Genomic DNA, 57,671 nt, shown 5'->3' with positions numbered 1-57,671 from the left:
GATCGACACCGTACAAAGCAACGCGCCGGTAGTCACCGATGATCCGCCCGCGTCCGTAGGCATCTGGCAAACCTGTGATGATACCAGAACGTCTCGCCAGACGCATCGAGCGCGTGTAAACATCGAATACACCATCGTTGTGAGTTTTGCGATATTTCGTAAATATTTCTTCAGTTTGCGGGTCTAGCTGATAGCCGTAAGCTTCTAAACCTGCTTTGACAACGCGAATCCCGCCAAAGGGCATAATCGCGCGTTTCAAAGGTCGATCTGTTTGCAAACCTACTATTTGTTCTAAGTCGCGATCGATGTATCCTGCTGCATGAGCGGTGATAGATGTGGGAACTTTTGTATCAACATCCAATACACCTTTTTCGCGCTCTTGCTTCATTAATTCCAGAACTTTTTGCCAAAGCTGCTGGGTTTTTTCGGTTGGTGCTGTGAGAAATTCTGCATTCCCTTCGTAGGGGGTGTAATTCTTTTGAATGAAGTCTCTGACGTTGACTTCCTTTGTCCAGTTGCCTTCAGTAAAGCCGTGCCATTGTACTAACATAGCTTCCTTTCACCTCAATCTTTTGTTAGCGATAGACTTTTTATTTTTCTACCGCTATATCTACTATATATTTAATCTCAATATTTTAAATAGCCTGTTCGCTCTTTGTTACAAAACTTGACTTCCTAATTCTGTGGGAAGAATTAAGATAGATAGTATGCAGAACATCCTCTGGGATGTTTGAGGAAGCTCTGACAAAATGGGATTCCGAACTAACACTTTGACAACGGAAATGTTGTTTAAGGGCGGGTCGGTCGGAAACCCGCAATGAGATTTTTGGTCGCGAACCGCGAAGACCAGAAGAAGAGGAATAAAAAGCAGAAGAATAGCAGAAAAATAGTTCTGATTTGATGCCAAAAGTTTTATCGAAAGCAGAGCAATATTAATTGCTGATTAATTGAAGTAGGGTATTATGCAGATAAATTCAAGAAATCAAAGCACTGCGAGCGATCCGGCTCACGATATTTGGAAAGAACAGCGCCATCCGCTCGATCGAATTTTTAAACCTCAGTCCGTGGCTGTAATCGGCGCAACAGAGAGAGAAGGAAGCGTCGGACGAACTCTCCTGTGGAACTTGATTCGGAATCCGTTTGGCGGAACAGTTTTTCCGGTGAATCCGCAGCGCCGCAGCGTCTTGGGACTCAAGTCTTATCCTGACATTGCTAGCGTCCCGGAAAGAGTGGATCTGGCGGTGATTGCTACGCCTGCTGCTGGGGTGCCGCAAGTGATCCGCGAATGTATCGCTGCTGGGGTGAAAGGGGCAATTATTGTTTCTGCTGGCTTTAAAGAGATTGGTGCGGCTGGGGAGGCTTTAGAACAGCAAGTTATGGCCGAGGCGCGTCGGGGCGGAATGCGGATTATCGGCCCAAATTGCCTCGGCGTGATGAATCCTGTGCTGGGGCTCAATGCTACTTTTGCAGGTACGATCGCCCGTCCGGGTAACGTCGCCTTCATCAGTCAAAGCGGCGCCCTCTGTACTTCGATTCTCGACTGGAGTTTGGGAGAAAATGTCGGTTTTAGCGCTTTCGTGTCGATCGGCTCTATGCTCGATGTCGGTTGGGGCGATCTGATCGAGTATTTCGGAGACGATCCCCATACCCACAGTATCGTTTTGTACATGGAATCTATGGGTGATGCTCGTTCGTTCCTGTCCGCCGCCCGCCCCGTGGCGATCGACAAACCAATTATCGTACTCAAGGTAGGACGTACCGCCGCCGCCGCCCAAGCCGCCGCTTCCCATACGGGAGCTTTGACCGGCAGCGATGACGTGCTTAACGCTGCTTTCCGCCGCTGTGGCGCGTTGCGGGTACATACGATTTCCGATTTGTTTGACATGGCAGAAATTCTGGCCAAGCAACCGCGACCGCAGGGCAACCGCCTATCGATCGTCACCAATGCCGGAGGCCCAGGGGCGATCGCCACTGATGCCTTAATTAGCGACGGCGGTGCCCTGGCAGATCTGGCACCGGAGACGCTGCAGCAGCTTGATGAGTTTTTGCCGCCTCAGTGGAGTCATCACAACCCGATCGATATTTTGGGCGATGCTAGTAGCGATCTTTACGCCAAAACTCTAGAAGTTGTCGCTCCCGATCCCAATAGTGACGGATTGCTGGTCATCCTAACGCCACAAGCGATGACAAATCCCACCCAAACCGCAGAAAAACTCAAGTCTTACAGCAAACTCGGAAAGCCCTTATTAGCAAGCTGGATGGGCGGTGTGGAAGTGTCAGCGGGAACGCAAATTCTCAATCAGGCAAATATTCCGACTTTCCCCTATCCCGATACCGCCGTCAGGTTATTCAACTATATGTGGCGGTACACATACAACCTGCGCGCGATCTACGAAACGCCCTCTCTCCCCGCTGATTGCGAAATCGAGACTTCCGGGTGTGCGACTGCTGCGAAGATTTTGACTGCCGCCCGCCAAAACAATCGCACTCTATTAACCGAGTACGAATCAAAACAGTTGCTGGCAGCCTATGGCATTCCAACCGTAGCGACAGAAATTGCAGCGAGTGCGGCCGAAGCTGTGGAAATTGCCGGTCGCCTCGGCTATCCAGTGGTGCTAAAACTCCATTCTGAGACGATTACTCACAAAACTGAGGTGGGGGGAGTACAACTAAATTTAGGCGATGCTAAGGCTGTAATTAGTGCCTTTGAGGGGATATCCGATCGGGTGCGGGCAATCGATCCCGCAGCGTTTCTCGGCGTAACCGTGCAGCCGATGGTGAATTTGGAAGGCTATGAACTAATTTTGGGTAGCAGTATCGACCCCCAATTCGGGCCGGTGATGCTGTTTGGTTCTGGCGGACAATTAGTGGAAGTCTTTCAAGATCGATCGCTGGCACTTCCGCCTTTAAATACCACCCTAGCGCGGCGGATGATGGAGCAAACGCGCATCTATAAAGCTTTGCAAGGAGTGCGCGGTCGATCGGCAATTGACCTGGTACAACTCGAACAGTTATTAGTTCGTTTCAGTCAACTGATTGTAGAGCAACCTCTAATTTCCGAGCTCGATATTAATCCGCTGTTGGTTTCTCCTGAAGGTGCGATCGCTCTTGATGCCCGCGTTGTTCTCAAGACAACAGAAAACCCCATTTTACCCGCGATTCGCCCCTATCCTACGCAATACGTTCAAACCTGGTCAGCTAACGGCGATCGTCCCATCACGATCCGTCCGATTCGCCCAGAAGATGAGCCGCTGATGGTGCTGTTCCACCAAGAACTTTCCGAAGAGAGCGTGTATTTGCGCTACGCTCACATGGTAAAATTAAAGCACCGCATCGCTCACGAACGTTTGACCCGGATTTGTTTTATTGACTACGATCGCGAAATGGTTTTAGTAGCCGATCGTCTTGACCCGGAAACCTCTGAACACCGGATTTTGGGAGTAGCGCGTCTGAGCAAACTCCACGGCACAAACGAAGCCGAATTTGCCCTGATCGTTAGCGATAGCTATCAGCAGCGCGGTTTGGGAACAGAATTATTGAGGCGGCTGCTGCAAATTGGTCGGGAAGAGAAATTAGATGCGATCGTCGGCTACATTCTCAATAGCAACTACAAGATGCAGAGCCTCTGTAAAAAACTGGGATTTGAACTCCAACCAGACCGAGGCGAAGGAATGTTGAAAGCTGTTTTTGTTTGCTAATACCATTTCCGGTTACAGTCATACATGATGTTGACTGTTGACGGTTGACAGTCAACAGTCAACTCGAATTTACTATTCCGGTGCTAACGGATTTGATATTAGTCCTCACTACAAACTTTATCGGTTTGTAGTGATATCATGTCCGATCGAGCGACCGCGATTTTTGTAGGGGCCCGTGAGCCAACAATACCTGCCAACAATGGACAATCTCAAAAACCCGCCCCGACCGGGATATTATGGTTAATCGATCGGACACGATATGAGGACGAAAGTCCTCAAACTAAGATGCTACTAAGCCGCAGCCAAATTGGCTGCTGCGAAATCCCAGTTAGCCAAATTATCCAAGAAATTAGTAATGTAGTCGGGACGGCGGTTTTGGAAATCCAAATAATAAGCGTGTTCCCACACATCCAAAGTCAGCAGCGGAGTTTGGCCGTGTGCAACCGGGGTGTCGGCGTTAGCAGTTTTGGTAACTTTCAAAGTGCCGTTGTCCACAACCAGCCAAGCCCAGCCGCTACCGAACTGAGTTGTCGCAGCATTCTTGAATTCTTCTTTGAATTTGTCGAAGCTGCCGAAGTCAGCGTTGATTTTGTCAGCTAAAGCTCCTGTCGGAGTGCCGCCGCCGCCCGGTTTGAGGGAATTCCAAAAGAAATTGTGGTTCCAAACTTGACCTGCATTGTTGAAAATGCCGGATTTGGATGGATCTTTCGCAGATTCCTTGACAATTTCTTCAAGGGATTTGCTCGCCATTTCCGTTCCTTCAATCAGTTTGTTGAGGTTGGTCACGTAAGCAGCGTGGTGCTTGTCGTGGTGGAACGAAAACGTTTCGGCAGACATATGATCTGACTCTAGGGCGTCAGCGGCGAACGGTAACGGTGCAAGTTCAAATGCCATTGTGTTCAATCCTCTCTGGATTACTTTTGGTTTTTCGGTTGACTTTCCGGCTTTTGTACGATTAAAGCCGAGAGTCACTAGCTTGAGTTTATCAAGCTGTGGTCAATAATTCTTTACAATTATCATATTTTATAGCAGTTGCAGCATTTTAGCATTCAGACTTCTATTTTTTAGATATCAAAGTTACTTATTGCCTGATGTGGATAGCATAAACTCTTACTAAATGTCAAGCCACCTAGGAGGCAAATAAAAGTTTGTGTGAAATTGTCAACCGGTCGAAATTTTATGAGACTGATAAAGAGATTAAACCTGTAAATTCTCAAAGATTAACCTAAGTTCAATTAAGCTGTAAGAAAGTCAAACAAGTTGCATGATAAGTCAATGGAAAAGCGTTTAAACAACTCGTCCAGCCACCCTCCTCAATGGTTGAATTTGCAATTAATCGTCACCGCTCTGGAAACAGTCCAAGACTTAATTGTAATTTCCCTATGTATTGGTTTGTTTTGTTTCATGGTACTAGAACTGCGAGAAATGTTCTTCTCGCTGCTACCTCCTTTGAATTTTCAGCAAGTGACTGCCGACATTCTATTTTTATTAGTTTTGGTGAAATTATTTCGGTTGCTAATTATTTACTTGCAAGAGCAGCGCGTTTCGATAGGGGTGGCTGTGGAAGTTTGTATAGTATCTGTTTTGCGAGAAGTTATCGTGCGGGGAGTGCTGGAAACTCCCTGGGTTCAAATATTATCAACAGGGGTATTTTTGCTGGTTTTGGGAGTGTTGTTGGTAGTCCGAGTTTGGTTGCCGCCAACCTTCGAGGGAATTGACCCGGAACGCCGCATGGCTAGCAGAAATAGAAAATTTTCAGAAAATGAATCTTCTTCCGAACCTGTTGCAGTCGATAGCAAGTTTAATTCTCATTGAATATGGCAGGACAGGCGATTTTAGATTTTAGATTTTAGATTTAGTCTTTTATCGCTTGTCACGTTACCAGCTATCATTTCCGGTAAAACTGAGATTTTGCACCTTTGTCAAGAACGGGCAAGATGCCCGTTCCACAAAGAGTATATTTTCTTGTGGGGAGTAGGGTTGGGCATCTGGCTCCCCCCAAAAATGATTATTGAAAATGGTGCAAGATGTGAGGTCAAATCAACCTGATAACGTTTGCAGTGAAAACTAAAATCCTCTGAAAATACAGAGTAATGTAGTCTTAACTACAAACACAAGCTTCCTCAGTCATTCCCCATGATTCCAATCTAAAATCTAAAATCTAAAATCTAAAATGGAATTACCCGTTAGCCTGCAATTCCCCCAAACGAGCCAACACTTCTTTCGAGTGAGTAGCCGGATTTATCTTCACAAAAGTTTCCCGCAAAATGCCTTCAGGGTCAATAATAAAACTGTGCCGCGCCGAGATAAAACTCATCCAAGAACCGTAAGCTTTACTCACTTGGCCGTCGGTATCAGCTAACAGCGGAAATTTCAAACCTTCCGAATCGCAAAATTCCGCGTGAGAGTTGACATCATCAGCGCTAATACCGATAATTTGAGTATTCTTTGCCAAGTATTTCGGCAAGTCTTCCTGAAATCTCCGGGCTTCGATCGTACAACCCGATGTAAAGTCTTTCGGATAGAAATAGACTACCAGCCACTTACCGCGATAATCGGACAGGGACACTTGTCCGTCGCCGCTGTTTGTCGGCAAACTAAAATCCGGTGCGGCTTCATTCACCGTGGGAAGCTTGCCACCGAGGGCAAATGCAGGTGTGGCAAAATTGAAACTTAGAAAAACTAGACAAATTGCCAATAAAGTGCTAAAAAACTTGCGACGGGACATCATAAATTTAGAAGTAGAACTGTACTTAAGACAAGTTTACAGTTTTCTGATTAAATGGGTAGGGGCAATTCGCGGATTGCTTCTAAAACCCAAAGATCACTCACTCAAATAGCAATTTACCCATGAGCGCTGCACTCCCGTTAACAGGCAAAGCTATAGTAGTCCAGGTAATTAACGGTCAACCCGTTGCGATCGAAGTAGACGGCACTAATGCCCCGATTACTGGAGGAAATTTTGTTGACTTAGTTGAACGCGGCATTTACGACGGGGTGATGTTTCACCGAGTTGTGCGCCAGCCAGATCCTTTTGTGGTGCAAGGAGGCGATCCGCGCAGCAAAGATACTACAATTCCAGCAAGTCAATTGGGAACGGGTAATTTTATTGACCCGGATACCAATCAGGCGCGTTTTATTCCTTTGGAAATTAAGCCGCAAGGGGCCGCGCAACCTGTTTACAACCAAGTTGTAACCCAGATCCCGCAGTTGCAGCACAATCGAGGGGCTGTGGCAATGGCTCGTTCTAATGCTTTGAATTCGGCTTCTTCGCAGTTTTATTTTGCTTTGGATGATCTGCCATTTTTGGATGGTAATTATGCTGTTTTTGGCAACGTTATTCAAGGTTTTGAAACGGTGAATGCGGTGCAGCAGGGCGATCGCATTTCGACTGCAAAAGTCGTTCAAGGAATCGTCCCCAGTCGGGTTTCTAGCATCATTAGCGATGTTAATGTCCTCAACGATTTCATTAACAGTACCAATTTTGTAAATTTGCCTTTGCGAGCTCTCCGATTGGCAAACACCCCGAACAACTATCAAGTCACTTCCCAAGACTCTCAGCAAAATTCTAACGGTGTAGTAGGAGGTAGCGCAAACGATCGCATCGTCGGTTCACCCACTGATGATGCAATTAATGGCAGCCAAGGTAACGATACCATCACTGGCGAAGCAGGCGACGACTTTCTTAGAGGCGGCAAAGGTAACGACTCGATTAGCGGCGGTGTTGGCAACGATATTATCAACGGAAATCTCGGCGACGATAGTCTCAATGGCGATGCTGGTAACGACTTTTTGCGAGGCGGCAGAGGCAACGATGTTTTAATCGGCGGCGATGGTAACGATATTTTAGTGGGCGATATTGGCAGCGATACTCTCACTGGTGGTGGCGGTACTGATACGTTTGTTCTGGTTACGGGTGAAAATCTGGAGTTGGATGCGGCGAGCGATATAATTGTTGATTTTAGGCCGGGAGATGGCGATCGCATTGGCTTAACCAGCAATTTATCCAACACCTCATTCACCCAATCCGGCAGCAACACACTCATTCAATTTGGAGGAGTTACTTTGGCTGTCGTTCAAAATGCCGCCCCGGCAGCAGTTCAAAACGCTGCTTTTGCAATTAACTTTTCTACTGCTTCCCGTCCCAATGACTTGCCAGTCGGCGACGCCGCCTTAAGAATTGGCTAACTTTAACAATACTGACCCCATAATTATAGCTGTAAGGTGCGCGGTGCGCACCTTACCAATTCCCAATTCCCAATTCAACTAATACCATAGCTTTGTAATTTTAGAAACTGCATCTTGATAATAATCCATTCTCCCCTGCTGCTTAAAAAGCCCTGCTGCTTTCTGAAAATCCTCAAATGCTCCCTGAACCTCTCTCAATTTATATCTAGTCACTCCCCGGTTGAAGTAAGCTTTAGCAAAATCGCGATCGAGGCGAATTGCTGACTCAAAGTCAGCTAGTGCTGCCAGGGAATTTTGCATTTGCAGGCGGATAGCACCTCGGTTAAAATAAGCTTGGGTGAAATTGGGGTTGAGCCGCAGTGCCGAGTTGTAATCTGCGATCGCCGCAGTATAATCTTTTAAACGAGTCAGCATAAACCCTCGATTGCTGTAATACTTGGCTCGGCAAGGATTGAGTTCGATGGCGGTAGTTACATCTTCTACTGCCAACTGTTTTTCCCCTAATTTGTAGCGGACCATACCTCGATCGTTGTAAGCTGGCGCGAAGTGCGGATTAATGTTAATTGTGGCCGTAAAATTTTTAATAGCACCGTGCAAGTCTTGTTGTTTGAGATTTTTTAAACCCTGATTGTAAAACTTTCTGGTGCTAACCTTTAAAATTGCCTCTTGTCGAGATTCAGCTTGCTCGGCCGAAAATACTTTGCCTGCAATATTAGGGAATCGCAAAGATTCGATCGAATGGAAAATAGTTGTGACAACTAATTGGCTCTGGAGAATGGGGATTGTAGGCATGAGAGGGGAAATGTTTAACTGTATGCTCTCATTTTGCTCGATATTTGACCTATTGGCAGTGATATCCATACTCTCAAGAACGTGATAAGTTTGATGATATTGGGTGATGCTGGGGCTTGAGTTGTGTGAGGATGGTTAGGCTTAGTTAGTGATGCAGATCGCAATTAAGAAAAATTACGCCTACAACCCTTTAAAGATAAGCTTTTTAGGCTACACGAACGGTTTCTTGATTCCCATATTCAGCAGTTCCTACCAGGATTGTTTGCAGGTATGCCCCTGCAGGTGCGATCGCAACTGCAGGGGCAAGTATCACTTTGTAGCGATATTCTGTCCGTAAATCCCGATCGAGCTTGCGGTCATCTTATACCGGGTTTTTAGGAAAAATATTAGTTTGGCAGCGAGGCATCTGTAAAGCAAGCGTGTTTCTCACTCAAAGCGCGTCTAAGGGTGCCTGAGTTAAGTTTGTGCCTGCGCCCACGCTGATTAACATTTCACTAATATTTTTGAGTAATCTTGCTGAGGAAAGTTGCAGGTTATTTGTTATGCTTTGATTAGACATCAATAATTTATGGCGCAAATTAGTGTCAATGAAAAGAGTTATGAGGTTGAAAATTTTGTTCGCGGCAGTGTTGGCGATCGTCCTGTTCACTCTCTACTTAACTCCTCCTGTTATGGCAGAAAATGCAGAGGATTTGAGTCAGCTATTAAAACATAATTGGTGCGTCAGTTTTTTGTGGAAGCAGTGCGATTTGAACGCTGTCGATTTGCGGGGAGCTAATCTCCAAGAAGCCAACTTGAGCGGCGCAAATTTGTCCGGCGCAAATTTGTCCAGTGCTAACTTAAAAAATGCTGACCTTTCAGGCGCCGACCTCAGCGGCGCTAATTTAGCAAATGCTGATATTTTAGGCACTGATCTGAGTCGAGCAAATTTGACAGAAGCTAATCTTAACTCCACAAAATTGTGGGATGCTAATCTGACCTTGGCAAATCTGAGTCGCGCTAATTTACAAAAGGCTAATTTGTTAGATTCTCGACTTTGGGGAAGCAATCTCACCCAAGCTAATTTAACGGAGGCGACGCTGCACGGTGCTGACTTGCAATATGCTAATTTGGCGGACAGTAATTTGACTGGTGCTGACTTGCACAGCTTTTTTTTCCGAGGTTCCAAACAAGTCACAAATTTGAGCAATGCTAATTTAGAAGGCGCTATTTTAACCGGAGCAAATCTCAGAGGTGCAGTGCTCGCCGGGGCAATAATGCCAGACGGCTCTATTAATGAAGAAAGTGGCTTTAATTTAAAGTAAAGTTAAATTAAAGTCTGTCTGAATAATTTGCCTAACAAGCTTTCGGGCCGATTTCGCAGTCAAGGAATTATCTGGTGCAATAGGCTGCGCCTGTTGCGAACAGGTTGTTGAGGATGCTGTCAAGAGATCAATTTAAACCAGGGTGCGATCGACCTTTCAACTCCCAAGCAGCGCCCGTTGCCCACAGCTTGTTGAGGATGCTGTCAAGAGATCAATTTAAACCAGGGTGCGATCGACCTTTTAGCTCCCAACCAGTAAATCTCGCTAAAATCTTAAATCTCAAACCAAACCTGCGCGCATCTGTTACAATTTTCAACAAACCCAGAACAGCCCCGAACCTGAAGTCACCTGCCTAGGGATACAAGTCCCCGACAGGAGTCGTGAAGACCAAAAATATTAGATATTTAGTTTAAGCTCCCAGATTCATCTGTGGAGTCTCTCTAAAATCGATTGTGGAGTATCTAAAATCTAAAATTTAAAATCGATCGGCTGTGAAGTTAATCTAAAATCTAAAATCTAAAATCTAAAATCGATGGGCTGTGGAGTCAATCTAAAATCTAAAATCTAAAATCTAAAATCTAAAATCTAAAATCTAAAATCTAAAATCGACTGATGGAAACCCTGCAAACCCAACTTTACGAACTCGCACAATTTGCTAATACTTTAGTAAACACTCAACTGACAAACCTGAGTTTAGTCAGCGTCGGAGTCATCTTTCTGGCAGGGTTGCTAACGAGCTTAACGCCCTGTATGCTTTCAATGTTGCCGATCACGATCGGTTACATCGGTGGGTACGAAGCAAAAAGCCGCCTGCAAGCCGCCGCCCAGTCGGCTTGGTTTTCCCTGGGATTGGCCACAACCCTCGCGGGTTTAGGTATTGTGGCATCATTTGCCGGACAAGTTTACGGCAAAATTGGCCTGGGTTTGCCGATTGTTGTCAGCATTATTGCTATTCTAATGGGGCTGAATTTACTCGAAGCTTTACCCTTGCAAATGCCGTCTTTCGATGCTGTGGGGTGGGTTCCGAAAGATTTGCCTGCGGGCGTGCGATCGTACTTATTGGGCTTAACTTTTGGTTTAGTAGCGTCTCCGTGCAGCACGCCAGTTTTAGCTACACTCTTAGCTTGGGTTTCCAAAACGGGAGATACAGTTTTAGGTGGTGTGTTGCTGCTGTTTTACGCTGCTGGCTATGTCGCTCCGCTGATTGTAGCAGGTACTTTTACTGCCAGCATTAAAAAGTTGTTAGAATTGCGTCGGTGGTCGAGTTGGATTACGCCTGTTAGCGGCGTTTTGCTAGTAGGATTTGGCGTTTTCTCTCTGCTTTCCCGCATCCTTCCCGCGTAAGTTTCGTTGTCAGGAATTCAGTCCTTATTTAGAGATATAGCAATCTCTACTGAATGCGTGAATTAAGTTTTTTTTTACGAACCGCGAAGACGCGTTAGGCGAAGCCGCGCGTAAGCGCTAGAACACGAAGGAAGAAAGAAAGAAAAGAGAAAGAATTCAAAATAGATTGAGACTGGCTCGATAAAAATAATAATATTTTGTTCATTTTTTGTTTTTCCCTCCTCTTTCTTCCTTCTCCCTTCTTCCATCCGTTACATCCGTTACACAATCCGTTGCCGAACTTCCATCCATCCGTTACATCCGTTACACAATCCGTTGCCGAACTTCCTTCATAATTACCAATGACATCCAAAGAAGTATTTCTATCCAAACTCTCAAGCTGGGCGACTGCCCCTCAAAGGTTTTTCAAGCGAGAAATCTTGCCGGTGCTAGCAGATTTGCGGCTGGCAATTATCTTGCTGCTGGCGATCGCATTTTTCAGCATTTCGGGCACCGTCATCGAACAAGGCCAATCAGTACCCTTTTACCAATCTAACTATCCAGAACACCCGGCTTTGTTCGGCTTTCTAACTTGGAAAGTTGTGCTAATTGCAGGACTCGACCACGTGTACCGCACTTGGTGGTTTTTGTCAATCCTAATTTTGTTCGGCAGCAGCTTAACAGCTTGTACGTTTACCCGACAATTTCCCGCATTAAAAGCCGCCCGCCGCTGGAAATTTTATGAAGAACCAAAGCAGTTTGAAAAATTAGCTCTCAGTGCGGAATTAGAAACAGTTGCTTTAAGTTCGTTAGAACAACTTTTGCAGCAAAAAAACTACCGCATATTTCGAGAAGGCGAAAAAGTTTATGCTCGCAAGGGAATAATTGGTAAAATCGGCCCGATTATTGTTCACGCCAGTATGCTAATTATTTTAGCTGGGTCGATGTGGGGCGCGATGACGGGATTTCTCGGTCAAGAAATGGTTCCCAGCGGCGAAACATTTCAGGTGCAGAATATCCTGGATGCGGGGCCTTGGGCCCGGCCGCAAATACCGAAGGATTGGTCGATGCGAGTTAATCGGTTTTGGATAGATTATACTCCCGAAGGCGGCATCGACCAATTTTACTCTGACCTGTCAGTTTTGGACAAAACAGGCCAAGAGGTCGATCGCAAAACCATTCACGTTAACGAGCCCCTCAGATACCGGGGAGTCACATTTTATCAAGCAGATTGGGCAATAGCCGCCGTGCGAGTTCGCCTCAACAAAAGCCCGGTTTTACAATTGCCAATGGCTCAGCTAGACACCCAAGGTAAAGGCCGGATTTGGGGTGCTTGGATTCCGACAAAACCAGATTTGAGTGCGGGAGTTTCTCTGCTAGCAAAAGACTTGCAAGGAACGATGTTAGTGTACGGTACGGATGGCAAATTGTTAACTACAGTTCGCGCCGGCACAGCGGTTGAAGTTAACGGAGTGATGCTGGCAATTGACGAGGTTGTAGGCAGTACGGGATTGCAAATTAAAGCCGATCCGGGAATTCCAATAGTTTATACTGGCTTCGGGTTGCTGATGCTCAGCGTGCTGATGAGCTATCTGTCTCACTCGCAGATTTGGGCTTTGGAAAAAAACGGCAAACTATACGTCGGCGGGCGCACAAATCGCGCTCAGGTGACTTTTGAAAGAGAAGTTGTGGAGATTTTGGACAAGTTGGCCGAATCGAAAACAGCCGAGGAAAAAAGTGCGATTACTGAGACTTCTGTTGCAAGTCAAACCTAACCGTAGGGTGCGCACTGCGCACCTTACACCAACGATAAATATCAAAAAGATTAGTTGAGTTTGTAGGGTGCGCCTTGCCAGATTTGTCGAGGTGGTTAATGTGAACCGGAGAACAGCAGAAAACCTCTAAGCTGTTGCGACATTTAAATTGTCTGTCAAAAAAAAATCAAACTTTTGTGGGGTGGGCGTCCCGCCCGCCCTGAATATACAATTTAAATGCGCGACAGCTTATTTCACCTTCCGATTTTTCACATTTCAAGTAATAAAAATTACTCTACGGAGTTTTGGTTTCAAAATCAAAAAGCTGAAACGCAGGTCAACAGGTACTCTCCGGTAGGCGACAAACTCAACCGATGCGCAGTACATACCCTATAAACTACGAGATTTTAAGCTTTTGAGGGACTTTTTGAGCATCTTGAGAGGGCGGCGCTGACGCACCCTACAATTACTTACTAATTTTAAAAATTTTATTTCTTAAAACTCTTGTGGGCCGGTGCTCCGACGCCGCCCCACAATTAAATCTCAATGCAACAACCGCTTAATACCCGCCCTACTTCTGGTGCGACACCTCAATCACGGTGTGGACGTTCCCCCGCGGCGAAAAATCGCCCTTAATCGTCGCTTCCAGCGGCGCGCAAGCTGCCACAAAATCGTCTAAAATTTGATTGATCGATTCTTCGTGAGAAATGTAGCGATCGCGATAACTGTTAACATACAGTTTGAGCGCCTTCAACTCTACCACCCGCTCGTCGGGTACGTAAGTAACGTGAATTGTCGCAAAATCTGGATAGCCAGAAAACGGACACTTGCAAGTAAACTCCGGCAAAGTAATGTTAATCAAGTAGCGCCGCCCGACTCGCGGATTTGGGAAAGTAATTAACTCGCCTTCCAAAATCTGGCGTTCGCCGTATTTCATTTCCTCGGTGCTTGACTTTTGGGACATAGTTTCTTCGGCTGCGTAGTTGTTCATAGCGATCGACTAAAAACTTGTAACATTTAATTAAATTTACGATCAATATCTGTAACAAATATCTTGACGAATTGTGTTGCGATCGATCTAATTGCAAATACTCTCAGGCTAAACTAAAACAAGTTCACCCTCGCCATCTACAATTATGCAAAATACTACCTTATCTGACAATACTTCCCCTGAAAACTCAAATAGTTACTCTCCATCGGTACCGATTTCCCTCTATCGAGAAGTCACCGCGGAGCTGCAAGCAGCCCAAGCGATGCTCGACTCCCTCAAAACCCACAATCAGCAATTAGTCCAACAAAATCAACAACTGCGGCGAGAAGTAGAAACAGTAATTCAAGTATCCCAACAGCTACAGCAAGTAGTCAACTCGGCTCAGAGCGTCACCCAGACAGGGATGCCTCAAATGCCGTCAGTCAAATTCAATTTCAGCGTTCAACCTCCGCCTCCAGCACCTGCAACCTCGCAGGCTAACTCTGCCGTTCCTCAGCCACCTCAGGCAGTAGCTTTCCCCTTTCCCCTACCGGAACCGGAGCCAACAGCCTCCCCCATGCCGGAGAAACTTCCAGAAAAATTATTTGCAGAGGTGCCGGAAACTCCTTACCGCGTGCGCTCTCAACCAAAAAAAACCTCAGACTTAAGCGGATTGTGGTTGGCAATCGCGATTTTTCTGATTGTGATTGCCGCCTTCGGCGCAGGTTATTTAGTGGTTCGCCCTTTGTTGAAGGGGAAGTAAATTGCAACAAGAATCCCACGACTCGAAGCGTGGGATTTTAAGCAGAACCTAGCATAAAATGTTGAAAGTTACGCTAATTAGCCCTTATACTCTGGCGGCACTCGTTTCTACTGCACGAGGCGCATACTGCTCTTCACAAGCAGATTCTAGGATGCCCACCCCGGGCTCGAAACCGCGCGTAAACTCAGTGAGTTTTACCTGTTTAGCTTCCAAAGCTGTCTGTAGCACCTTCATGGCTCGGTGAGGGTCGCCGGCTCCGCAGAAAAATAAGTCTGCTGCAAAATAACCGTGTTCAGGCCAAGTATGGATTGCTATATGAGACTCTGCCAAAGTAGCAGTAGCTGTCACTCCGTGAGGACTAAACTGGTGTACGCACAAATCGATGAGAGTAGCTCCTCCGGCTTCGATCGCATCGAGAATAGCGCGGCGGATACGTTCAGGATCGTTGAGCAGGTCTCCTGGAGACTGCCAAGCATCAGCGACCAGATGGGTTCCCAATTGTTTCATTCTGCGGGGTTTTACCTCTAACTCATAATGTCTCAAACCTTTTGACGATAGCACGGCGTCCATAAATTTTCAAGTAAATTCCAAAAATATTTCCAAAATAGCTGCCAGCGCGATCGCACCGGGGTTTTTTTTGGTACTTTGACCCTGGTCGAGTGCAGGTTGAGTTCGATTGGAGTTCGATAAGGGCGATCGATATTTCCTGCCAAAGTCTGCTTTCGCTAGAATGCGGTTAAAGCTCAACCGCCTTAATCAGCTCCAGGCGGTGGAGAAGCCAGAAACCAGCAAGGGCTGGCACTCTGGGCACCGCCCCTACATAAACCGGGTTTCTCTGTCTTCGGTTTTTTGAGGTTGAGCTACTTAATTATGGTTGCTCAACTTATCAATCCCGGCTGTGAGTAGCTCCATTCGGCAAAATCGCCCCGCCCAAAGCTGCTTCATTCAAATTAGCAACATTCAAGCTCGCCCCAATCAAATTAGCCTCCGACAAATTAGTTCCTGTCAAATTCGCTCCGGTCAGAGAACTCAGCAGCAAACCGGCTCCCGACAAATTGGCGTGACTCAAATTCGCCCCCCGCAAATCCGCTTCCAGCAAGCTAGCACCAGACAAATTCGCACCGCTCAAGTTAGCTCCCCGCAAAGAAGCTTTGTTCAAATTCGCAGCCCTCAAATCAGCATTGTGCAGAATCAAACCATTCAAATTGGTTTGACTCAAATTAGCTCCTTGCAAGTGTGCACCGCTCAAATTAGAGCCATTTAAATTAGCTCCTTTCAAGTCAGCACCGCTCAAGTCAGCACCGCTCAAATTAGCAGCACAAATACAAGCCTCCCGCAGACTTGCTTCGCTCAAAGAAGCCCCAACCAAATTGACGCCGCTAAGATTTCCGCGATTGAGATAAGCCCGAATTAAAGTTGCCCCGCTCAGGTTCGCCCCGTTCAAATCAACCTCGCTGAGAATCGCTCTAGTCAGATTTGCTCTGCTTAAATCAACCCCGCTCATAATTGCTCGGCTCAGCGTCGCCCCGCTCAAATTAGCCTCAGTTAGTTTCGAGCCGCTTAGCAAACAAGCTCCTACTAAGCTGGCTCCAGTCATCACAGCTTTGCTCAAGTCAGCCTGAGACAATATTGCGCCGCTGAGATTTGCTCCGCTAAAATCTGCTGCGAGCGCCACAGTTCCAGTTAAACTACAACTGCCGAGGTTAGCTTCAATTAATTTCGCCTTAGATAAATTAGCCCCGCTCAAGTCTGCACCGTTTAAATTAGCTCCAATTAGTTTGCTTCTAATTAAGTTGGCCTCTTTCAAATTAGTGCTGCTCAAATTTGTGCGACTGAGATTAGCTTCACTCAAATGAGCTGCAATGAGGTTAGCCCCTCGAAAATCTCGTTCCCCGTTTCTATGTCTAGTTAAAAGTTCATCGGCACTTAAAAGCTCAGTGAAATTCATAAAAAAATTGAGTGAGTTTCCTTAATTTCTCGATGTTCTATGTTGTCTGAAAGTTTGTACTATCGTGTTTGGTAGTAAGTTTTTTCAACCAATACTGCCACGGTAACAATTGTCACAACTGGTTGATTCCTAGCATCACCCTGCTAACTTAGTTATAACTTACGAGAAACCGGGTTTATCGTAAAAAATCTGGGGTTGGTCAGCGCGCAGTCATGAATAAACCGAATTGCTCGCGGCGTTAAGCCCTGTAAGTCTGATTTTGCTAGTAATTAGTCGGCGGTTGATGTTAGTGATTAGCAGTTAGTTGTATTTATAGTAACTGCTAATCACTAACTATTAACTGCTAACCCTTTACCAAAATACCGAGAAGTTGTCGATCGCTCTTGTTAAGGTCGATCGAATATTTTGGCTATTGCTGGCGCGCTCTGCGCCGCATTCTGACCCGAAAAATTGCTGGTACAGACGATCGAATTTATTAGTGCAATCAAGAAACAAGATATCGGAGCTTCAACCCCGAATGCCTTCTAGATAAGCGCCTTCTATGTTCGATCGCCCATGAAAGCAGAGCCCGGTCAGCTCAGCTAGTTTCACCTCCCCCCACTGTGCTGCGCACAGCGTGAAATCCAACAGGAAGGCTGTTTCCCTCGGAGTGCTGAGCGAGTCGCAGGCTCCGCCAGCAATACGCTGCCAGTAGCCTGAGATTTCGCGAAAAAATGCGCCGCGAGCCATTGTGCTCCCGCGCTGCTGTGCTTGCTGTCAATCTTTGCTCGATCCATGAGCGCTTGCGGTTCTAATTAACAGAACGCCCGATACCAGACGCGCTCCCGGACATAAAAGCTTTTCCTGGGCTTCTCAAATGCTTCGCTGAGGCATTCCCAGAAAAACTGTATTCCTTTAGCAGGTCTTGCCAACGGCAATTGGGTTGCTACAGCCAAGCAATGACCAGCCCAAGTCTTGCCCGAAGGCTCCGACAATATTATTATTCTAATAGTTGCCGACCACCGCAGGCCGTACTCAGCGCGCGGGACTGCCTATTTCACCTGTATAAGTTGCTGAAAGTAGCCGCCCCATAATTAAAGATAGTCGTTCTTTGACTAACCGGGCAATATCTGCTGTAATTTATGTCATCAAATTTGATAATACTGCGGGGTTTGCAATCGAGCAGTAGTGAGTGTTACAGACTAAAAAAACACTGCAGATTTAGGATGTAAAAATTAAGGGAGCCGATCGAGCCACCGGCGGTGTCGCCCACCTTGCCAATCAAAATTAAACTTTTGACAGGTCGCTTTTTTTTTAAGTTTCCAGAACAAAACAAAAGCCAGCTTTCAGAGAAAAAGCCGACTTTTGAGATAATTTTAGCGGCAAAGGGTACAACCCCTAGCTCGCCCGTGTTGGTTCGATCGCTTTCCACAATCCGAGTGCGCGAATGCGACTACCATGCCGGAATTAGAAACAATACCCCAACAAAGTCTGAACTATCAAACCCGACGGTTGCCCGTAACGCCCTGATTGGGATCGTAAATAGTAGCCGTAGTATCAACCCCTGGAGTGCCAGGAGCACCGTAATCAGCCCGAGCACTATCGACGCTGCTGGGATAGTCGTAGGTGTTCCAATGCTGAATGCCTCCGCGGCTCAGAATGGTTTCAGCTTTAGCGACTTCTGCTTCGCTGCCGTCAACCAGTACCAAGTAATCTCCCCTTGCCACGCGATCGTTGTATGCTCTAGCTTCCTCTTCGGGAATTCCCATACCGACTAAAGCTCCGATCAAGCCGCCTGCTGCCGCACCCAAAGCCGTACCGGCGAGTGTAGTGGCGATCGCCGTAGCTGAAGCTCCTGCCAGCATAATCGGCCCGATTCCCGGAATTGCCACTAGGCCCAGACCTACCAACAAGCCTGTCAAACCGCCCAAAGTGCCGCCTGTGAGTGCGCCCTTAGTCGCTCCTTCATCCGCCTTGTTGTCCGCGCTGTCGTGCACGTCAATACCTGCGATGTCGCCTTTAGACTCAGCATCCTTAGCGATGACCGAAACCCGATTCATGTCGAAACCTGCAGTTCTCAGTTCTCCCAGTGCGTGTTCCGTCTCGCGGCGGGTTGAAAATACTCCCACTGCGCGCTTCTGGCGGCCCCCCGCTCTGCGGCCGGTGTCTGCAGGCACATCGTAAATGCCCCAATCCTGAATGCCCCGCACGCTCAGAATTCCTTCGGCTGTGGCAAGTTCGGCATCTGTTCCTTCTACGAATACCAAATATTCACCGCGCGAGACGCGATCGCTATAAACTTTAGCTTTTGCTTCGGGAACTCCCAAACCGATCAAACCGCCCACCAAACCGCCCGCAGCAGCCCCAATCGCGCCTCCGACTACAGTATCGGCGAGCAGAGTTGCGATCGCGCCCCCCGCCATCACCGGGCCAACTCCCGGAATTGCTAGCGCTCCAATGCTTCCGAGTAATCCAATCAAACCGCCCGTCACGGCTCCTGCTGTCGCGCCTGCTTTTGCGCCACCACCCACTTTCTCGTCGGTACCCTTACCAGCGCTAGCGCCGGCAATATCGCTGCGATCGAGATTTTCCCCAACTACCGAAACTTTATTCATCGGAAACCCGCTACTTTGCAGTTCCAGCAGGGCTAGTTCCGTATCTCGGTAATTAGAAAATGCTCCTACAGCTCGCTTGTGTTGACCTAAAGCCATTTTTTTTCTCCTGAAAAATATACTACTTTTACACAACCACAGAATTTATGCTCTGCCATCAATCACATTTAGTCATTTTTTCCCAACAATTTTCATCGGTCGCTGGGAATAACTTCCCGCTCTATCTTCAGGCTGGTTTCAAACTCTCGATCCGGCATGAAAATCGGAAATTGGGAAGGGGAAGTTGCAGGTATTGCACGAGTTTTTAGTGAGTGAATTTTAAATTAAATTTAAACTCTTTCACTTAAAACCCCGATCTCTCTAGAGAGTCACCTAAGCCTTGTAATCTGCTCCGCAAGCAATCTTACAATGCCAAACTTTACCCTCTTCCCTCAGACTTCTATCCTAGATAACTACATCTTTCCCTCTGACTTCTTCCTTCTAATTTATTGACTGCTGCTAGGCGATGCGGGTGCAGCGGGGGCGACAACAGCCGTAACATTGACATCTTTAACACCCTTAATCTCTTTAGCTAGTGGCTTAATTTTAGCTAAATCAGTTTCATTGGGAACTGTGCCACCTACGGTGACAATCCCCTCTTTTGCGTCAACAGTTAGCTGACCTTTAGTGATGTTTACTTCTAACTTCGATCGCACTTCACTTTGGAGGTCGCCATCAGCTCTTATGGCATCGCCACCCGTTACATTGTTGCGCTGTTCTCTGGCCCTGATATCAGAATTTGCTTGTGCTTTGCGAACGTCGCTAGTTGCGTCACCCTGAGTTTTTTGAACTGTCTCGGCTGGGGGTGGGCTATTGCGATTTTCTGTGGTAGAGTTAGGAGAATCAGCGCTAGTTTTAGCTCCTTCGCTGCAAGCAGCAGCTCCAAATAATAAGAGGCCGCTCAGGATAACTGGTGTTAGTTTGTTCATAATATGTTAATAACCTCCGGGTAAGCTTTCGATGAACCTGACTTCTTCGTTGAGCCAGATTATGCAATACAGAATCTTTACAAAATCTTTGTTTGTGTTTTCTGCGTTTGTTTTTTCTGGGATTTGAAAATCCTTATCTAAAATATATAAACTTGAGGAAGCAGGTACATCGATCCACAGGTGTAAATTTTATCTATGTCGTTAGATAGAGTACAAAAAACCAAATCAGGTCTTAGCTTTAATTTAACTTAATTAGTCGGGGAAGCACTATTCCTCAGAAACCCGGTTAATTCCGAGATTTTGAGTTAGTAAAGCGAATATTTTCCTGTACACCAAGTTTAAAAGCCAGGACTTACCCGTCGCGGCCCGTGCGAAACCGGGTTTTTTACGCCCGCGTGCGGTCTACAACGGGTCTTTTCGTAAAAAAACCGATTTCTCAACAATCGTGCCTAAGTCCTAAAAGTGTAAGTTTTATCAATAAATTCGATCGCCATCCCCAACTAATTTTGCCCTCTTCCCAGTTCTCTCAACATCCATCCGTTAAATCCGTTAAATCTCGTACACTGCTGGTTGCCGAACTTCCGGCTTCAAAACAAACGAAAAGAGTCAAGAAATTTTTGAGCATTTTCGGGTTCTGGGGAAGTGACAACCAGCCCGTAAACGCGCGTTTCCACCAAAAAAACTTGACCTACACCTACAGGTTCAGTGGGGGAAAGCTGCTGAAACTCAAACTCTTTTCCTGGATAGCCTCCGAGGGAAATATCCCGCACTTGCAACAATTTTGCATTCGCCCCCACGACAAAGAAATCAACGGCATTATTTAAAGTAATTTTAATATTATTGTTGCTTTGCCGGAAATCTAGGTCAAAGTATTGAAGTAAATAAGTTTCTTTGTTTTTTAAGATCGATCTGTATGTATGAGCGGTAACTTGAGTTGAAAAAGTTTCCGAATTAATTTTGGGAGTTCCCGGCATATCGATCGCAAACTGACCCATCGCCGAGCAAAATGGCTGCCACTCTGGCGTCTGAATTTCGGCCCGCTGCGGGGCTGGTTGAGATGCAGCGGGACGGGCAAACTTGACAGGGTATAAAAGTAATGTAGCAGTAACTAGAAGTAAATACAAAAATTTCATTTGGGTAAAAATTATATATGCCCGATCGATCTGCGCTAGCCTAGAAATATATCCGCAAAGGGGCGATTTATGCTGAATATTATATTTACTCAACGGCGAGGCAACTCTCAAGGTCGATCTAAAACCAGTAAAACCAATAAAACCAATATACTCGCTGCTGTAAATACTTGGCTGGCTGTGTGTATGCTGGCTGCTGTCACAGCTTGTGCAAACAGCCCCAACAGCAAGGCACTCGAAGAATCATTAGCCGCCGATCCGAAATTAAAACAAAATCCCGTGGTTTTCTCTTCTGCGCCACCAGCGACAGCAATTGAGACAAACTCTACCGCCAAACTTCCTCCCGATTTCCCGACAGAGATTCCACTCTATCCTAATGCTGAGTTAATCGAAGTTGGTGGGCAAACCGATCCGTCGCAAAAAAATGTGCGGCTGCGCTGGGAAAGTACAGATCCGGTTAATTCGGTTCAGAACTTTTACTCCACAGAGTTTGGGCGCCGCAACTGGGAAATAGTCAGCCCCCCAACCGCTGAGGGACAAGGTTCTTTAGTCGCAACCCGAGATAATTTGCGGGTAACTTTGTCGCTTTCTCCTACTCAGAAAGTAGGAGGTTCTACAGAATTTACGATCGACTACAGCAAAGATGGGTCAGCAATTGCCGCCAGTCCCCAACCTAATAATCCCGAGTCTAGCGCATCTCCAACCGCTTCACCAACTCCATCTAATTCAGAGGGAACTACTCCAACGCCATCCGCCTCGCCAAAATCAGCAAAAGTCAGCCAACAAGACGGCCAAATTCCTCAACAGTTGCGGCAGTATGTGGCAGATTTAACTCAGTTGGAAGTGCTGAAAGTGCGAGCGACAGAAAATGCTAATTTAGAAACTGCCAGCACTTTGCCCAAACCCAACAAAATTGTCACTCGCCGCGAATACGCCCGCTGGTTAGTAGCAGCTAACAATCAAATTTATGCTAGCCGTCAAGCCAAACAAATTAGATTAGCAGTAGACTCTAGCGAAGCCGCCTTTTCTGACGTACCCAAAACTGACCCGGATTTTTCAGCAATTCAAGGTTTAGCAGAAGCCGGTGTAATTCCGAGTTCGCTTTCGGGGGAAACTAAAGATGTGAAATTTCGCCCGGATGCACCTTTAACTCGCGAAACATTGATTCTTTGGAAAGTACCTTTAGATACTCGTCAAGTTTTGCCGACAGCTAACATTGAGGGAGTGAAAGAAAAATGGGGTTTTCAAGATGCTTCTAAGATTGATTCCCAGGCATCTCGGGCTGTTTTAGCTGATTTCAACAATGGAGACTTGGCGAATATTCGCCGCGTTTTTGGTTTTACTACTCTGTTTCAGCCGAAGAAATCCGTGACTCGGGCAGAAGCTGCTGCTAGTTTGTGGTATTTTGGCGTTCAAGATCAGGGATTGTCGGCTAAAGATGCCCTGGAAGCCAAATCTCAACCAGCCCCATAGAGTTGTTTGGGGTGGTTAAAAGTGTTGAACGAAGCATCTGCTTACCAATACCAAGAAACCGGGTTTTTTCTCTGTAACAAAACCCGGTTTTTGCGTCCAAGACTGACGAAATTGTACCAAGTTTTGACAAATCGGCGCGCGATCGCCCGCCAGAAAAATTGCAGCTTGGGTTTCTAGGATTTCTGTGAATATGATATCAATTCTGGTAACACCGGAATCATATAAACGCAGGACACGGCGCCGTGTCCTGATTGTGGGTAATATAATTTCGATGCTACCGGATTTGATATGACTTACCCAGAAACCGAGTTTTATCTACAAAAATGTGCAGTAAAACGCGAGGGATATCGGTTAAAAAACCCCGCTTCTTTAATCCCTATACGCTCCTTCACCGTAAAAAATCCTTTCAAACACTATACATCGGCTTCTCTGTGGCGGTCTGCACCCTACTGGATAGATTTTTTTTGCCTTAATTCTTAATCTTAATTTCTGTATTCTTCCACACAACCGCTGCTTTTGGCGGGCAAATTTTGTACATATTTTAAGTAATACTTTGTTCAAAACTCTCAGTAGCATTCCGGATGCGGTAGCGGCCTTAAGGATAAAAGAGAAAGAGTGTTTGAGCTTAGGGAGAGCGTTTTTTAATGTACAATATTAACCTATTTACCCCGCAAGACATGGCGAAATGCAGCTTAGTCCTGCGCCAGTTAGGTAGAAATACTGCTAGTATGGAAGCCAGCAGCCAAAAGATTGTTAAATATATTTACCAACATTTTTGCGATTCGGAAACGGGAGAAAATACCTGTGCCTTGGTGCGTTTGTTCAAAACTCATCCCTACGGGGAATTAGAAGACTCATTGCAACAATCCGCCCGCCACTTGATGAAAGGCAATTCCCCCGCCGCCGACATGAAATGTTGGACTCTGCTAGCAGCAGCAGGCACAGAACCGCAGTGGAATTCTCGGCACACAGCAGCAGAAAATACAGCTATTCCGTTAGTTAGCACAAAATTAGTGGCTCAAATGCCGGCGATTTCGCAAATAATCCGGCAGTTCGGTTTAGACATCCCTACAGTCCTCGGAATTGAGCGAGAAAGGTTCCTGCAATTAGAACCCGCAGTATTAAATATTTTTCACGTATCACAGGCAAAAGGCAGCCCCTTTATTTCCGAACAAAATTCCTTAATTATCCCCTACCAAATCAAGTCTGTGTTGGGATTTGGGGGACTTCTGCCGTCGGGAAGTTTGTTTGCTGTAGTGATGTTCCTGAAAGTTAAAATTCCCGAAACCACGGCTGAAATGTTTAAATATTTGGCACTGAGTGTCAAAACAGCCTTGTCCATTACCGAAGAGAAAAATGTTTTTAACCCTTCATCTAATTTCTCAAATATTGCAGACAATAACAATATTTATGACACTCAATTCCTAGAATATCAAATAGCAAACTTGATTCAACTGCTGGATTTTTCAGAACAGGAAATGCTCAGGCAAGCAGCTCGTTTTCAAAGGACTATTGACAAATTGCAGCGCGAAATTGCCGATCGCAAAAACAAGGAACAACCTTTGCAAACAAGCCGCGATCCATTCACCGACCTCCACAATTTTGCCGAAGATGCTATTGTTAGCTTCGAGGAAAATCAAGGAAGTCAGCGTTTCAATCAAGGTCAAGAAAAGATTTAACCCAAGCTATCTGTTTAGCAACCGGTTTTTTTGAGAAACCGCGTTGCTCGGTCTTGTGTTTTTTGACTGCATTGAAACCTGTCGAAAATTATATTATGCCGATCGCGCAACCGCTATAAAATTGGTAGTGAGGACTTCAGCGGCTTCTGGATGCTAAAATCACGCCGTACCAGTTATCTATTGGTATTTGCTTTCTGATCCGAAATCCTAAGTTTTCAATAACTTGTCGGGTTTCGGCGTGAGTGTGACCCGACCACAAGTGATATTCTACAGAAAGGTTTTGCACGAGTTGCCAGGTATCTCGATCTTCAAATAACAGCCATTCTGCACCTTCGCAGTCTACTTTGGCTAAGTCCACGCTGCCACCAATTCGCTCGATCGCCCTGCGAAATGATACCATCGGTATGTCGCCGCTTTCGCTGACAGTCGATCGGGTTTTTCCCGAGACTTCCCGAATGTCGAGGACTACTTTACCATCTTCGGCTCCTACAGCTTCCATAAAATATGTAAAGTTTGCGATTTGAGATTGATGTTTGAGGTAATTTTCCAGGTTGCGGTTAGGTTCGTAGGCGTGAATCACGGCCTGGGGAAACCTGTTTCTGGCAGCAATTGGAAACAACCCGACATTGGCTCCAATATCAATAACTGTCATCAGCGATTCAGATAATTGTTCTACTCCGTAGCAGTCGTCTAAAAGCACTTCTATAAATTCTCCATCCATGCCTTTTTCTGCAGGCAAGTTTACATTTTGGCGCTTTGCCAGTACAATCAGATTGTCGGGCAAGTTAAAGTTAGCAACTCTGTTAAACTTGATGCCTAATTTGCGTGCCAGAGTTTGTCGTTGCAGAAGTCGAAAAATTTTAGCGAAAAACATAAATGAAATAACGTAGTTATCTGTATATTAACCTTCGCTAGCCAACCAGAAAATCAAAAATGTTAGAATTCGATCGACTGTTCCAAACTATCGAAGAGTTAGTGATGATCCACTCCCCCAGCGGTGCGGAGTCGGAAATTAACCAGCGGTTGATGGAAAAATTCGCCGCCCTGGGAGTGAATGCTTGGGTCGATCGCGCGGACAATGCGATCGTCCTAATTCCCGGCCGCAATCCCCAAAGGTCGATCGCCATTACCGCCCACAAAGATGAAATCGGGGCCCTAGTCAAAACAATAGGCGATCGCGGCCGCGTCGAAGTCCGTAAATTGGGCGGCGCCTTCCCTTGGGTTTACGGCGAAGGCGCGGTCGATTTATTGGGCGACAAGCAAACAATTAGCGGCATTCTCAGCTTCGGAAGCCGCCACGTATCCCACGAATCCCCGCAAAAAGCTCAGCAGGAAAAAACTCCCCTCAACTGGGAAAATGCCTGGATCGAAACTAAATGTACCGCCGAGGAATTAGCCGAGGCCGGAATTCGACCGGGCACGCGGATGGTGGTGGGAAAGCACCGCAAACGCCCGCTGCGGTTGAAGGATTGGATCGCGAGCTACACCCTCGACAACAAGGCTTCTGTGGCGATTTTGCTGGCTCTGGCGGAATGTTTGAAAGAGCCTGCGGTGAATGTTTATTTGGTGGCTTCGGCGAAGGAGGAGGTTGGGGCGATCGGCGCTTTGTATTTCTCGCAGCGGCAACAGTTGGACGCGCTGATCGCTTTGGAAATTTGCCCTCTGGCGCCAGAATACCCGATCGAAGATGGCGAAAGCCCGGTTTTGTTGGTTCAGGACGGCTACGGAGTCTACGATGAAGGGTTGAACGGGGAACTGCGCGCAGCAGCCTCCGCAGCCGGCGTAGAGGTGCAGTTGGCGGTAATTAGCGGTTTTGGGAGCGACGCTTCGATCGCCATGAAGTTCGGCCACGTGGCCCGCGCCGCTTGTTTGGCTTTCCCCACGCAGAACACCCACGGTTTTGAGATTGCTCACTTGGGGGCGATCGACAATTGTGCTCGTATCCTCAAAGCTTACTGTGACGAGCTTTGGGACGACTAGAAAAAAAACTTTCCCAAAGTAGTTGACAAATTGGGAAAGATTAGTTAAGGTAATAAAGGTGCGGAACACAAGCAAACGCAACGCGCCCCCATCGTCTAGAGGCCTAGGACACATCCCTTTCACGGATGCGACGGGGATTCGAATTCCCCTGGGGGTATTGAAAATCTAACTCTGATATCAAAGTGATATCTAGTGGGTGGGGTAGGCATATTGCCTGCCCCTATTGCTATTAGGACTTACGCACGGGTGGCCAGAAACCGGGTTTTTGGCGAGAATACTTGGTGAGAGCCCGCAGCAACGGCAAAAACCCGGTTTCTTTAGTTTTGATTCCTAAGTCCCGTTATTGTCTGCTATCGGCATCTCCTGTTGTCTGGTGAAACGATGGATAGGTGAGGAAATGCGATCGCATGACGGGTTAATCAAGCAAGGGGCGATCGCTATTTAACAGCTAATCAAAGGCTTTGCTGACTTGAGTAGTGACAGGAGGGATCTTGCTAAAGCTTTTCACCAAACCTTGCTCAACTAGGCTTATCCTTAGATGTTGATTCAGGTACTTGACCAGCATTACGGACGTTAATAAATTTACCTAGCAGATCGAACCAAAAGGGCGCACCCATCGCTATAGCCCCAGCACTCAACAGCCAACCAAAGATAAGTTTGATGATTCCTAATACCCAATCCCCAAGTTGAGGTTTAGCGGGATATCGGGGATTGACTTGGTTTTTAAATTGTTCCCTTGTAGACCAGCCAAGAGGCATAGTTATATTATCCAAATAGCTGTTAATTTGATTTAAACTCGGCTCCTTATTTTCAGCAACAACTTTAGCGGCAAGTTGATTGATACTAGAGCGCAAAGCAGTATCTTTGTTTAATCTTTCAAGGATGTGGAATGTATCAGCATTGAGCGCCAGTGTAACTACCAAGCCAATCAAAAAAGTAAACCCCTTAACATTCCGATTGTAGACACCAGATGCTCGCTCCATCGACTGATCGAACCAAATTCTGATCTCCTTTTCTAAAGACTTAATTCCCTTCTCACTAGCACTAGCTTTCCTTTGAGCTATTAAAGCGATAGAATAAATCCGCCGTTGTATTTCTGGGTCTAGTTTTTTATTCTCCTTGATTGATTCTACGATGTCATCAATTGTTCCTGAAGCGTTAAAATCGTAATCAGTTTGGATAATTTCCAGCAAGGTTGCCGCAAACATTTTTGAAGAAATATAGGAAGGACCGACAGAACCTCGAAGAATTTTTCTTTGATTCAGAGATCGAATCAGAGGATGATTCCACAGCTCATTAGCAATTTTTTGGGCTTGTTTAGCGGACGGATCATTTGCTTCATTGTCACCAAGTATAATTTGGATGGCTTCTTTCAATTGTTTAGCTCTCCATTCTAGAACTGTAGCAATTAATTCTTGAATGCCTGAAACTAAAAGACTGAGAATTAAGTAAATGAAAAACAAGCCAATAGCCACATTCAACATCGCGGGTAAGTTCATGGTTTAAAACCTGTTTACATAAGGAAAAAATTAGTATTGACAATCAAGTTGGAGAGCGATCGCACCTTGCCTTTAAAAGCAGATGCGATCGCGACTCAATATAACGGACAGACCTTTTGCCGAATTTAGTTCAGTTTTCTCTACAGCCCTGTGATAAAAGCTCTCAAGTCATTAGCACGGTTCAGCCAACCCTGCAAAAAGACATCTTGGGAAGAGTTTTCTCTAACTCTCCTGTGATGGTAAGCAATTCTGCCATCGATAATATTCAAGGCTGTTTCTTTGTTATTGTTAACTCGCAGTCCACTTTCAGTTTGCAGCCCAAAAATTCCATCAACGCCAACTCCTAATGCTTCCTGTAAAAACAAAATAGCACCCGTGACACCAAACAAGACAGCAGTATCAAAATGCACTATAGCTAGAGGCAATATCATTGAATCAGCCTGAGATGGTTTCCAATACATCTCGGAGTAGATTTCCATCACTTCGGTGTCCTCAATAAACTCCACCTCCTTGGTGCGCAGTCCTTTGTCGATCCTGTAGGTGTTATAAGTGTCCTGGGTAATTCCTTTGTTTGTCGGCCCGCCTAAATCAACTAGGTTATCGACAAAGCCTCCTTCCCATTTCAAGGTGAATTTAAGTGCGATCGCAAGTTTTTTCGGCAAAGAACCTGGCGGATCGATCGGAAAATTAGTTACAATAGGCGTACCCCGGCGATCCATAAGTTTTTGGAAGAATGTCTTCCCAAATAAGCCAGTATCCATGTTGTTGAGGAATACTGAATCGCAAAAACGAGTTAGCGCATTCTTAGTAACATTCCCAAATTTTCCATCTACATCAGACAATTTCAGCAGACCAATAGCATTAAGTCGGCTTTGGATTTCCCGAACTAATTCTTTGTCAGCAGTGAGTTCGTCCAACTTAATTACTCGGTTATTTTTCAAGATTTCCCCAATTTTTTTTGATAGCCCATCTTGTTTTCCTGATATATCGCCGGGGTTAGGGCCGCCTCCTTGCTCGTGAGAAACTCTATGTAGCCACATTGTTGCAGTAGATTCGATCTTGCTACTATCCCAATTGTCATAAAAATGCAAAGCTTGGCGCAGGCTAAAGGCATTACCAGCAGAGGAGATCAACCTGCGACTGTATAGTTTATTTTCACCTTTATTATCTGGTGAAAATCGTGAATTCATACTATACCCACCGTAGAACCATTCTCCATGTGGATCGTTCACAAAAAAGTCACCGTTGTCGTTATAACCACGAATAACCAAAATGTGACCGCTGTTCGTCCAAAAGCCATGCAATATACATATTTCACCAGAATCAAGAGATCGAGTAATGTCTGAGAGACTTCCCTTCATGGTCAAATTATCTCTTAGCCCTAAACCTTCTAATAACCTCCTGATTCCATCGGGAGCACCGTGATCTATGCCAAGTCTATCAAAACGTGCTTTAACGTCATCTTCGTACTGTGGGAAGGAACCTACATCTGGAACATTAAAATACTTTAAGCACATTGCTGCACTCGCAGGACCGCAGGTACGCAAAGGTTCAATCTCGTTATCTTCTTGATTGAAATACGGAACCTTATGATTAATAGCCATAATTTACCTCAAGTAAGTACAGCTTGTTTTAAAAGCTGGCTATTAAATTGATAACCAAAGCCCGATCGCCCTGTCGGTGAGAAAAAGTGAGTTACTTTTGTAAAGTTTTTATACAGTTTTCTGAAACGCTACTGGCAAGCGGGTGAAGAAGCCAGTAAACTAAAAATAATAAGTCAAGGTAGTGGCGATAAGCGGACAAGAAGCGCTGACAATAGTCGATCGGCTTTTACAAGCTGCTAACCACGGACAAAAACTCAACGATTTGCAATCTGCTGTATTTCTGGAAACTTAGGCGGAACATTCCTACTCGGAAATTTCCCAGTAGCTAGGTTACGAATAGGACTATAGCAATCCTCGCATCATTTGCATAATTATTGTAGGGGCAATCCCACGCCCGGTTGCCCGATAGATAGGGGGTAGGCAAAGAAAGGCACTACCCCTACAAATTTATCTGAATCATTTAGGATTGCTATACATCAAACAAGTGGGTTCGCAGTTGTGGCGAACTCTCTCTCAAATATTGTGCGAACCAGTCTCCAAGGGCAATATTCAAGCTGTTTTGCGTCGCTACGAACAATCGCAACAAGCTCAGCAAGATGACGGTGAAGCGATCGACTTTTCCCGGTTTGACGATCGTCAACAGCAACTGCAAACGCTAGAAAGTTCGATGATTGAAGATCCCTATCCTTTAATTGGTATTTTTGGAGTCGGTGGCATCGGTAAAGCTTTTGGCTATATTAAGTAAGTCTGTGGGAAAAAACACAACTGTGTTAAGAAAAATAAATGAGGCTGAAACCCTCTTCCCTCCTGCCTTCAGCATAGCTGCCTCCTGCCTCATTCCAACTACAAATATTTACGCCGTTCTACTTACTTTTATAATTGTTGTCGGCAGCGATGGAGATAAATTTCAGCTACCCCATCGGCCGGATTTAAACGCACACAATCCTCAAACAGTTGTGTAGCCTCGCTGAACTTTTCCCGATTGTAGAGCATCCAGGCACTTTCAAAAACTGTTTTCGCGATCGACTTAGCCGCTCGAATTTCCGGCAGTTTGCAGTCAGGACTTTAGTCTTTTTAATGAGGACTAAAGTCCTGACCAAAAATTTCTTGATGGTACCCGCCACGCGATCGATCAGTGGGATCGATCCAAAATCGAAAATCGAAAATCCTCAAGAAAGAGCATTTATCTCGCGCAAGTCAATCGAAAATCGAAAATCGAAAATCGAAAATCGATTGACTGCGATCGCAATTCCCAATTACCAAGTATATTTATCGATCGACCATTCGATCGAGCTTTTCCTTAACCAACAAATCTAACAGCGATCGCAGCAAAAACAAACCGCCGAATCCCGAAACAGCAAAAGCTGCGATCGCCCCCGTTTGATATCCGCCCACCAGCAGCACAGCACCCGACAGAAACACAAAACCTGTCAGACAAGCAAAAATTAGAGTTCTCAGGGCTAAATTAATGCGTTTCAAGGCTCTTTCGCTCTCGATATTTCGCACTCTAATTTGCAACTCGCCATCTTCTATCCGCTTCTCTAAACGTTTGAAAAAAACTTCCGCTTTACTTGGCTGCTGCAACTTATATGTAATAAAACTTCGCGCTTGCCTTGCCAATTCTCCGATCGCATTTCCCCGCCCCTTGCTCACCGCAATACTCTTGACAAAAGGCTGAGCGGATGCTATGAAATTGTAGTGAGGGTCGAGAGTTCTAGCAATGCCGTCGAGAGTCGTCACCGACTTGACAATAAACATCATTTGTGCGGGCAAGCGAAACGGTTGCTGCTCGAACATGATGTAAAGTTCGTTCTTGATTTCATTAAAAGCTTGAAAGTCGATCGGCTTATCGATAAACTTATCCAACAAAAAAGCAATCAGCCGGCGCACCGGCATCATATCCGGCATCGGCTCAACTAAGCCCATAGTAATTAAAGTATTGAGTACCTCGTCAGTATCCTTTCTCAGCACACCAAAAAAAGTCTTGACCATTTGGTCTTTAGCCAGAGACTTAACCTCAGCCATCATCCCAAAATCATAAAAAATCAAGCTGCCATCTTCTGTCACCGCCAAATTGCCAGGATGCGGGTCAGCTTGAAAAAAACCGTCAATTAACAACTGCTTCAAATAACAGCAAATTCCGAGTTGATTTAGCTTCGCAATATCTACTCCAATCGCCTCTAAACTAATGCGGTCGTCTACCTTAATTCCTGGTGCGTATTCTACAGTCAGCACTTTTTTAGTCGTGTATTGCCAGTAGACTTTCGGGACAATAATCTGAGGATATTCTCGAAAATTATGGCTAAAGCGGTCGGAATTTTTACCTTCTTGCACGTAGTCAATTTCTTGATATAAAATCTTAAAAAACTCGTGATAAATAGATTCCAGGTCGTACTTGCGCGTCCCAGGCAAATAGCGATCGCAAAAACGCATCACTTGGCGCACCGCCTTCATATCCAAATCAAATAAACTTTCCAAACCCGGACGCTGCACCTTCACAATCACATCTTCCCCGGTGTGCAGCCTCGCTTTGTGCACCTGTCCCAGACTCGCAGCAGCAATCGGCGAGGGGTCAAAATCGCGGTACAAAGCATAAATATCCTTGCCTAACTCTGATTCTACAAGAGCGATCGCCTCTTCGGAACTAAACTGAGGAACCCGATCCTGCAACTGTTCGAGTTCCTTCACATACTCAAGCGGCAGCAAATCCGCCCGAGTCGAGAGAGACTGCCCAATTTTAATAAAAGTCGGGCCTAAATTCAGCAAAGTATTGACCAACCAATGAGCCCGAATTCTTCTAGTATGAGGAGAATTATTTTGCAGCAGTCCATCCCACCACAAAAAAAACATAAACTTTCCCGCCGCTGCAAAAACGTCTATTTGTCGTGCCAGCGGCGAATATTTAGAACGTTGCCAACGCAGGGTTTTAGGTGCAGCTTTTGTGAGCATAATAAGGGCGATCGAGTTCCATGCACCGCGACAATTTTTATATGACATTCCTGGACGCAAAAACAGGCTTGTACGACAAGATGCGTTGCAGGCTTTTGAAACAGTTAATAAACTCGGTTTTTTTGGTCAATACTGGGTGATATCATCTCCAGTTATACAATCATAATTAAGTTCGCCGTCAGGAATGCAAGTTCTTCGGTCCTGGACGCGCGCTTCCCAAAAAACCCGGTTTCTCGTTGTCGCGCTCGAGCGTATATGACCAAATTACGTCAACAAACCGGGTTTTTGCGTCCAGGAGTGTCCTGATTAATTCATAAATAGAGGACGATCGTACTCACTGCAAACACCGGCTAATTACGGGCAAATAAGTGGACATCATATAAGTTCTGGGGAGAACTAGCAATGGAGAATCGACAATGTAGACCGGCAACCAGAAAAACAAATCAAAAAGGAGGATTTTATAGCGTTTGCAATATTTCCAAATCTCCCTCTTCTGGCAAGTCTTCGCCTGTTCGCTGCCAATTAAGGGCAGCTTCTCCACCCAACTATTCTTCTAGATTACAAAGTTCCGCTGCAAATTGCGGCAGAGTCAGAGTAAAAGATGTGCGCCACAACTTGTCAGCTTCTGAACTTTCTGCCGGACAGCTAGACACATCAATAGTACCATTCAAGTGCTGCACTAAACACTTTACCAGCGCCAGACCCAAACCCGTACCGGCGATAGCTTGGTCAGTAATGCCAGTACCGCGGCGGAACTTTTCAAAGATGTGGGGCAAATCAGCAGCAGAAATGCCTGGCCCCAAATTAGAAACGCTCAGGACAATACAGTCGGCCGCCTCAGACGCCTCGAAAACTACCGCTGTTCCAGAAGCCGAGTATTTTCCAGCATTTGTCAGCAGTTCCAGCAGCACCCGCTTGAGACTGTCCGGGTCGGTTTCTAAGCAAGGAGCAAACTTGGGCAAATCCACCTTCAGAGTCAATTCCTTATCGACCCACTGTTTCTCAAAATCCCCAGCTAAATCTTGAATTAAACGCTTGAGATCGATTTTGAGTAGAGAAATAGGGGCTTGTTGAGGCTCAAACTGCTTGAGGGCCAGCAAATCGTTAACCAGAGAGGTTTGCTTAGAACACTGCTGCTCTAGAATGTCGAGATACTTAGCCCGACTCGCCAACGGCCCTTCAGCTTGTTTGAGCATCAGAATCGCCAGCTTCATGATTGTTAAAGGGGTGCGCAACTCGTGACTCATCGTGCTGAGAAACTCGTCTTTAATTAGCTTCAATTTGCGCAGTTGCTCTAGTTGAATGGCAGATTGTTCGTAAAGTTTCGCCTGCACGTCGAGACTTTGCTGCAACTGAGCGCTTCTATCTTCGACTAGGGTTTGCGCTTCCTTGAGCGTTTGAGTTTGGATAATCGCCCTGCTCGCTTGAGCGCCGACTAATTCTAGAACTTCCAATTCTTCAGGTATCCAAGCGCGCTGCTGGGAGTGCTGCAAAATCAAGAACCCCAAGACGGTTTCCTGGGAGCGATCGCCCGTGAGGGGAACCAACAGCATGGCGCGAATGCCTTCGAGTTTCAAGATTTCTGCGGTGCTCTGTTGTTCCTTGCCGATTAATTCGCCTGCGTCAGCGAGGGCGAGGGGTTTGGGTGCGCTGTGGAATGCTTTTTCGCACAAATTCGATTCCGACATCCAAAAAGCGGAAAAGTTATTTGGTTTTGAGTTGGGAGTTGTGGATTTAGAATTAGCAGTTTTCTCCTTATTTTTTGTTTTAGCTGTCGAGCTTTGTTTCGCCGCCTCGCTTTGTTCTATTGCTTGTTTTATTTCATTTTTTGTCAAAACAGATTCGCAAACTAATACAATTTTTGCTTTGGGTGTTTGATTGGGGGCGGAAGGCTTTAAGATAGAGTCTGTATATTTCAACAGCAGGATTTGACCTCTATCTACTTCCAGGGTATCGACGGTATTTTCAAGAACTTGTTGCAAAACTCGATCGAGTTCGGAACTCGTATCGATCGATGTAGCAACTGCTCCGATGAGATTTTTGTATTTAGTTTGTTGCTGTAACTGTTGATTTAAATTGGCAATTTCTTGATTTTTTTGAATCTGATAAATCGCGATGCCGATCGCGTCTGATGCTGTTTCAAGGCGCTGCCGATCGCCTGCCGACCACTCGTGAGGTTGCGACTTACCCACAATCATCAAGCCATTTACAGCCCCTCCAAATCGCACAGGCCCTGCCAAAATTGCTCGAAAAGGCAGCGGTGTCACAGGGGAATTGGGCGATGAAGGTGTCGGACTATCGAGATAGTCGGATATCGCCACTATCTCGCCGTCTGCTAGCACGTTTGCCAAGACGGGATGTTCGAGTGATATGCTAGGCGATTTTAATTTTGTGGTTTGGAAGTGTTCGGGTGTAGGAGTTGAATCCGCTGCTGCACCGCCAGCATTTGGGCGATCGCTTCTATTTTGCCAGCAAGCATTCGGATTTACTACTTTCTGGTCAACGACAGCAGCAACCAAACAGAAATCTGCCTGACAAGCAACCCCCAAAGTATTTGCTATTTGCAGCAGCAGGATTTCTCGATCGAAGCTGGTCGCGAGAATTTGGCAAATTTGTCGCCCGAGAAGGGCGGGATCGACCTGGTACTGCATAAGACGATCCAGAAATTTTTGGACTGATAGTGGTTCTGGGATTTGCGGTAAAAGCAAAGTGCAAGACTCTAACGGCGATCTGTCGATCGAAGTAAAGTCTTGATTTCCCTGGCGATCGATCATGGCAACCAAGCCTTTATTCTAAGATGTTTGAGCCGGCTCCCGCTGCAAATAGAGAACCTATCCATAACTGTCGGCTTGACTGTTATGAGCCTGCTTTCTGTGTTTGCGCAGCCTGTCGGCGGGTCACTAGATATGTGAAAATATACCCAGATCTGACCGAGTTCTATTTTCCTGTTTTCTACCCTTCGATCTGTAGGGGATGAACTTTACCATCCTTTACCGGATGAGGATAAAATCCTATTCCCGCTAATTTTGACCGTTATGGGTAGTATGAAGCTTTTCTAGAGACCGCTTAGTGACACCCCTCTCCTCACTCTGTGATGTTTCCTATTTAAGTTTGTGAGCCTAACAAATTTTTATTGTGATACAAATCTGCCGATCGAGTGACGCCGATCGCAAAAATTCAAAATCAAAAAATTATCACTCATAACATATTTGAGAGTTTTCGAGTTTTTGCTCAAAAACTCATTTTTCACAACTCCTACAGCAGCCGAACCCACTCTATTGTTAAATTTATCCGACTTACCTGCTTACTTATTTTGTGCTTCCTGTTGGGCTTTATCGCTATTTTGGCGGTAAAGTACCGTCCGGTTCAGAGCCGTTGTGTAGCGGGGATGCTGGGAGGGCACGGCGGCCATCAAATCCGAAGCTTGCTGCCACTTAGCAGCTACGAATAACCAATCCTCGCGAGATTGAGCGGTTTTGCCGTCGGTAGCTGCTTGCGAGGCGACTCGCACTGCTTGTGCAAAAGAGTCCACAGCGGAATTAGCAGTCTCCTGAGAAATTTTCACAGCAGGTTTTGCCTGCGAGGGAGGGGCAGTGGCAACTGCTTGGGTTGTGGCTTGTGTGCTGTTTAGCACTTGGGAATTAAGCCCTTTGTAGATGGCGGCCGCTGCCCCGAGCAACAGCACAGTCAAGCTGATGCCACCGACGATACCGCGCTCAAATTGCCGCGGTTGCTGCATCGATCGAGGTACAGCCATTCTCGGCAAAGCCCGCTTCCCTGCCAAAGCTTGGCGTTCGTGATGGGCGGTAGCCAAACGCTTGAACAAATTGGGCTTTCTGAGTTTAATTTCTTGAGACCACAGCAGTTGATTCTCCGGATCGCGGCTAATTTCTTCGAGCCACAGCAGTTGGTGTTCTCGGACAAGCCGGCTGTTGATGTTGACTCGGCGAATATTGCGGGGCGAAATGCCCTCCAAAATTTCTCGGACTCGATCGACCAAACTAGACTGTTCGAGCAATTGGGGTGTTGCAGCTTCGCACAGCAGTTGCAGCACCCCCTCAGCAAACACGGCTCTGGCCCTCACCCCTACCTGTGCCAGTTTGTCATTAAGGATTTGAATAATCGATGCAACCGAGCCCTCGCGAGCTTGTCGAGCAATGTCATCAATTGGATTGGTCATAAAACTATCTTGACGCTTAGCAATCTGTTAGTTGTTAACCCAAAGTCTCGGATCTAATTTTTACTCATACAGGTTATCACTGACACTGCCAGGTTAAAATGAACAGATGCAAATCTTGCATACCGATCCACTTAAAATTATCACCACAGCATCAAGCGAGGCTAACAGGAAATAAACTATGGGTAAAGTAATTAGCGGTCAAATTTTTGTTGTAGATGACAACATCGATACAGATCAAATTATCCCTGCCGAATACCTGACCCTGGTTCCCTCGAAGCCGGACGAGTACGAGAAACTAGGCAGTTACGCGATGATTGGGTTGCCCGATCGCTACGGTAAGTTTATCGAATCCGGCGAACAGAAAACCCGGTATCCGATTATCATAGCCGGCGAAAATTTTGGCTGCGGTTCTTCGCGGGAGCACGCTCCGATCGCTCTGGGGGCCGCCGGCGTCACAGCGGTGGTGGCTTTGTCTTACGCGCGCATTTTCTTTCGCAATTGCTCGGCTACTGGCGAATTGTATCCGATCGAATCAGTCGATCGGCTCTGCGACTTGTTTGCTACGGGCCAAGAAGTGACGATCGACTTTAAAGCAGAGGTAATTGTCAACCACACTCTCGATCGAACTTTCTCGCTCAAACCTTTAGGAGAAGTAGGCCCGGTAATAGATGCCGGAGGGTTGTTTGACTACGCGCGCCAAACGGGAATGATTGCTGCTAGGTAAAGACTGCAAAGAAACCCGAGGGCAACCGCCGGGGGATTGCCTACAAAAACCGGGTTTCTTGATTTTGTTTTTATTGATGTCCGCCTACTTTAATTTTGAAAGTTAGTAGTGCCTGACAAGTAAACAAATTACGCAAGTGGCTCATTTCTATTGACTTGTAGGGTACTCTACTACTTTCGTTATAGGGCGGCGATCGATTGTTTGAAATAGTAGAGTACCTTAATACTTGCGAGACTTGCGTAAGTCCTAAAGTAATGATACTTGCTAGAGTTTTGTGGTAACTCTGGCGTTGCTGAGTGAAAGTTTTCTTGGCTAGCGATCGAGATTTAGGGGAAGCAATCGGCGTCTGGGATCGGACAAGTTTTGCAACAGAACCCGATACCTAGCTTAACTTCATCGGCTAACGCAACTATACTCACTTGCTAGAAATTTCTAAGTTCGATGTTTTCTTTACTTGAAAAAATCCCCTCCTGCTATCGTCACAGGTTTACCGCCAGTAGTCACTTTTCTTGGCTCGATCACATACGCACCATCATTATTCTTGGACACGCGTACATAGCGAAGACCATCTAGTTTTCCCTCACCAACAAGTTTATTCCAGTCATTTCCGTTAACTCTGATTACTGCAGATGGACCGCAGCAGTTAGCCGTCATATCTTTTGTGATCGCACCACTACTCCAACCAAGAATCGCACACTGGCTTTCGTACAATTGAGTAACAACGGTTGCTGCACCCGTATTTATTGTTTCGTTGCTACAGTCAGCTAACGCTTTTTCCTGACCTAGTGATAGAGTCAAAGCCAGCACTAATAGCAATGCAACGAGCATCTTTCTCATTGTGCAAATTCTCCTAAATTTAAATTGACTTGACTTGTTGGTCTGCAAGTATGGTTCTTACATTTAGACCAAAGAAATTAACGGTAGCGATGCACTAACAAAGACAAATCCATGCTTGCGAGTGGATAAGCTGTCACGCATTTAAATTGCATATTTTGGGCGGCCTAGGAGGCCCACCCCACAAGACTTAGATTGTTTGTTGACATTCAATTTAAATGCACAACAGCTTATTTAGTATCTACCCAGAGGAGGAAAATATATTTCGCCTTTGTAGGCATAAAAGCAGCCACTCTGTAACTAGCAACCACGCCGAGTCTAAACTCTTGTTTAAGGACGCTAGAAGTTGCTTTGGATGTATCTCACCAGCGCACGCAACGTCTATTATCTTTTCTGAATTTTTACGAAAATGCAAGGACTTTTTTGCCCTCGATCGTTAAGGTTTGCGATCGTCTTTCAGGGTCAAAAAACCTAAAACCTTCCTAGCGCCCGATTTCAACATCTTCAAGGATACCGAGGGCGTCGGGAACAAGAACGGCAACGGAGTAGTAGGCGGTGACCAGGTAAGAAATAATAGCCTTTTCCTCGATGCCCATAAATCGGACAGACAGGCCAGGTTGGTATTCGTCGGCGATACCAGTTTGGTGCAGGCCGATCGCGCCCTGGTCTTCCTCACCAATCCGCAACACCAAGATAGAACCCACTTTCCGCACCCTCAACTGTCACATACGCTTTCTGACACCCATTTTTATTCACTTCTATGCTGGGGAAACCATTGAATTCAAAAAAAAATCTATAGCAGTTCGAGCGAAAGATTCGCGGACGTAGTTGGGAAGATATCCCTCTTGGTTTAATGGTTATATAAGCTGTCAGTCATACCTCATCTTTTTGAGAAAGGCTATATTTCCATAAAGTATCGGCATAAAAAGAGCGCTTAATCTACTCTTTGTTCTAAAATTAAACAGCGTAAGTTAGGCTTTTTTCAAAGCCATTATTTTGAGAAATTGAAACTTATCTTATACCATTTTTCTAAAATCGTGCAACACTCTTCGACCCCCTTAGCCCTCCCGCTGCATAGCGGGGGTAACAAGAATACTGTTGCATTCTTTTTTTTAATTGGTATTACTTCAAAGTACAGAGCTAAAAAGAAAGAATCAAAGGATTTTCCGTCGAATCAATAAATAGTAATTTCTCGCTATTTTGGGGGAAATCATAATATTTTTAATCCTTCAATCGTCAAATTTATAATTTGTTTGGCTGAGTCGATCGTTAATAAATGAACCGCTTGAAAACATTAAAATATCCATCGCAATGTCGGACGTTCAGTCCGTTTGCCTAATTGATTTTTTAGGCCTGATTTAGCCTATTGTAGGGCTTGACGTAGATAGCGTTGAGCTAACGTATAAACCAATAAACACAGGCCCGTGATTAAACATAAGGCCTCGATTCTCTCCGGGCTTTTTAGCAAAACACTGTCCCTAAAAAATCAAGGATATTTGAGAAAAGCAAATCCTCGTTCGGCGGATTGCTGTTCTTTATATTTAGCAATCATCTGAGCATTGCTTAACTCATTCACATCCAGAACATTAGTCGCTAATATCAAACGTCCAGCTTGTCGGGTTTCTCTTTATATTAAATTTTAATCGATTGTTAATGAGGCTTAAATTGTCGATAATTCTTTGTTTTTTTTGGGGGGAAATTTTCGAGTTTTTTTTGAACTCTGTTCTCTTTTAATATCCGTTAAATTATGATAATTCAGTTGTTTCGATAGAGTCTGAGGGGTCATTAAGGCATCAAGTCAACACGCAAATTTTTGAGCCGATAATTCCCGAAGTTTTTTCTGCCCTTCTTGTTCGGATTTTGCCGCTTTTTTTTCTAATTGCCGCCGCTCGGACTGGCGACGAATGTCACTTTCTACTACTAACCACCGTTGTTCTATTCCTCCATAATTACTCGGATGTTCAGACTGGCGACAGCCGGGAATTTGGCTTTCTATGAAATCTGATTCCCTCAGTGGAGAGATGAGCCGTTTGGCTTGTTTAATCGTTGAGGGGGTTATACTACTTAACCATTTTAAATTACCCAGAAGTTTTAAATTATTCTCTCTAGATCAAGCACTATCGGCTACCATCAAACCCTCGACCTCAAATTGCTTTTTAAATTCACAGAGAATTTGGGCAAATAATGATGAATCTGCTTCCTTGCCATCGGCGGCTCGTAAAAACAATGGAACATCTCCATCGCCATTGCAAATTATATCTAACATCAACTGCTTTAAGTCCGGTCTGCGATCTCGGGAATATCCATCAGTGATAGAAATTGGTAGGGGAGATGCTTGACAGACTGAATGTTCTGCATCTGGAGTTGTTGTGAAATAGACTTCCGGCATTTTGGGCAAATATGCACCGTGGACGTGAAATGAACTTGAATCTAAATGAACCGTCTGAGTGTCTGCGTTAAATTTTTGCAACAGCAGCCAGAGCCACTGCCGTAAAGATTTGGCCAGCACCCGCCAGATAAAGTTTATCCAAAACTATTCCCAAACGCTCGTCGTTAAGATGTTCTGGTTGAATTACCGCTCCAATCAAATGTTGTGTGGCTTTCCCTTCAAAAATTTTTGAAAATAGATAAAGAGGTGAGGAAAATAAGCCAAGTCCATTCAGAATCATGGCTTTTGCAGCCTGTCCCGAGCTGACTTTTTCTCCGGCTTGTTCAGGGACTATTTCATTGATTATTTCAACAATTCCTATTTCATCAATGACCCCAGCCACTCAACCTAAACGATCGAGGTTTTGAACTTGAATTTCAAGATTAGGGTTCATTCTACTATCGCACTTGTTCGGAGTATGCGGGAAATTATACACCCTTGGTTTGATATTTGTTCGGGGGACAAAAGCCCTATTATATCAAGAGCGAGTGCTATTTCACCTCGACTTAAGATGAAATTTAAAAAATCGGTCCAGTTATTTATTCATGTCAAATAAATTAAGTATAAATACTTAATTTATTTGACCGGAGGTGCTGTTTCTATGGCGAAGCAGCAAGGGAAGGCTCTTGTGACAGTTGAGGCTGCCGAATGTGGGATAGAAGCCTTTAAAATACTGTCCTAACTCTCCCTTTCTTTTCTATAGCTGTCGCGTCACGCTAAACGCTTGACATTTGATATGCTCTTTGAGAATATCAAATGTCAACACGACCTATAGCGTTTCTCAGAAAGATGAGGTATGACTGACAGCTTATATAACCACTAAACGTATAGGGCTCGCATCCCAACTACGTCCGCGAATCTTTTTGAGAACCGCTATATAACCATCAACCAATTCATTACAATCAAGGGGTAAAACATGACATATGCAGAAGATGTGAATTCTAATCGGCAGACACAAGCGTTCCAGTCGAGCCTGAGTACTCGGGCAGCGAAGCAGTTGGCCACAACCACCAAGACCGCTCCGCAGATGCAGGGCATCACCTCACGCTGGCTCAGCCACCTGTTGCCCTGGGTGGAGCTGCGCGGCGGCTCTTATCGCGTCAACCGCCGCTTGACCTATGAGCTGGGTGATGGTCGCGTCACCTTTACGAACGTCGGGTCAAGGATTCAGGTAATTCCCCAGGAGCTGCGCGAGCTGGCCTTTCTGCGCGAATTTGAAGACGAAACCGTCTTGAACGCGTTGGCCGACCGCTTTGTGCAGCAGGAGTTTCAACCCGGTGATGTGCTGGTGGAAAAGGGAACCCCCGCCGACCAGATTGTGCTGATTGCTCACGGCAAAGTGAGCAAGATCGGTACGGGCAAGTATGGCGATGAGGTGGAATTGGGTGTGTTGATCGATGGCGACCACTTTACCTATCAAGCCATTCTCGAATCCGGCGATCTCTGGGACTTCACCATCAAGGCGATCACGCGCTGTACGGTCTTGGCGCTGACACAAAGATCTTTTGAAGAACTGGTCAACTCCTCAGAATCTCTTCAGGCGCACATCGAGGCGTTTCAAGCCCAACCCCCCAAGCCTCACGATCGGCACGGTCAGGCCCCCATCGAGCTGGCCGCCGGCCACAACGGCGAACCCGTGCTGCCCACGACCTTTGTTGATTACGAAACCTCTCCGCGCGAATATGAGTTGAGCCTGGCACAGACGGTGCTGCACGTTCACACCCGCGTTGCCGATCTCTACAACGATCCGATGAACCAGATTGCGGAACAACTCAAGCTAACGGTGCACGAGTTGCGCGAGCGCCAGGAGTACGAGTTGGTCAACAACCAAGAGTTCGGCCTGTTGCACAACGCCGACCTCAGCCAGCGCTTCCCCACCCGCAATGGCCCGCCCACGCCAGATGATTTTGATGAGCTGATCACCCGCCGCCGCAATGCACAGTACATTTTTGCCCACCCGCGTGCCATTGCCGCCTTTGGCCGCGAGTGCAACAAGCTGGGTCTCTACCCCGACAGCCATGATATGGGGGGCGAACGAGTCATGGCGTGGCGCAACATCCCGATTTTGCCCTGCAACAAGATTCCCATCAGCAACACCCAGACCAGTTCCGTGATCGTTGTCCGTACCGGTGAGGACAATCAAGGTCTGGTCGGTCTTCGACCCGCAGCGTTGCCCGATCAGCACGAGCCAGGGTTGAACGTGCGCTTTATGGGCATCAACGAGAAAGCCATCATCTCCTACCTCGTCAGCAACTACTTCTCCGCTGCCATCCTCGTACCCGATGCCGTCGGCGTGCTCGAAGATGTCGAGCTAGGACGCTAGTAAATCCCGGCAGAGATACCTGAACAGTCAACTGTCAGCATCTTGGCGTTGCTGATTTACGGTATGAAAGGGTAAATATGCAAGTCATAGAAACCTGTATCCACAAAGCTTCTGAATTTTCAACTGATTTTTTTCATACCTTGATTAAGCAACGCCCACCATACACTCATTGAAACAGCTATTGACGAGTAACACATTCTATGGACATCCCCCAAAATATCACTGCCGACAATGTTTTGCGCAGCGAATATCAGAAGTCGGTTGCCAACTATTGGAACCAAGAAAAGTATCCCGTTAATCTGCTGCTCGGCCAAGTTGACGGCTATTACCACCACCACTACGGGATCGGCGATGTCGATTGGTCGGTGTTGGAGGCTCCCGAAGGTGAGCGCGACGATCGGATGATTCGCGAGCTGCACCGGCTCGAACACGCCCAGGCGGTGTTCCTGCTCGACCATCTGGGCGATGTCAAGCCTGATGACCGCGTGATGGATGGCGGTTCCGGTCGCGGCGGCACCAGTTTCATGGTCAATGAACGCTTTGGTTGTCAGGTCGACGGAGTGTCAATCTCAGAATCTCAGGTCGAGTTTGCCAACGACCAGGCTGCGCAGCGCGGCGTGGCCGACAAGGTCAAGTTCCACTTTCGCAACATGCTGGATACCGGCTTCGATACGGGAGCCATGCGCAGCATTTGGACGAATGAGACCACCATGTATGTAGATCTGTTCAAGCTGTTCGCCGAGTTTGCACGCCTTTTGCAGGATGGTGGTCGCTACGCCTGCATCACGGGTTGCTACAACGACGTTACGGGGGGGCGCTCGCGGGCGGTCAGCCAGATCGATGCGCATTACATCTGTAACATCCATCCGCGCAGTCAATATTTCAAGGCACTGGCGGCGAACAACCTCGTGCCGATTACCGTGACCGACCTGACTCCCCTAACGATTCCCTACTGGGAACTGCGGGCCAAGTCTTCGCTCGTCACCGGGGTCGAGGATTACTTCCTTACGGCATACAAAGAGGGCAGCTTCCACTACCTGCTCATCGTCGCCGATCGTATCATTCGGTAAGGCTTATCCAAAACACAAACCGCACCATGGTGTGGTGCGTAGCGCGGATACTGCACACGGACTACACACCAACACTCTGATACAGGGATAAGACTATGAAAGATACCAACCTGGATGATACGAGTACCGCATTTTTATTCGGTCCGACTGGCCTCGGTACATCCGCCGCTCGCTTTGTGAGCGAGCTGGCAAAGGCTGCTCGTGCCGGTAACCTGGATCCACGGCTGCTCCAGGCAGACCTCGCCCCGGCGGGGGACCTCGATCCGGCCTATGCAGAGAGATCCTGGGGCGATGGGACTGCCTCGCCGCTCTACTGCCCCATTACCGAGCGATTCAACGAGCCGCTGGCGGACGAGGTAGACGATCGGCTGGCGGCCTGGGCACTGGAGTGCGGGTTCGATGAGGACGAGGTGGAGAAGATTCGCAAGGTACGGTTCGGACGGCTGGTTATGCTGGCCCACCCGGACTGCGACGACCCAGATCGGCTGTTGATCGGTGCCAAGCTGAACATGGCCTGGTGGGCAGCCGACGACTACTACGCTGACGACAGCGAGCTCGGTGCGGATCCAATGTTGCTCCCCCCACGTCTCCTCTTGGCGATGACCGCCATGGACCCGCCACCCCCGGCGGGGGAATTTACTCCACCGTTGGAGGAGGCCCTGGCTGCGGAGCGCGTCCTCGTGGCCCTGGGCTCCGGCATCGACTACCTGGCCCAGTACGCCACACCCGAGCAAGTGCAGCGCACCTGTTACGCCACCTTCTCTATGTTTGTCTCTTGGAGTGCCTATGCGGCGTGGCGCTACACCGACGAGTACCCGCCAGCCTGGAAGTACCTGGCTGCGCGCCAGCACGACAGCTTCTACACCTCCATGACTCTGATCGACCCCATCGGTGGGTACATCCTGCCGGCGGATCTCTTCTTTGAACCCCGTGTCCGTCACGCAGCGTTCTTGGCCGGGACGGCCGTCGTCATGGTCAACGATCTCCTTTCGGTCGCCAAAGATCTGGCAGACGAGAAGCCACCAGTCAACATGGTGCTACAGATTGCGGCGGATCGGGGCTGCTCTATCAAAGAGGCGACGGAGATCACCGTCAAGTTTCACAACGACCTGGTTCATGACTTTCGGGAATGCCACCAGAAGCTCCAGGCCGTACCCAACGCGGAGCTTCAGCGGTTCCTGCGCGGATTGCGCGGGTGGATGGGCGGCGCGTTCGAATGGCACAACAGCAACCCGCGCTATAAGAACAGCAACGCTACCCCGCAGATGGATTCACAATCATCAACCTAACCAGAGAAGCCTACATGGTTCAACGGGACTGTATATGGTTGAATAAACCAGAAGAGTTATGTTCACATAGAAATCAAGGTGAAAGATGACCGAAGACGTTAACCCAAATGGGCAGATGCTAGCAGAGCAGTCGAGCTTGAGTACAGATGCGGCGCGCAAGTTAGCCACAACCGCCAAGACTGCTCCGCAGATGCAGGGCATCAGTTCGCGCTGGATCAGCCGCCTGTTGCCTTGGGTGCAGTTGCGCGGCGGCTCTTATCGCGTCAACCGCCGCTTGACCTATGCGCTGGGCGATGGCCGAGTGACCTTTACCAATGTGGGGTCCACCATACGAGTGATCCCGCAAGAGTTGCGCGAAATGGCCCTGTTGCGCGAGTTTGACGAGGAAATGGTGTTGAACACGTTGGCAGATCGCTTTGTGCAGCAGGAGTTTCAACCCGGTGATGTGCTGGTGGAAAAGGGAACCCCCGCAGACCAGATTGTGCTGATTGCCCACGGCAAGGTCAGCAAGATCGGTACGGGCAATTATGGCGATGAGGTGGAGCTTGCGGTGTTGGCCGATGGCGACCACTTCACCTACCAGGCTATCATCGAATCCGGCGATCTCTGGGACTTCACTATCAAGGCGATCACGCGCTGCACGGTGTTGGTGCTGACGCAGCGGGCGTTTGAAGAGGTGGTGGCTTCCTCTGAATCGCTGCAAGCCCACATCGCAGAATTCAAAGCCCGCCCGCCAAAAGCCCAAGATACACACGGTCAGGCCGCCATTGCGTTAGCTGCCGGTCATACAGGCGAACCCGTGCTGCCCACGACCTTTGTCGATTACGAGACCTCGCCGCGCGAATACGAGTTGAGCCTGGTGCAGACGGTGCTGCGTGTCCATACCCGCGTTGCCGATCTCTACAACGATCCGATGAACCAGATCGAACAACAGCTCAAATTGACTGTGCATGAGTTGCGCGAGCGCCAGGAGTACGAATTGGTCAACAATCAAGAGTTCGGCCTGCTGCACAACGCCGACCTCAGCCAGCGCTTCCCTACCCGCAACGGCCCGCCCACGCCAGATGATTTTGATGAGCTGATCACCCGGCGGCGCAATTCACAGTACATTTTTGCCCACCCGCGTGCCATCGCCGCCTTTGCGCGTCAGTGCAACAGAATCGGTATCTACCTGGAAAGTATCGATGTGGGTGGAAACCGCATTCCGGCGTGGCGCGGCATCCCCATCTATTCCTGTGGCAAAATCCCCATCGACAGAAAGACCCAGACCACGTCGATCATCGTCATGCGTACCGGTGAGGACAATCAGGGCGTGGTGGGTCTTCAGCCTGCGGAGTTACCCGATCAATATGAGCCAGGGTTGAACGTGCGCTTTATGGGCATCAACGAAAAGGCCATCATCTCCTATCTGGTCAGCAACTACTTCTCCGCCGCTATCCTTGTCCCCGACGCCGTCGGCATTCTCGAGGATGTCCAGATCGGGTGGTAGGAGGTCGGTAGGACAGAACGGGTGCGTTCCATTAAGTAGTTCGGTCTAATAAAGTGGTGATGAGAGAAACTTGTTGTGTCCGAAATCCTGGAATAGCAATATAGTAGTGGATTTCTCGGACAGTGAGAGTTTGGGGAAGTGTGGCGAATTCTTCTTTGGTTGAGCCTCGATCGCAGGTTTGAGGCTTCTTCCAAACAGTTGGCTTATCATGTGACCCTACAATTTTACTTTTTCGTAGCTCTTGAAAACGTGCTTGATGCTTACGAAATACGACATCTGCTTGACGGTTTTTGACAAAAAACATCCGCATAAGAACAGAAAGCCCGGTCTCCTAAAAGCACATCATTTGGGTTAAGAAATTCATACAGTCGTCTTGCCAACTTGATATCATGTGTGTTGAGAACATCGATAACGATAGCAATAGCAGCACCTGTAGCCAAACTGAATAAAACACCAATTTTAGCAATGGGAAAGCGACAGCCAGGAGATTTAGTGCTAGGTTGAGGATAAGCTTGTTGATTTTTAGCTGTATCTGGCATCGATACAGTTGAACCATCAATTATCACGATGTGACGACCACACCATAAGTATTCTGGAGTAACTTTGTTCTCTAAACTTTTTGCTACTTTACCAAATAGTTGTTGCAGTAGTTTTTCTGGTAGACGTTGACGAGGTTGGCAATAAGCACCAGTATCCTGGGAGGGAATTTCCACATTTTCACCGGATAACCAAGCAATAACCCGACTGACAGCATTATGGCAACTCTTGTCGGCATCTAAAACCTGGGAAAGAAATGCCCACAGTGTGACAAACGGGTCAAAGAGTCGGCGGCGGTACTTAATTTCAAGGGTGTCGAGAGCTTCCTGAATGGTGGCTTCTGGTAGCAGGTCACAGAAGGGCAATTCGACGCTGTTGTTAAATTTATCCTTGAGAATTTGTACTCGATTGGGAATCTTAGAAGTAGTCATGATAGCCTAGTTGTTTGAGATCCAGTTTGACTGGATATTGGCTTTGAGCTGGCACACTATTTTTATTTGAAAAATAATTTTAGAATTAAAAACAAAAATAAACAATTTGTCAAAAATCCATAGAAAGGACGACCAACTAGCACCATGGGTGACAAGTTAAGACTTAATTGCATTTGTCAATCAGTAATATTACTCAAAAAAACTGCTGTTTGAGGAGTGGAAAATTCACGATTTGAGAGGGAGTAGGTATAAATAGCACCCTCGGCACGATCGCACGATCGCCCAAATCTCAGTTTTGAGCCCAAAATCCGAGTAAATCTCGAGCATAATTGCTGATTGACAAATGCTTTTTAGCTTAACTTGTTACCAATGAACTAGCACCAATTACCAGTAATATTACAATTAGTGGATACTGCGTAATTACTAATACGCATCAGTAAGAGTTAGGGATTGGGGATTGGGGATTGGGAACTGGTGACTGGGAAAGGGAAAGATCGGATAATCTTGTGGCGGGAAGGGAGTCATCGATTGAGTGCAATCCAGACTCAGTTCTTCCGGCACCCAACAGCGATCCGATCCGTGCTGCCGATGTGCCCAGCCCTTTGGGACCGCTGAGCAGTCGCGCTATTGGGGAAGCACTATTACGCAATTCAAATTCCTTATAGCGGTCTACCTTGATATGCCATCTGAGTACGCCGCACATCCAATTTTCTAATTTCTCGACGTATGCGAGCAGTTTGTTGCGGGTACTTTCATCCAGGTTGAAATCGTCGAATAGGGCAGGCAATTCAGTAGCGACGATGTGTTGAAATTGTTGTGCCCGATCGGTCATCAGATTGTTCACAATCTCGACAGCCTGGGGTATATCGCAGTTGAGAAAATTCTGCACAACCAGCACGACGTTATGGATTTCGCCCTCGAATTCGATTTCTTTCTGGTACGAGAAGATATCGTTAGTGAAACAGGCAAAGTCGGCAGCAGCATTTTCCAGCGATCGCATCGGTCGGCTGTAGTAAATCTCCATCGGGATCTCGCCGCCCTGGGCCAGTCGAGACAGGCTCATCGTCAAATCCGAGCCAAACGTCTTGCGGCGCATCTCAATATAATCGATCGGGTCAGGAATCCGATTTTGGATCTGGTTGGCGAGTTCCCACACCCAACTGTCAGTCATGTCCTGAATCGCGCGGCGGAACTCAGTCCGGGCGGTGAGGGACATGGGGCCAGCAGTGCGAGACCAAATATCTGCCAAGCCCCGTTCCACCGGATTAGTCGGCACGGCAGGGGGAGTGGAGTCGTCGAGGGGCATGAAAACCGACATTCGGGCGTTGAACACTTTCGCACCAACTATGTCCCGGTTATTCCCGTAGATTGCTGGGAAGTAATCGTCGGCATAGGTTCCCCACACCAGCCAGCACGCTGTCAGATTTAGCTCATCCTCAGACCCTTTGGGATGAATCCACGCGCCGCATAGGGCGACATCGGCAACATCAAACTTGTGGTCATTCCAGATAAAGCCATCAGGAATGCCCGGTAGCTCGTCCAGCATCCCCATCCGGCGCGCCCAGTCCTTGGAATGCTTCCGTGCATTATCCAGATTGGGATTCAAAGTGGTAGAGAAGGGCATATAAAACTTGGGCAGCTTTACTGGGCCTACGTGCTGGTAGGGAACGTGAGTAAAGCTATTGAACCTTCCTAAACCCAAGGTGGCGTATAACGATTCCAAGCGCACCCCGGAAGTGCCTAACCCTGTGGGGCCTAGATTCAGCGTCGGTGTCGCAGAATTACCCGCTTCCTCGTTCATGTAGCGGCTCGATCTCATGTGCCACTCGTGACCGCCCGACTGCCAATCCTGAAGTCCTTTGATATAGAGGAGAACGTTCACACGCTCTACGGGGTCTACTCCGTACTCCTCAAAAAGGGAGGGCAACTCGGTAACAGCAGTGTTGTCAAACTGATACAACCGCGAGCTGAGCAGCTCGTTGGTGAGATTAGCCGCCTCTTGGGTACTAATATTCAAGAAACGCTCAAGTACAAGCACACAATTGGAATTTTCACCTTCATCTTCCACTTCTCTTTGGTACGAGAATAGATCGTTGCGAAGGTGCACTCCATCGGCAAATGTGTCTTTGAGGACTCGCATCGGTCGAGTGGCGGCAATTTTAGCTGGAACTTCTACAAACGCAGCGTGTTCGACGAGATGGGCTGACCAAGGTGCGCCACCGACTTTGCGCCGCATCTCGATATATTCGATCGGGTTGGCAATCCGATTTTGATTGATATTGGCGAGTTCCCACATCGACTCATCTAAGAGGTGTTTGGTACTCTCAAAGAATCGTTGCCGCCATTCTACAGACTTGGTAAAGGCAGTGCGAGACCAGAGGTTTAACAAACCGCGCTCTACTGGGTTGGTGGGAACGGGAGGGGTTTCGTTAGGAAAAATCGGCATAAATGCCGGTAGTCGATCGAGGTATTCCTTCGCCCCAACCAAATCTTGACTGCGCTTATAGATTTCCAGGAAGTGATCGTCAAAAAAGAACACCCACACATACCAGTCCGTTACTAGGTCAAGTTCCGTCCCTGGTGCGTCTGGATGGGTGTAAGAGCAAAGTAAAGCGTAGTCATGGGCATCGAATGTGCGTTCGTCCCAAATAGGTTGTCCTTGGGCTTCCTCTTTTGAGCCAAGTATTCCCATCTCGTAGGCCCACGCCTTGGAATGAACTCGCGCTGCTTCCAAGTTTGGGTTCAGCCGTGCCGGCCAAGGCATATAAAAATCTGGCAGTTTAAATGGTTGCATAATTTGTGTCTAAACTATTCTCAAGTCTTGTCTAGCGATTATTGACAAAAGGATTGCTCGTACCGACGAAAGAGCCGATATTGAAAGCTGAATTTCCTTGCCCTTTGGGAGTGCTGACTCCTGGCTGTGCCTTCGGAAGATTGGGGGAAGGAAAGTCGGTATAGCGGCGAGTTTTTTGAGTCCAAACAAAATTACCCGCCATCCAAATCTTCAATCTTTTGACATAGGCAAGGCATTGCTGGCGGGCATTTGCGTCTAGGTTTAGCTGGTCAAATAGATTTGGTAGTTCGGCGACGATATGTTCAAACTCATTCAATCGAGCGGTCAAGAGATTGTTAACAATGTTGACCGATTCCTGTAAAGGACAGTCAAGAAATCGCTTGATGACTAACACGCTATTGTGGATTCCGCCTTCAAACTCCATTTCTTTCCGGTAGGAAACAATGTCGTTGGATAAACCGATCCAATCAATTGTGATGTTGTTTAGCGATTGTATCTGTCGGTTAGAGTGAACTTCCGGCGGGATGTCCTCGCTGAGGTCATATTGAGCCAGGGCGATCGTAATCTCTCCGGCAGCAGTCTGGCGACGCATCTCAACGTAGTCCACTGGTTCAGGGACTCGATCTTGGACGACATTGCTAATTTCCCACCATTCCCCCTCAACGTAGTTTTGCATATGGTTAGCAAACTTTTGCCGCCATTCCAGCGGCAGGTGGGAGGCAGTGCGGGGCCATAGATCGACCAAAGCCCTTTCCAAGGGGTTGGTTGGCGCAGGGGGAGGAGAGAGATCCACTGGCATGAAGGCTGGTATTCGGTTGATGAAATCTTTAGCCCCCGCTAGATCCCGAGGGCGTTTATATCTTTCCTGGAAGTAGTCATCCTCGAAGAACATCCAGACACACCAATCGGCCACCAGTTCCAGTTGCAGGACGGTCATATCTGGATTGGTTGCTGCTGCAAAGAAAGCGAGATCCATTGAGTCGAACCTGCGATCGTCCCAGAGGCCAAGGTTCAGTGTATCCTCTACGGGGCTTAACATCCCCATTGCAGAAGCCCACGCCTTGATATGCACGCGGGCTGCTTCCAGGTGGGGGTTGACCTGGGCTGAGAACGGCATATAAAAGTTGGGAAATTTAAACTCGTATGTAAACTCGTCCTTGACTTTCTCCGGTGTCTTCAATCCTCCTGGACGCTTGGTATCCCTTGGTAAATCGAAAATCCTCGCCAGGGAAGTTCCCAGCCCTGTGGGGCCGATCGCCAATCGCCCTGTGGCTGAAGAATTTTCCGCTTCTTCGTTCATGTAGCGGCTCGATCTCATGTGCCACTCATGGCCGCCCGACTGCCAATCCTGAAGTCCTTTGATATAGAGGAGAACGTTTACCTGCTGTACGGGGTCTATGCCGTTCTCTGCAAAGAGGAGGGGAAGTTCAGTGATTGCGGTGTTCTCAAACTGGTGTAACCGCGAGGTGAGCAAATCGTTGGTGATGTTAGCGGCCTCTTGGGCGTCAACGTTGAGGAATTTCTCAAGCACAAGCACACAATTGGAATTTTCACCTTCATCTTCCACTTCTCTTTGGTAGGAGAACAGGTCGTTGCGAAGGTGCACTCCATCGGCAAATGTGTCTTTGAGAACTCGCATCGGTCGAGTAGCGGCAATTTTAGCTGGAACTTCTACAAACGCAGCGTGTTCGACGAGATTGGCCGACCAGGGTGCGCCGCCGACTTTGCGCCGCATCTCGATATATTCGATCGGGTTAGCAATCCGATTTTGATTGATATTGGCGAGTTCCCACATCGACTCATCTAAGAGGTGCTTGGTATTCTCGAAGAACCGTTGCCGCCATTCTGCAGACTTGGTAAAAGCGGTGCGAAACCACAGGTTAGCCAAGCCTCGCTCTACTGGGTTGGTGGGAACGGGAGGGGCTTGAGTCGGGTAAACTGGCATAAATGCGGGTAGTCGATCGAGGTATTCCTTCGCCCCAACCAGGTCTTGACTGCGCTTATAGATTTCCAAAAAGTGATCGTCAAAAAAGAATACCCACACATACCAATCGGTTACTAGGTCTAACTCCGTTGCTGGTGCGTCTGGATGGGTATAGGAACAAAGCAAGGCGTAGTCATGGGCATCGAATTGGCGTTCGTCCCAAATAGGTTGTCCTTGGGCTTCCTCTTTTGAACCAAGTATGCCCATTTCATAGGCCCACGCCTTGGAATGAACTCGCGCTGATTCAAGGTTTGGGTTCAGCCGTGCCGGCCAAGGCATATAAAATTCTGGCAGTTTAAAGGGTTGCATTATCTGCGCGTAACCTTCTGTTGGGTCTTGTTGCTATTTTTTGCCGACCAACGGCTGAGCTGTGGCAGTTGGCGAGCATTCTCGCGGGCCTAGCTACGTCGCATATGTGGTTTGTTAGTGATTGTACTGTACGTTAGTTCATATTCACGGTGGCTTTCGAGTCAATAAAATTTAACAAAATACGTTGGTGAGGCAGACCGAGCGATCGCACATTTCCGGCTTTCTCGGAATAGCAAACGCCAGCCCGAATATGATCAGGTGTCAACAACTTCATATCCCAACCTTCAAGCAAAACTAAATCCTTGACATCTGCACTAAGTTGTGAATAAAAAACGTGTCGGACAACATCTCCTTCGACATCGCAACAAAAAAGAGAGACACTAGCAGGAGCATAACTAATTTCTTCTTTCAATTCCCGGAGTAAGGCAACTTCTGGCGTTTCCCCCGGTTCTAGGTGTCCGCCAAACAAAGCCCAATGTCCCGGATACCTAATATTAGGAATATCGTCCCGCAACTGGCAGAGAAACTTGCCTTCTCGGTACAAAATCGCGACCGCCACGTGAATTTTATTCATTTGTTATGGGGAATTGGTAATTGGTAATACCAATTTTTTATGAGGCCCCGTAGAATCCGATCCCCCCTAACCCCCCGCCGGAGGGGGGGACAAGATTCTTCTCAAAGTCCCCGCAACGATGCGGGGAATGCGAAGGGGATCGAGATATGTGAACTTCACATTAAATTGGTATAATTGGTACAGTGATTAGTTGTTAGTTTTTATTTTTTAGTTGTTATTGGTAAGGGGCTACCAATGCCCGATGCTTTTAGGCCCGATGCCCAATTCCAAATAACCTTTTGCTTCTTATTTTTCTTTGTCGGCCGGAGTGCGCTTTAACTGTTCTATTTCGTCAACATAAACCTCACCTAAATCCTTACCAGCCAATTCCTTCAGCGTAATACTTTTATACCGCACTTCGCCTTTAAGCAACACTTCATCACCAAGTTGTGGCAAATCTTGCTTGGTTAAAATCCAAATACTGCCAGTACCATCCTCAAGTTGATAAGCCGCATTCCCGACAAACGGAGCGCGATTTTCCACCTTTCCCCGGAGATAAACTTCAGCATCGACTTGCCGCTTTTGTTGAACGTCGCCAATGCTAGCGACATTAAAGCCCAGATTAAGTTGAGACAGAGGTAAATTGCCACAACTGAACAAAGCGCTGGCGAATATAAGCGATAAAGAGCCGATGCAGCTTTTTTTAACCCAAACTTGCTTAATTACAGTAGTCATTTAGTCAAATGATTGAAGATTGGAGATACGACTTACTGTAACAGAATTGGAAAAATCGATCGCAACTCAGAAGAGACTGCTGCACAATCTAGGTGAGCGTTTAAGCTAAAATCTAAAATCGTCAGCCGTTTCTTACCCCTAACCCACAGTCTACAATGGAAGCCAAAACTGCTCGCATATTAGATGGTAAAGCTTTAGCCCAAAAGATTCAAAGCGAGCTGAGCGATCGAGTCCGCGCCCTACAACCCCAAAAAGGGCGTCCTCCGGGACTTGCGGTGCTGATGGTAGGGGACAACCCAGCTAGCGCAGCCTATGTTCGCAACAAAGAGCGAGCCTGCGCTAAAGTTGGCATAGCTTCCTTCGGCCAGCATTACCCCGCAAACGCTACTCAAGCCGAACTAGAACTTGCAATTCGTGCACTCAACGAGGACGATCGAGTAGACGGCATTTTAGTTCAACTACCGCTACCAGAACACTTAGATGCAATTGCCCTGCTGTACCAAATTGCCCCGGACAAAGATGCTGACGGACTTCACCCTGTAAATTTAGGCCGCTTGGTGCGCGGGGAAGAAGGTTTGCGGAGTTGTACTCCCGCCGGAGTAATGCGGTTATTGCAAGAATACCAGATTGATTTGAAAGGGAAAAACGCTGTAGTTTTGGGCCGCAGTATTTTGGTGGGTAAACCGATGGCGCTGATGCTTTTAGAAGCCGATTGTACTGTTACAGTAGCTCATTCACGGACGCAAAATCTAGAATCCATCACCAATCAAGCCGATATTCTAATAGCCGCAGTCGGCCGTACAGAAATGATTGCAGCTAATATGGTCAAACCTGGATCGGTAGTAATCGATGTCGGTATTAACCGCGTTGTCAATCCAGACGGTACTAGCCGTTTGGCCGGAGATGTTGAGTTTGATGCTGTTAAAACAGTAGCCGAATTTATCACGCCGGTACCGGGAGGAATCGGGCCGATGACTGTTGCTATGCTTTTGGAAAATACCGTTTCGAGTTATTGCAAGAAGCAAGAGGGATGAAGGCAACCCATTTAACAAATGGAAGGGAAAATAAGAGGGAAGAAATCAACAAATAACCGATTTTTTGCAAAAGTCTAATTAGATGTTTTAACTAGCTGGATAAAAATAAACAATGTCATTGTTCACTGCGTGTCGCAATCTCAAAGCGCAAGCCAATTGCTTCGCTTCACTACGTTTCGCTCGCCATGACATGGCTGCGTTTATTTAGGGATGACAATTAAATAAAATCCACTTTTCATGACTGTTGTGGGATGGGCTCTCGTAGCCCGTCCCCGATAGACGGGCTACGAGAGCCCATCCCACAAGAAAAAAGGGAAATTATTTAATTGACGATCCTTATGTCCTACTACAGCGGTTCTCAAGAAAGTGAGGTATGCTTTTCGGTCTGATGCTTTTCGGCCCTATGCCCTATGCCTATGCCCTATGCCCTATGCCCTATGCCCCAATTGCGTGGATTTGCATTTAGAACGGAAACGCTGGAGAACATAACCGCAAATAAATATCCCGTTGATTATCAGAAAAAGCTCTTCTGCCATGCATGATTCTAGTATTGTCAACCATTAGAATATCCCCTGTTTCCCAGGATATCTCTGTAGTTATTCTCTCAGCCAATTCATTAAGCTCAGAAACAATATCATCAGTAATTTCTGAATCATCATCAAAGCAAACTACGTTTTTATATCTATGTATTGCTGGCAATAAACTGTTGATAAAGGTCGGATATTTTCCACATCTACTTGGGTGTATTGCTGGAGAGATAAATTGAAGATTGATTGATTCATCTTCGTTGATTTGCAATAGTAAATTATTGCTTCTACAGGTCTGTTCTACTACTCTTAAATCATCAGTTTTGTATTGTGTCTGCCAACGCTCCTTATCCAAATGACCCAAAAATTTTAATTTTTTATTCCTAAATAACTCTTTGAGTGGACTGCTGAGTTCATTAAACAATTGCCTACCATCACATAGTATTGTTTCACCGTCTTGTGATGCTGGATGAGCGCAGAAAAACCAAAGCATTAACGGAATATCTTTCTGATAGTACATTTCTCCATGCAATTTAATCTCATCATTAAAATCATTGACGCTTAAAATAGTTGCATTCCCATTAATTACTCGGCGATTAAAGACGCCTCCGGTGTAATCCAGAAAATCTTTACTAAGGGAGTTAGTGAATTGGGTAAAAGTGTCAACACTATTTTCAAACCCTCTAAACAGCAAGAAACCATAAGATTTAAACAGGTTAATAATTTCTTCCCTGTCCAGGTCTAAAATATTGATATTATCTGTATTGATGATTTGTTGACCAACATTTTCTGATAAAAGCTGTGTATTTATTTTCATATCTATCTCCTAGCTATTTTCTATTTTGTACAGAGCGTGGTTGAAAAAATCACTGCTCATTCCTTGAGATTGCTAAATAGTCCTCTATTCAAAATTCATCAAACCTGCTTTACTCCAGCAGTTCAGGTTGTTGATGTACGATTAATTCGTAAAGCGGTTGAAAGCTAAACCAGCCTAGCTGATGTGAACCTACCAGGCGCTGCGCCAGACGAGCATTGTCGGAGTCGATGAGGATGGGGATGCCAGCCGCCTCTGCCATCAACTGCGCCTGACAAGAGCGTTCCAGTGCGACAAACCACCAAGCGGCTTCATCAACTGAATGACCTACCGTGAGTAGACCGTGGTTGCGGAGGATAATGGCTTTCTTCTCCCCTAGTGCTTGGGCTATGCGCTTGCCTTCCTCAAGTTCGAGAACTACTCCCGTGTAGTCATCAAACAGGCTGTGGTCTTCGTAGAAGGAACAGGCATCTTGGGTGAGGGGGTCGAGGAGACGACCGAGACTAGACCAGCTTTTGCCGTAAATTGAATGAGCGTGTGCTGCTGCCACGACATCAGGACGGGCTGCATGAATTTGAGAATGGATTGCATAAGCTGCCGTGTTAATAGGCTTGTGCCCCTCTATAACTTCACCTTGATGGTTCACCAGGAGCAGGTCGCTGACCCGGATGAGACTGAAGTGTCTACCCAACGGATTCACCCAGAAGCAATCCAGGTGTTCAGGGTCGCGGACGGTAATGTGCCCCGCGATGCCCTCACTAAACCCAAAGTGTCCAAACAGACGTAAGGCCGCAGCAAGGCGCTGCTTGCGATGACGGCGTTCTTCATCAACCGTAGCAAAGGTCGGAGGCTCAAAGATGGATTGAGGTTCTTTTAAGGCATGCATAGAAGGCGTGTCAACTTAATTTGACAGGGCTGGGTTATTTGGCGTTGCTGAACTAGGGTATGATGAAGTTGTCCTCCGAGCGTCAAAAATCACACACATTTAAAAGCAATATTATGC

The 57,671-nt window shown here is 46.8% G+C and carries 44 protein-coding genes, 1 tRNA gene and 1 pseudogene (1 of these 46 running past the window's edge); 18 read left to right on the top strand and 28 right to left on the bottom strand.

Annotation, left to right across the window (positions count from 1 at the left end):
- A protein-coding gene (pflB, locus tag QUA99_RS13600; RefSeq protein ID WP_333237255.1) for a formate C-acetyltransferase crosses the window boundary here: on the bottom strand, positions 1–550 show its beginning. The gene continues 1,679 nt to the left of window position 1, outside the view; only the first 550 of its 2,229 coding nucleotides appear in the window; the start codon lies at positions 548–550; its stop codon lies beyond the left edge, outside the window.
- 412 nt (positions 551–962) lie between these two features.
- Here pflB and QUA99_RS13595 point away from each other — a divergent pair, with 412 nt between their 5' ends.
- Positions 963–3,698 (top strand): bifunctional acetate--CoA ligase family protein/GNAT family N-acetyltransferase, encoded by a 2,736-nt coding sequence (locus tag QUA99_RS13595; RefSeq protein ID WP_333237257.1) that lies wholly within the window; start codon positions 963–965, stop codon positions 3,696–3,698.
- Between the two features lie 291 nt (positions 3,699–3,989).
- On the opposite strand, the gene QUA99_RS13590 is transcribed toward QUA99_RS13595, so the two are convergent.
- On the bottom strand, positions 3,990–4,592 hold the full coding sequence (locus tag QUA99_RS13590; RefSeq protein WP_333237258.1) for a superoxide dismutase: 603 nt from the start codon (positions 4,590–4,592) through the stop codon (positions 3,990–3,992).
- Positions 4,593–4,973: 381 nt separating this feature from the next.
- Between QUA99_RS13590 and QUA99_RS13585 the strand changes: the two genes are divergently transcribed.
- The gene (locus QUA99_RS13585; protein WP_333237260.1) at positions 4,974–5,513 is read left to right on the top strand and encodes a phosphate-starvation-inducible PsiE family protein; all 540 of its coding nucleotides are present in this window, start codon (positions 4,974–4,976) and stop codon (positions 5,511–5,513) included.
- Positions 5,514–5,877: 364 nt separating this feature from the next.
- On the opposite strand, the gene QUA99_RS13580 is transcribed toward QUA99_RS13585, so the two are convergent.
- Positions 5,878–6,429 (bottom strand): peroxiredoxin, encoded by a 552-nt coding sequence (locus tag QUA99_RS13580; protein ID WP_333237262.1) that lies wholly within the window; start codon positions 6,427–6,429, stop codon positions 5,878–5,880.
- 119 nt (positions 6,430–6,548) lie between these two features.
- On the opposite strand from QUA99_RS13580, the gene QUA99_RS13575 reads away from it, so the two are divergent.
- Positions 6,549–7,886 carry a peptidylprolyl isomerase gene (locus QUA99_RS13575; RefSeq protein WP_333237264.1) on the top strand — a complete coding sequence of 446 codons (1,338 nt, stop codon included), beginning with the start codon at positions 6,549–6,551 and terminating at the stop codon, positions 7,884–7,886.
- A 78-nt stretch (positions 7,887–7,964) separates the two neighbouring features.
- Here the strand turns inward: QUA99_RS13575 and QUA99_RS13570 are convergent, their stop codons facing one another.
- The gene (locus QUA99_RS13570) at positions 7,965–8,678 is read right to left on the bottom strand and encodes a tetratricopeptide repeat protein (RefSeq protein ID WP_333237266.1); all 714 of its coding nucleotides are present in this window, start codon (positions 8,676–8,678) and stop codon (positions 7,965–7,967) included.
- A gap of 587 nt (positions 8,679–9,265) precedes the next feature.
- Here QUA99_RS13570 and QUA99_RS13565 point away from each other — a divergent pair.
- From QUA99_RS13565 to QUA99_RS13555, 3 genes are all read left to right on the top strand, one after another.
- Complete coding sequence (locus QUA99_RS13565) at positions 9,266–9,982, top strand: pentapeptide repeat-containing protein (protein WP_333237268.1); 717 nt, start codon at positions 9,266–9,268, stop codon at positions 9,980–9,982.
- A 612-nt stretch (positions 9,983–10,594) separates the two neighbouring features.
- Entirely contained in the window at positions 10,595–11,326 is a 732-nt protein-coding gene (locus tag QUA99_RS13560; RefSeq protein ID WP_445251008.1) for a cytochrome c biogenesis protein CcdA, read from the top strand.
- Between the two features lie 341 nt (positions 11,327–11,667).
- Positions 11,668–13,080 (top strand): cytochrome c biogenesis protein, encoded by a 1,413-nt coding sequence (locus QUA99_RS13555; protein ID WP_333237270.1) that lies wholly within the window; start codon positions 11,668–11,670, stop codon positions 13,078–13,080.
- A gap of 550 nt (positions 13,081–13,630) precedes the next feature.
- Here the strand turns inward: QUA99_RS13555 and queF are convergent.
- On the bottom strand, positions 13,631–14,050 hold the full coding sequence (gene queF, locus QUA99_RS13550; RefSeq protein WP_333237272.1) for a preQ(1) synthase: 420 nt from the start codon (positions 14,048–14,050) through the stop codon (positions 13,631–13,633).
- Positions 14,051–14,195: 145 nt separating this feature from the next.
- Between queF and QUA99_RS13545 the strand changes: the two genes are divergently transcribed.
- Positions 14,196–14,792 (top strand): hypothetical protein, encoded by a 597-nt coding sequence (locus QUA99_RS13545; RefSeq protein ID WP_333237274.1) that lies wholly within the window; start codon positions 14,196–14,198, stop codon positions 14,790–14,792.
- Positions 14,793–14,876: 84 nt separating this feature from the next.
- On the opposite strand, the gene speD is transcribed toward QUA99_RS13545, so the two are convergent.
- The 7 genes from speD to QUA99_RS13510 form a co-directional block, all read right to left on the bottom strand.
- Positions 14,877–15,299 carry an adenosylmethionine decarboxylase gene (gene speD / locus QUA99_RS13540; protein WP_333237336.1) on the bottom strand — a complete coding sequence of 141 codons (423 nt, stop codon included), beginning with the start codon at positions 15,297–15,299 and terminating at the stop codon, positions 14,877–14,879.
- A gap of 69 nt (positions 15,300–15,368) precedes the next feature.
- Complete coding sequence (locus QUA99_RS13535; protein WP_333237276.1) at positions 15,369–15,539, bottom strand: hypothetical protein; 171 nt, start codon at positions 15,537–15,539, stop codon at positions 15,369–15,371.
- Positions 15,540–15,678: 139 nt separating this feature from the next.
- The gene (locus QUA99_RS13530; protein ID WP_333237278.1) at positions 15,679–16,740 is read right to left on the bottom strand and encodes a pentapeptide repeat-containing protein; all 1,062 of its coding nucleotides are present in this window, start codon (positions 16,738–16,740) and stop codon (positions 15,679–15,681) included.
- A 507-nt stretch (positions 16,741–17,247) separates the two neighbouring features.
- Positions 17,248–17,469: a hypothetical protein gene (locus QUA99_RS13525; protein ID WP_333237280.1), complete on the bottom strand. Its 222-nt coding sequence runs from the start codon at positions 17,467–17,469 to the stop codon at positions 17,248–17,250.
- A 749-nt stretch (positions 17,470–18,218) separates the two neighbouring features.
- Positions 18,219–19,430, bottom strand: coding sequence for a histidine kinase (locus QUA99_RS13520; protein WP_333237282.1), 1,212 nt, complete (start codon positions 19,428–19,430; stop codon positions 18,219–18,221).
- Between the two features lie 386 nt (positions 19,431–19,816).
- Complete coding sequence (locus QUA99_RS13515; RefSeq protein WP_333237284.1) at positions 19,817–20,299, bottom strand: BON domain-containing protein; 483 nt, start codon at positions 20,297–20,299, stop codon at positions 19,817–19,819.
- 587 nt (positions 20,300–20,886) lie between these two features.
- On the bottom strand, positions 20,887–21,432 hold the full coding sequence (locus QUA99_RS13510) for a hypothetical protein (RefSeq protein ID WP_333237286.1): 546 nt from the start codon (positions 21,430–21,432) through the stop codon (positions 20,887–20,889).
- A gap of 69 nt (positions 21,433–21,501) precedes the next feature.
- Between QUA99_RS13510 and QUA99_RS13505 the strand changes: the two genes are divergently transcribed.
- A complete protein-coding gene (locus tag QUA99_RS13505; RefSeq protein WP_333237288.1) occupies positions 21,502–22,902 on the top strand; it encodes an S-layer homology domain-containing protein in 1,401 nt (466 codons plus the stop codon).
- A gap of 644 nt (positions 22,903–23,546) precedes the next feature.
- Positions 23,547–24,581 (top strand): histidine kinase, encoded by a 1,035-nt coding sequence (locus tag QUA99_RS13500; RefSeq protein ID WP_333237290.1) that lies wholly within the window; start codon positions 23,547–23,549, stop codon positions 24,579–24,581.
- A 136-nt stretch (positions 24,582–24,717) separates the two neighbouring features.
- On the opposite strand, the gene QUA99_RS13495 is transcribed toward QUA99_RS13500, so the two are convergent.
- The gene (locus QUA99_RS13495) at positions 24,718–25,455 is read right to left on the bottom strand and encodes an FkbM family methyltransferase (RefSeq protein WP_333237292.1); all 738 of its coding nucleotides are present in this window, start codon (positions 25,453–25,455) and stop codon (positions 24,718–24,720) included.
- A gap of 59 nt (positions 25,456–25,514) precedes the next feature.
- Between QUA99_RS13495 and QUA99_RS13490 the strand changes: the two genes are divergently transcribed.
- Both QUA99_RS13490 and QUA99_RS13485 read left to right on the top strand, forming a co-directional pair.
- Entirely contained in the window at positions 25,515–26,561 is a 1,047-nt protein-coding gene (locus tag QUA99_RS13490; RefSeq protein WP_333237294.1) for a M42 family peptidase, read from the top strand.
- Positions 26,562–26,645: 84 nt separating this feature from the next.
- Positions 26,646–26,718: transfer RNA gene (locus tag QUA99_RS13485), tRNA-Glu, on the top strand.
- A gap of 361 nt (positions 26,719–27,079) precedes the next feature.
- Here the strand turns inward: QUA99_RS13485 and QUA99_RS13480 are convergent.
- Both QUA99_RS13480 and QUA99_RS13475 read right to left on the bottom strand, forming a co-directional pair.
- On the bottom strand, positions 27,080–28,060 hold the full coding sequence (locus QUA99_RS13480; RefSeq protein ID WP_333237296.1) for a hypothetical protein: 981 nt from the start codon (positions 28,058–28,060) through the stop codon (positions 27,080–27,082).
- A gap of 140 nt (positions 28,061–28,200) precedes the next feature.
- On the bottom strand, positions 28,201–29,664 hold the full coding sequence (locus QUA99_RS13475) for a glycosyl hydrolase 108 family protein (RefSeq protein WP_333237298.1): 1,464 nt from the start codon (positions 29,662–29,664) through the stop codon (positions 28,201–28,203).
- A 466-nt stretch (positions 29,665–30,130) separates the two neighbouring features.
- Between QUA99_RS13475 and QUA99_RS13470 the strand changes: the two genes are divergently transcribed.
- Positions 30,131–30,409, top strand: a complete 279-nt coding sequence (locus QUA99_RS13470; protein ID WP_333237300.1) for a hypothetical protein — start codon at positions 30,131–30,133, stop codon at positions 30,407–30,409.
- 524 nt (positions 30,410–30,933) lie between these two features.
- On the opposite strand, the gene QUA99_RS13465 is transcribed toward QUA99_RS13470, so the two are convergent.
- The 3 genes from QUA99_RS13465 to QUA99_RS13455 form a co-directional block, all read right to left on the bottom strand.
- Positions 30,934–32,613 (bottom strand): AarF/ABC1/UbiB kinase family protein, encoded by a 1,680-nt coding sequence (locus QUA99_RS13465; protein ID WP_333237338.1) that lies wholly within the window; start codon positions 32,611–32,613, stop codon positions 30,934–30,936.
- Between the two features lie 545 nt (positions 32,614–33,158).
- Positions 33,159–35,387, bottom strand: coding sequence for a GAF domain-containing sensor histidine kinase (locus tag QUA99_RS13460; RefSeq protein WP_333237340.1), 2,229 nt, complete (start codon positions 35,385–35,387; stop codon positions 33,159–33,161).
- 530 nt (positions 35,388–35,917) lie between these two features.
- On the bottom strand, positions 35,918–36,793 hold the full coding sequence (locus QUA99_RS13455; protein WP_333237302.1) for a hypothetical protein: 876 nt from the start codon (positions 36,791–36,793) through the stop codon (positions 35,918–35,920).
- 178 nt (positions 36,794–36,971) lie between these two features.
- Here QUA99_RS13455 and QUA99_RS13450 point away from each other — a divergent pair, with 178 nt between their 5' ends.
- Entirely contained in the window at positions 36,972–37,517 is a 546-nt protein-coding gene (locus QUA99_RS13450) for a LeuD/DmdB family oxidoreductase small subunit (RefSeq protein ID WP_333237304.1), read from the top strand.
- Between the two features lie 450 nt (positions 37,518–37,967).
- On the opposite strand, the gene QUA99_RS13445 is transcribed toward QUA99_RS13450, so the two are convergent.
- The 3 genes and pseudogenes from QUA99_RS13445 to QUA99_RS13435 all read right to left on the bottom strand — a co-directional run bounded on the left by QUA99_RS13445 (position 37,968) and on the right by QUA99_RS13435 (position 41,122).
- Positions 37,968–38,354, bottom strand: a complete 387-nt coding sequence (locus QUA99_RS13445; protein WP_333237306.1) for a hypothetical protein — start codon at positions 38,352–38,354, stop codon at positions 37,968–37,970.
- A gap of 479 nt (positions 38,355–38,833) precedes the next feature.
- Complete coding sequence (locus QUA99_RS13440) at positions 38,834–39,055, bottom strand: hypothetical protein (protein ID WP_333237308.1); 222 nt, start codon at positions 39,053–39,055, stop codon at positions 38,834–38,836.
- A 506-nt stretch (positions 39,056–39,561) separates the two neighbouring features.
- A pseudogene (locus tag QUA99_RS13435) lies at positions 39,562–41,122 on the bottom strand (IS1634 family transposase).
- A gap of 573 nt (positions 41,123–41,695) precedes the next feature.
- On the opposite strand from QUA99_RS13435, the gene QUA99_RS13430 reads away from it, so the two are divergent.
- The 4 genes from QUA99_RS13430 (at position 41,696) to QUA99_RS13415 (ending at position 46,950) form a co-directional block, all read left to right on the top strand.
- Positions 41,696–43,102 (top strand): family 2B encapsulin nanocompartment shell protein, encoded by a 1,407-nt coding sequence (locus QUA99_RS13430; protein WP_333237310.1) that lies wholly within the window; start codon positions 41,696–41,698, stop codon positions 43,100–43,102.
- Positions 43,103–43,302: 200 nt separating this feature from the next.
- A complete protein-coding gene (locus QUA99_RS13425; RefSeq protein ID WP_333237312.1) occupies positions 43,303–44,172 on the top strand; it encodes a geranyl diphosphate 2-C-methyltransferase in 870 nt (289 codons plus the stop codon).
- A 95-nt stretch (positions 44,173–44,267) separates the two neighbouring features.
- The gene (locus tag QUA99_RS13420; RefSeq protein ID WP_333237314.1) at positions 44,268–45,461 is read left to right on the top strand and encodes a family 2 encapsulin nanocompartment cargo protein terpene cyclase; all 1,194 of its coding nucleotides are present in this window, start codon (positions 44,268–44,270) and stop codon (positions 45,459–45,461) included.
- An 85-nt stretch (positions 45,462–45,546) separates the two neighbouring features.
- Positions 45,547–46,950 (top strand): family 2B encapsulin nanocompartment shell protein, encoded by a 1,404-nt coding sequence (locus tag QUA99_RS13415; RefSeq protein WP_333237316.1) that lies wholly within the window; start codon positions 45,547–45,549, stop codon positions 46,948–46,950.
- Positions 46,951–47,210: 260 nt separating this feature from the next.
- Here QUA99_RS13415 and QUA99_RS13410 read toward each other — a convergent pair whose 3' ends face one another.
- The 5 genes from QUA99_RS13410 to QUA99_RS13390 all read right to left on the bottom strand — a co-directional run bounded on the left by QUA99_RS13410 (position 47,211) and on the right by QUA99_RS13390 (position 54,293).
- Positions 47,211–47,918 carry an IS4 family transposase gene (locus tag QUA99_RS13410; RefSeq protein WP_333237319.1) on the bottom strand — a complete coding sequence of 236 codons (708 nt, stop codon included), beginning with the start codon at positions 47,916–47,918 and terminating at the stop codon, positions 47,211–47,213.
- Between the two features lie 433 nt (positions 47,919–48,351).
- Entirely contained in the window at positions 48,352–50,712 is a 2,361-nt protein-coding gene (locus QUA99_RS13405) for a family 2 encapsulin nanocompartment cargo protein terpene cyclase (RefSeq protein WP_333237321.1), read from the bottom strand.
- A gap of 31 nt (positions 50,713–50,743) precedes the next feature.
- The gene (locus tag QUA99_RS13400) at positions 50,744–53,005 is read right to left on the bottom strand and encodes a terpene synthase family protein (protein WP_333237323.1); all 2,262 of its coding nucleotides are present in this window, start codon (positions 53,003–53,005) and stop codon (positions 50,744–50,746) included.
- A 133-nt stretch (positions 53,006–53,138) separates the two neighbouring features.
- The gene (locus QUA99_RS13395; RefSeq protein ID WP_333237325.1) at positions 53,139–53,579 is read right to left on the bottom strand and encodes an NUDIX hydrolase; all 441 of its coding nucleotides are present in this window, start codon (positions 53,577–53,579) and stop codon (positions 53,139–53,141) included.
- Between the two features lie 285 nt (positions 53,580–53,864).
- Positions 53,865–54,293 carry a DNA-binding protein gene (locus QUA99_RS13390; protein WP_333237326.1) on the bottom strand — a complete coding sequence of 143 codons (429 nt, stop codon included), beginning with the start codon at positions 54,291–54,293 and terminating at the stop codon, positions 53,865–53,867.
- 155 nt (positions 54,294–54,448) lie between these two features.
- Between QUA99_RS13390 and folD the strand changes: the two genes are divergently transcribed.
- On the top strand, positions 54,449–55,327 hold the full coding sequence (folD, locus tag QUA99_RS13385; RefSeq protein ID WP_333237328.1) for a bifunctional methylenetetrahydrofolate dehydrogenase/methenyltetrahydrofolate cyclohydrolase FolD: 879 nt from the start codon (positions 54,449–54,451) through the stop codon (positions 55,325–55,327).
- A gap of 462 nt (positions 55,328–55,789) precedes the next feature.
- Here folD and QUA99_RS13380 read toward each other — a convergent pair whose 3' ends face one another.
- Both QUA99_RS13380 and QUA99_RS13375 read right to left on the bottom strand, forming a co-directional pair.
- Entirely contained in the window at positions 55,790–56,671 is an 882-nt protein-coding gene (locus tag QUA99_RS13380; RefSeq protein ID WP_333237330.1) for a TauD/TfdA family dioxygenase, read from the bottom strand.
- Between the two features lie 109 nt (positions 56,672–56,780).
- Positions 56,781–57,554, bottom strand: a complete 774-nt coding sequence (locus QUA99_RS13375) for a class II aldolase/adducin family protein (protein ID WP_333237333.1) — start codon at positions 57,552–57,554, stop codon at positions 56,781–56,783.
- Positions 57,555–57,671 lie beyond the last annotated feature (117 nt).

The sequence above is a fragment of the Microcoleus sp. F10-B2 genome, from assembly GCF_036704965.1.
In the GTDB taxonomy this organism is placed as follows: domain Bacteria; phylum Cyanobacteriota; class Cyanobacteriia; order Cyanobacteriales; family Microcoleaceae; genus Microcoleus.
Note: the sequence above shows the minus strand (reverse complement) of the source record. Positions and strands in the feature narration are given on the sequence as shown.

Bases quoted from the DNA above. Each gene is read 5' to 3' on its own strand.
- QUA99_RS13595 (WP_333237257.1), top strand. From the start codon at position 963: ATGCAGATAAATTCAAGAAATCAAAGCACTGCGAGCGATCCGGCTCAC.
- QUA99_RS13590 (WP_333237258.1), bottom strand. From the start codon at position 4,592: ATGGCATTTGAACTTGCACCGTTACCGTTCGCCGCTGACGCCCTAGAG.
- QUA99_RS13585 (WP_333237260.1), top strand. From the start codon at position 4,974: ATGGAAAAGCGTTTAAACAACTCGTCCAGCCACCCTCCTCAATGGTTG.
- QUA99_RS13580 (WP_333237262.1), bottom strand. From the start codon at position 6,429: ATGATGTCCCGTCGCAAGTTTTTTAGCACTTTATTGGCAATTTGTCTA.
- QUA99_RS13575 (WP_333237264.1), top strand. From the start codon at position 6,549: ATGAGCGCTGCACTCCCGTTAACAGGCAAAGCTATAGTAGTCCAGGTA.
- QUA99_RS13570 (WP_333237266.1), bottom strand. From the start codon at position 8,678: ATGCCTACAATCCCCATTCTCCAGAGCCAATTAGTTGTCACAACTATT.
- QUA99_RS13565 (WP_333237268.1), top strand. From the start codon at position 9,266: ATGAAAAGAGTTATGAGGTTGAAAATTTTGTTCGCGGCAGTGTTGGCG.
- QUA99_RS13560 (WP_445251008.1), top strand. From the start codon at position 10,595: ATGGAAACCCTGCAAACCCAACTTTACGAACTCGCACAATTTGCTAAT.
- QUA99_RS13555 (WP_333237270.1), top strand. From the start codon at position 11,668: ATGACATCCAAAGAAGTATTTCTATCCAAACTCTCAAGCTGGGCGACT.
- queF (WP_333237272.1), bottom strand. From the start codon at position 14,050: ATGAACAACTACGCAGCCGAAGAAACTATGTCCCAAAAGTCAAGCACC.
- QUA99_RS13545 (WP_333237274.1), top strand. From the start codon at position 14,196: ATGCAAAATACTACCTTATCTGACAATACTTCCCCTGAAAACTCAAAT.
- speD (WP_333237336.1), bottom strand. From the start codon at position 15,299: ATGAAACAATTGGGAACCCATCTGGTCGCTGATGCTTGGCAGTCTCCA.
- QUA99_RS13530 (WP_333237278.1), bottom strand. From the start codon at position 16,740: ATGAATTTCACTGAGCTTTTAAGTGCCGATGAACTTTTAACTAGACAT.
- QUA99_RS13525 (WP_333237280.1), bottom strand. From the start codon at position 17,469: ATGGCTCGCGGCGCATTTTTTCGCGAAATCTCAGGCTACTGGCAGCGT.
- QUA99_RS13520 (WP_333237282.1), bottom strand. From the start codon at position 19,430: ATGGCTTTAGGTCAACACAAGCGAGCTGTAGGAGCATTTTCTAATTAC.
- QUA99_RS13515 (WP_333237284.1), bottom strand. From the start codon at position 20,299: ATGAACAAACTAACACCAGTTATCCTGAGCGGCCTCTTATTATTTGGA.
- QUA99_RS13510 (WP_333237286.1), bottom strand. From the start codon at position 21,432: ATGAAATTTTTGTATTTACTTCTAGTTACTGCTACATTACTTTTATAC.
- QUA99_RS13505 (WP_333237288.1), top strand. From the start codon at position 21,502: ATGCTGAATATTATATTTACTCAACGGCGAGGCAACTCTCAAGGTCGA.
- QUA99_RS13500 (WP_333237290.1), top strand. From the start codon at position 23,547: ATGTACAATATTAACCTATTTACCCCGCAAGACATGGCGAAATGCAGC.
- QUA99_RS13495 (WP_333237292.1), bottom strand. From the start codon at position 25,455: ATGTTTTTCGCTAAAATTTTTCGACTTCTGCAACGACAAACTCTGGCA.
- QUA99_RS13490 (WP_333237294.1), top strand. From the start codon at position 25,515: ATGTTAGAATTCGATCGACTGTTCCAAACTATCGAAGAGTTAGTGATG.
- QUA99_RS13480 (WP_333237296.1), bottom strand. From the start codon at position 28,060: ATGAACTTACCCGCGATGTTGAATGTGGCTATTGGCTTGTTTTTCATT.
- QUA99_RS13475 (WP_333237298.1), bottom strand. From the start codon at position 29,664: ATGGCTATTAATCATAAGGTTCCGTATTTCAATCAAGAAGATAACGAG.
- QUA99_RS13465 (WP_333237338.1), bottom strand. From the start codon at position 32,613: ATGCTCACAAAAGCTGCACCTAAAACCCTGCGTTGGCAACGTTCTAAA.
- QUA99_RS13460 (WP_333237340.1), bottom strand. From the start codon at position 35,387: ATGATCGATCGCCAGGGAAATCAAGACTTTACTTCGATCGACAGATCG.
- QUA99_RS13455 (WP_333237302.1), bottom strand. From the start codon at position 36,793: ATGACCAATCCAATTGATGACATTGCTCGACAAGCTCGCGAGGGCTCG.
- QUA99_RS13450 (WP_333237304.1), top strand. From the start codon at position 36,972: ATGGGTAAAGTAATTAGCGGTCAAATTTTTGTTGTAGATGACAACATC.
- QUA99_RS13445 (WP_333237306.1), bottom strand. From the start codon at position 38,354: ATGAGAAAGATGCTCGTTGCATTGCTATTAGTGCTGGCTTTGACTCTA.
- QUA99_RS13430 (WP_333237310.1), top strand. From the start codon at position 41,696: ATGACATATGCAGAAGATGTGAATTCTAATCGGCAGACACAAGCGTTC.
- QUA99_RS13425 (WP_333237312.1), top strand. From the start codon at position 43,303: ATGGACATCCCCCAAAATATCACTGCCGACAATGTTTTGCGCAGCGAA.
- QUA99_RS13420 (WP_333237314.1), top strand. From the start codon at position 44,268: ATGAAAGATACCAACCTGGATGATACGAGTACCGCATTTTTATTCGGT.
- QUA99_RS13415 (WP_333237316.1), top strand. From the start codon at position 45,547: ATGACCGAAGACGTTAACCCAAATGGGCAGATGCTAGCAGAGCAGTCG.
- QUA99_RS13410 (WP_333237319.1), bottom strand. From the start codon at position 47,918: ATGACTACTTCTAAGATTCCCAATCGAGTACAAATTCTCAAGGATAAA.
- QUA99_RS13405 (WP_333237321.1), bottom strand. From the start codon at position 50,712: ATGCAACCATTTAAACTGCCAGATTTTTATATGCCTTGGCCGGCACGG.
- QUA99_RS13400 (WP_333237323.1), bottom strand. From the start codon at position 53,005: ATGCAACCCTTTAAACTGCCAGAATTTTATATGCCTTGGCCGGCACGG.
- QUA99_RS13395 (WP_333237325.1), bottom strand. From the start codon at position 53,579: ATGAATAAAATTCACGTGGCGGTCGCGATTTTGTACCGAGAAGGCAAG.
- QUA99_RS13390 (WP_333237326.1), bottom strand. From the start codon at position 54,293: ATGACTACTGTAATTAAGCAAGTTTGGGTTAAAAAAAGCTGCATCGGC.
- folD (WP_333237328.1), top strand. From the start codon at position 54,449: ATGGAAGCCAAAACTGCTCGCATATTAGATGGTAAAGCTTTAGCCCAA.
- QUA99_RS13380 (WP_333237330.1), bottom strand. From the start codon at position 56,671: ATGAAAATAAATACACAGCTTTTATCAGAAAATGTTGGTCAACAAATC.
- QUA99_RS13375 (WP_333237333.1), bottom strand. From the start codon at position 57,554: ATGCATGCCTTAAAAGAACCTCAATCCATCTTTGAGCCTCCGACCTTT.